Origin of the sequence: Nocardioides limicola (assembly GCF_016827675.1) — a bacterium.
Lineage (GTDB): Bacteria > Actinomycetota > Actinomycetes > Propionibacteriales > Nocardioidaceae > Nocardioides > Nocardioides limicola.
On the sequence record NZ_JAERJA010000003.1, the window covers coordinates 459,261 to 507,277 of the forward strand.

The window sequence follows — 48,017 nt, forward strand, 5'->3', positions numbered from 1 at the left end:
ACCCGAGCCTCAGCATCACCGCCCTGGCCGAGCGGGCGATGACGTACGTGCCCGCCAAGGATGGATCACCCGTCACCGGCGGGATCGGCTACGAGCCGCCGACCCGCCACCCCGCCACCGAAGGAGACTCATGACCCACGCAGTCCTCGTCGACGCCGCTCGCACCGCCTCCGGTAGGGGAAAGCCCGGTGGCGCCCTCTCGGGCGTCCACCCGGTCGACCTGCTCGCCGAGGTGCTCGAAGCCCTCGTGGCGCGCACGGGCGTCGACCCCGCGGTGATCGACGACGTGATCGTCGGCTGTGTCTCCCAAGCTGGCGAGCAGACCGGCAACCTCGCCCGACAGGCCGTGTTGGCCGCCGGCTTCCCTGAGAGCGTGCCAGGGACCACGGTCGACCGACAGTGCGGCTCGAGCCAGCAGGCTGTCACCTTCGCGGCCCAGGGCGTGCTCGCCGGCGCCTACGACGTCGTCGTGGCCGCCGGCGTGGAGTCGATGAGCCGGGTACCGATGTTCTCCAGCACGATGGGCAAGGACATCTACGGCGAGCGGATCACGAAGCGCTATCCGCTCGGTCTCATCCCTCAGGGCTACGCCGCCGAACTGCTCGCCGCTCGCTGGAAGGTCACCCGCGAGGAGATGGACGAGTACGCCGCACGCTCACACCGGCTCGCCGCCGAGGCGATGGAACAAGGGCTCTTCGATCGCGACATCGTTCCGGTGCCGATCATCGATGCCGATGGAAACCCGGGGGCACACGTCACGGATGAGACGGTGCGTCCCGGCACCACCGCGGAGTCGCTCGCCGAACTGAGGCCGGCGTTCGTCGACAACGCTGTCGCTGCCAGGTATCCCGAGATCGACTGGCGGATCACGCCCGGCAACAGTTCTCCACTGACTGATGGTGCTTCCGCAGTTCTGATCATGAGCGGCGAGCGCGCGACCGAACTGGGGCTCACTCCACGGGCACGTTTCGTGTCCTTCGGACTGGCGGCGGCTGACCCCGAGATCATGTTCACCGCACCGATCCCGGCCACGCGTCAGGCCTTGGCGCGCGCAGGACTCGACATGGATGACATCGATGCCTACGAGGTCAACGAGGCCTTCGCCCCGGTGCCCCTCGTGTGGGCACGGGAGGTCGGGGCAGACCTCGCCCGCCTCAACCCGCGGGGCGGGGCCATCGCGTTGGGGCACGCGCTGGGTTCGACCGGCACCCGCCTGTTGGGCACGCTGGTCACGCACCTGGAGAGCACCGGTGGGCGCTATGGACTGCAGACAGTATGCGAGGCAGGTGGGCTGGCCAACGCCTTGGTGATCGAGCGGCTCTGAACGCGCTCGAGGTCAGGTCGATTGGGCTTCTTCGAGGCATGTTCGGACCGTCGCCACGATCCCGCCGACCGGATCCGCAAGATCCTTAAGACGCGACCGCTTGACGAGGATCCCGCCGAGCACGACGTCAACGAACGCACTTCCGACCTGCTCGGGCCGCCAGGAGCCATCCGGCCGGAACCAGGCCCACATCCACTGGAGCGAGCCGAACATCTGCAGGACTGTGAGTTCGGGATCGAGGTCGCGGAAGGTCCCTGCGGCGATCCCCCGCCGCACTTCGAGCACCACCGTCTGCTGCATTTCGCGGCGAAGTTTGCGGACCTGCTGCATCGCGGGGTCGGCGGCGAGTTGGACGACCTCCCGTTGGGTCGCCACGGTCGCGTCACGCGCGACCTCGTGCAGCAGTGCGGACGCGTGAATGACAGCAGCGACACGTTCCTCCGGCCTAGCCAACCGCTCCCACATCAATGCGACCGCCGCTAGCTGGCGAGTCATGTAGGTCTCCTCGAGTTCACGGAGCATCTGCGCCTTGGTCCCGAAGTGGTGGACGATCGTGCCTTTGGACATGCCGAGTTCGGCAGCGATGTCGCCGAGGTTGGTTGACTCGTAGCCGCGCTCCGCGACGTGGTGGATGAATGTCGCGTGGATCTCGGCGCGCCGGCCGATTGGTCTCGGCATCTGTATCCTCCCTCTCCTTGATCGTCCGACACAAACCGCACGGACGGTCTACCGTCACATCCTACGAGACCTTTGCCGACCAATCCGGAGCGGTGTCCCCCGGTGTGACCTGTTCCCGCATGAACCGACCTGCGCGCGCGACCGCCACGCGTGCCTCTGGCAGGAAGGTGAAGACCTGGAACACGTGCACCTGCCCGGGCCACACCTCTATGTGGTGCTCGACACCGGCGTCAGCAAGGGAGGCGGCGAGGGCCTCGGCATCGCCCAGCATGCACTCGGTGCTACCCACTTGGATGAGCACGGGCGGCCAGTCCCGTTTGTCCTGGTCGAGCACGGCGATCCTTGGGTGCGTCGGAGACTCGCCTGCGAGGTAGGAGGCCGCACATCGAAGGCCATACTGCGGGGACAGCATCGGATCACGTCGTGCCGAATCGCGAGGGAGCGCACGAGTTGCGGTCACGTCGAGCGCGGGTGACATCAGATGGACTGCAGCCGGCATCGGCAGGCCGATCCGCCGCACGTCGTGGAGGAGGCTGCCGATCAGGGCGCCGCCGACAGAGTCACCGGCGAGCACGATCCTCCCCGGGTCGATGCCCTCGTGCAGCAGCAGCCGGTAGGCCGCAAGGACGTCGTCAGCGGCGGCGGGAAACGGGTGCTCCGGCGCGAGTCGGTAGTCGACGAAGAAGGCCGCCAACCCGCTTGCCGCGGACAGTCGCCGAACGACGTCGCGGTGGGAACGCAGCGACCCGAAGACGAATCCCCCGCCATGGACATAGAGGATCATGCCCCGACCGCGGTGAGCGTCCTTGCCACGAACCCAGTAGCCGCGGACCGCCCCCTTCCGGACCAGCCTGGTCCGCACGCCGATCGGCAGCGACAGCAAGCCATAGACATCCGTGACGGCACGGAGCACCCGCAGATCGCAGCCACCAGCCTGCGAGCGGTCGGTGTAGGGCCGAAGCGACCGCGACAATGCGAAGGCCAGTATGCGCGCTCGGCGGGTTCGGTTCATCACGGACTGCTACCTCGGCAGATAGATGGACTTGAGTTGTTGGTAGGCCGCGAGCCCCTCGGGGCCGAGTTCGCGGCCCAGACCGCTGTCCTTGATGCCACCGAACGGCGAACCGTGGTCGAGGGTGAAGCCGTTGACGCCGACAGTGCCCGTCTGGATCCGCCGCGCCACCGCCGTGCCCCGCTCCACGTCGGAGGACCAGACCGTGCCCGCAAGACCGTAGTTGGAGTCGTTGGCGATGCGCACCGCGTCGTCGTCGTCCTCATAGGGGATGACCGCGAGCACCGGGCCGAAGATCTCTTCGCGTGCCACAGTGTGGTCGTTGTGGACGTCAGCGACGATCGTCGGTTCCACGAACCAACCCCGGTCATTGTCAGCCGGGCGCCCACCCCCGGTGGTGATCCGGCCCCCGTCCGCGACGGCACGGGCAATGTAGTCCTCGACACGGTCACGCTGGCGGGCGCTCACCAGTGGTCCGATCACCGTCGACTCCTCGAGCGCGTCGCCGACGGAAACCGAGCTCGCGAGTGCGGTGAAGGCGTCGACCACCTCGTCGTACCGGTTCCGCGGCGCCAGGATCCGGGAGCTGACATAGCAGCTCTGGCCGCTGTTGAGCAGGGTGACGGCGAACATCGCCTTCATGGCCCGACCGAGGTCGACGTCGTCCAGCAAGATGCCGGCCGACTTGCCTCCGAGCTCCAGCGTCACCGGCCGAAGCAACCGGCCACATGCCTCGGCGATGATGCGGCCGACTCCGGTCGACCCCGTGAACGCGACCTTGTCGACGAGCGGGTGGGTCACCAGACGCATGCCGGCTCCGGGACCGTCGCCCGGCACGATGTTGATCACGCCGGGGGGAAGCTGGGCCGCGGCTGCCGCTTCGCCTACCACCTGCGCATCGAGGGCCGTCTCTACCGCGGGCTTGAGCACGACCGTGCAACCCGCCGCCAGCGCGGGAGCCAGCTTGAAGAAGGTGAGGGTCTGCGGGAAGTTCCAGGGCACGATCGCGCCCACGACACCGATCGGCTCACGTCGTACGGCTGTCGAGCCCGACACCAGCGAGGGGCGGACCTCTTCGATGTCGGCCTTCGAGACGAGGTCGGCGTAGTAGCGCAGCAGGGTTGCCGGCACCGTCGATTCGACCTGGCGGGAGATCCGGATCGGCATGCCATTCTGGAGCGAGACCCGGGTCGCGGTGTCCTCGCCGCGGGCGACCAACTCGTCGGCGAACCTCTCGAGCGCGGCCGCGCGCGCGGCCGGGTCCCACGTGGACCAACCGGTCGGGTCGTCGAACGCACGCCGGGCCGCACCGACGGCGGCGTCGATGTCGGCCGGTCCCCCACCGACCGCGCGTCCGACAAGCTCCTCGGTGCTCGCCGAGTGGACGTCGATCGGGAGCGGGTCGACCGGGGCCAGCCAGCGGCCGTCGACGTACAGGGAGTCGTAGGTGATCATGCGCCGTCCTTGTGATGGTTGAGAAGCAGCACCGGCTTGATGACGTCGCCGGCATGCATCGCGCGCTCCGCCTCGTTGATGTCATCGAGCGCGAAGTTGGTGATCAGCCGGTCGAACGGGAAGCGGCCCTGCTGCCACAGTTCGACCAGGCGCGGGATCAGAAGCTGTGGGACCGCATCGCCCATCAGGATCCCCTTGACGGTGCGCCCCATAGCGAACTGCTGTGGGGTGAACGGGATCGGCTTGAGAGCGACCCCAAGCATCCCTGCCGTCCCTCGCAGCCGGAGGACGTCGACCGCGGTCGCGATCACCGACGGGACGCCGGTGTTGTCGAGGCTGAAGTCGAGGCCTCGAGGCACGAGCGCGCGGATCTGCGCGGTCAGATCCGGAGTTGTGGCGAGGAAGGTGTGCGTTGCGCCAAGCTCCGTGGCGAGGTCGAGCCGCTCCGGCTTGAGGTCGACGGCAACGATCGTGGTCGCGCCGGCGACCCGGGCAGCCATCACCGCGGAGAGGCCGACGGTCCCGGCACCGAAGATCGCGATGCTGTCGCCCGGGCCGACCCCCAGGGAATCGAACACAGATCCGGCCCCGGTGAGGACACCACAGCTCAACGGCCCCAGCAGTTCCAGCGGGAGCGAGGCGTCGACCTTGACCACCTGGCGGGCGTCGACGACGCACCGGTCGGCGAACGACGACTGCCCGAACCACCGCGCCTGCACCGGCCGACCGTCGGAGTCTGCGGCGTTCGTCATACGTCCCTCGCGGAAGCCCGACATGTTGAGGGGCCAGAAGGAGTCGCAGTAGGCCGGCAGCGCGTCGGTGCAGTTGCGGCAGCTGCCGCACGAGCGGAAGGACAACACCACGTGGTCGCCGACGGCGACACCGGTGACCGCAACGCCGACCGCCTCGACGACTCCCGACGCCTCGTGTCCCGGGATCACCGGTGGCTTCACCACCGGCGTCCGAGGGAGCAGATCCGTGTGGCAGATACCGACACCGGCGACCCGAACCACGACCTCCGACGCGCCTGGTGCGTCGAGGGTGACGTCCTCGATCGAGAACGGCCCGCCGGACTCCCGAAGGATTGCGGCTCGAACGTTCAGAGAAGGGTCGGGCATGCACCAAGGTTACTGACTGACCATACGGTCAGTCAATACGTTCAGGGAACTGTCCTCCGAGCCGGCCTATCGCGCACGCGGCGGCCTCGGCCGAGCTGGCACCGATCTAGCCGCCACCGCGAAGGGTGGGCGAACGAAGCGTGGCCCCAACCGGCAGTCAGGGCCACGCTCGTCGGGAGGTCAGCCGATCAGTTCCGGCCCCACAGCTCCTTGAACTGGTCCCGGTAGTCGGCCGGGAACACGGGATTCGCAACATCGATGGCGTCGACGTTCGAGGCGTTCACGACATAGCTGAGGGTCGCGTCCTGCCACGGGTTGCTGGCATCTCCTGTCACGGCACGCGCGACGGTGTCGATCATCGCCCATCCCATGACCTCGAGCGGGAACGTCGCCCAAGCTCCGGGGGCGCCATCCTTGACCGCACTCAACTGCGCCTGACTCGGGAGTGCGCCGTACACCTGGATCTGGGTGAGGCCGGCCTGCTGCAGCTGCGCATCGAGTCCGAGCGAGATCTGAGCCGCGTCGGCGAAGAGGTAGTTCACCTCCGGGTTGGCCTGCAGATAGGACACGACCTGACCGACGTGCTGACCGGTGAATACGTCGGTCAGCGATACCTCGACGAGATCGTGACTGCACTCATCACATGCGCCAGTGACAACCTTCTCGACCTCGGCCGCCATCGAGCCGAGCGTGTCGGCAAACTGCGGAACTGTCACCTGAGCGACGTGGATCGGCGTGTCCCCTGCATCAACCACCAACTGCTGCGCCGCGAGGTTGGCGGCGTGGGCCGTGTTTGTCTGCGTCGTCAGGATCGGATATAGATTCTCGTCGGCAACCGCGCTGGAGGTCGCCGCGACGAGCGGGATGCCCGCCATGCTCGTCAGCTCGTAGACGGGATCGAGCTGCTGCTGGACGAGCGTGTTGGTCACCATCGCGTCGGGGCCGGATTCGACCGCAGAGATGACCGCCGACTGGAACGATGCCGGGTTCGCCGGATCGTAGCTGAACTCATGCATGGTCCAGCCGAGCTCTGCCGCAGCAGCCTTCATGCCGTTGAGGAAGGACGTCGATTGGTCGATTCCGTTGTAGAGGTAGGCAACCGTGATGTCGGCCGGAATGTCGCCCTCGACCGGATCGGTGACCGGCAACTCCGTAGGCTGCGTCAGCAGCTCCGACGTCTCACCCACGGGCGTGCGGTCACTCCCGGCTGAGTCGCTGTCTCGCGAGGCGCAGCCGGTCAGGACCAGCGCTCCCACGGCACCGGCGGCCAGCCAGCGCCTTCCCGTTTGTTTGATCGACATTGTTTCCTTCTTTCTCTCGGGTGACGACGGCGATTCCCGCCGTCAGGAGCGGCTTCCTTAGCCCCTCGGTGAGGCCGCCGGGTTCACTCAATGGCCGACGCTGGCGCGCCGAGTCCGCCATGTCCCGGCCGCGATCGCGATGAGCAGGATCGTGCCGTTGAAGGTGTGGGTCACCCACGGCTCGGCGCCGGACAGTTGAAGTCCCTTGATCCCCGCGCCGATGAGAAGCAGTGCGATGACCGTGCCACCGACGTTGACCCGACCACGGACCTGAGTGGCCCCCAAGAACACGGCCGCGATCGTCGGGAACAGGTAGCCGGGGCCAGTCACTGTCGACGCAATACCGACCTGGGACGCGAGCAGGACCCCTGCCAATCCGGCGATGGCACCCGAGGCGACCAGCGCGAGGAACTGGACCCGCGCGACGTGGATGCCAGCCAAGCGGCTGGCGACGGGGTTGCTCCCGACGGCGAGCGTCTTACGACCAGCAGGAGTGTGCTCCAGCCACACCCACGCCACGAAAGCCAGCACGGCGAGCACGATCACCAAGTAGGGAACGGGCCCGATGCCGCCCCGTCCCAGATTCTTGAACTCCTGCGTGAAGAGCCCATAGATCTGGGCGCCCTTGGTCAGATACTCGGCGAGTCCCAGCACCACCGACGACATCGCCAAGGTGACGACGAAGCTCTGGAGCTTCACATAGGCAACCAGCAAGCCGTTCATTGCCCCGACAGCGGTGGCGACTGCAATCGCCACCGCAGCGAGGACCACCTCCGGGTACGTCGTTTGCACCGAGAGCCAGATCATCATCACCATCGAGAATCCGGCCACGCTCGCGAACGACAGGTCGAACAAGCCTGCCGCAAAGGGAATCATGACGCCGATGGCAAGGACTCCGGTGATCGCCACGCTGGCAAGCGCAGTGGTGAGCGTGACCTCGGAGAAGAAGACGCCGGGCAGCGTGATCGTGAAGTACGCGATCACGAGCACCAGTCCGTACACACCGCTATAGCGGGAGAAGGGCAAGGGCCGCGGGACGCGACGCCAGAACGGGACCACGCTGACATCGGCGTCAGCCGCGCGGTCGGTGGTGGGCAACTGTTCTTCGATAGTCACGTCAGTTCTCATTTCTTGGCGGACAGGGCAAGTGAGTCGATTGCTTGGACAGTGAGCTGGTCGCCCGCCAACTCGCCGACGATCCGGCCGTGGGCCACCACGACCACCCGGTCGCACTCTGCGGCGAGTTCCTCGCTGTCCGTCGACGCCATGAGGACGCCACTTCCTGAGCGGGTCGCGTCGCGCAACAGCGCATAGATGTGACCTCGGGCGCCGACATCCACACCTTGCGTGGGCTCGTCCAGGGCGATCACCTTGGGTTGGCGCCGCAGCCAGCGACCGACGATCACCTTCTGCTGGTTCCCGCCGCTCAGCGTCAGGATGGGATCGTTCGCCTTCCCGAGATCGACCGTGAGTCGGGACAGCCAGTCCACCGCGTCGCGACGCTCGGCCTGCGCGTCCACCAGCCCGAAGCGACGAAAACTCCCCAGCGAAGCGATCGAGAGGTTGGCCGTGACGTCGAGGTCGGGAACCACTGCCGTGCGCAGCCGATCGGCGGGCACCGGCCCGAGACCGGCCTTGATCGCGTGCCGCGGTTCGCCCGGAGCGACCTCGGCGCCGCCGACCGTCAGCGAACCGGCGCGCGGGATGACCCCTGCCATGGCTGGGATGACCGACCCTCGACCCGATCCGTCCACACCCGCGATCCCGACGACCTCGCCGACCCGGAGCGTGAGGTTGAACCCCGACAGCCCCACCGTGGTGAGGTCCTTGGCCTCGAGCACCACACCGTCGTTGACGGGGCTTGTCGAGGACGGCGCACTGGGGAGCGCAGCCGCTGGCGTGGAGGCAGCGCCGCCGAGGATGAGGTCGACCAGGTCGTCATGGGAGAGTTCTGCCGCAGGTCGTGTGGCCACCACGCGGCCGCCGCGGAGCACCGTCACTTCGTCGGCGAGGTCGTGAACCTCGTTGAGGTGGTGGGTCACGTAGACAACTCCGAGCCCCTGCTCGCGGAGCCGCCGCACCGCACGGAACAGGGTCTGGGCCTCCTTGGACGGCATGGCCGCTGTCGGTTCGTCAAGCACGATGACTGCCCGTTTCCCGGACCAGTCCTGGAGTGCGCGAGCAATGGCCACGCCCGCCCGTTGGGCGGCTCCGAGTTCGCCAACCGGACGATGGACGTCGAAGTCGAAGCCCAGGGACCGGATGACCTCCCAGGTCCGCTCGGTCGAGCGTCGCCAGTCGATCACAGTGCGGCCTCGGGTCAGGTAGCCGGCACCCAACGCCAGGTTGTCCACAGCGCTGAGTGCGTCCACCAGCCCCAGGTCCTGGTGGACGAACCGCAGCCCCACCTCGTCGGCCGAAGTGTGGTCGCCGAGCCGGAAGACCTCGCCGAAGACGTGACCGTCGACGGCGTGATCGGGACGGTGGTAGCCCGCGAGCACCTTGATCAGGGTGGACTTCCCGGAGCCGTTGTGGCCGACGAGCGCGTGAACGGTCCCGGGCGGCACCTCGAGATCCACGTCGTGGAGCACCGTGGTGCCGTTGAAGCTCTTGCTGACTCCCGAGACACGCAGTGCCGCTGTGCTTCTCACAGCGTCACCAGACACGACGTGGTCCCCGGGCATGGCGCACTCCCTCTCAGATGGCGGCACTGCCGCACTCAGCTCCTAGTCGTGAGAGTGAGTGTAATCACTGACCGTGCGTACGGTCAATACCTCTGATGAAACCCCCACCGGAACTGCACGCGGATACGGCGATGCCTTGCCCGCGACCGCCACCGGCGCGCTTCTCAACCGCGGGGTGTCACAGTGGAGGCATGAACTTCCGCATCGAGCACGACTCCATGGGTGAGGTCCGGGTCCCGGCGGACGCACTGTGGCGGGCCCAGACCCAGCGGGCTGTGGAGAACTTCGCCATCTCCGGGACTCCGTTGGAGTCCCGGCTGATCCGCAGCCTGGGCCTGGTCAAGGCCGCGGCGGCCCGCGCCAACGGGACCCTGGGCGTGCTGGAGGTCCCGCTCGCCGAGGCGATCGCCGAGGCGGCGCTGCAGGTCGCCGCCGGGAAGCACGACGACGCGTTCCCGGTCGACGTCTTCCAGACCGGGTCGGGCACGAGCTCGAACATGAACGCCAACGAGGTGATCGCAACGCTGGTCTCGACCGGCAACCGCGAGGCGCATCCCAACGACCACGTGAACGCCAGCCAGTCCTCCAACGACGCGTTCCCCACCGCGATCCATGTGGCCGCGACCCTGGCCGTGGTCGAGGACCTGATGCCGGCACTGGAGGTGCTCGCCGGCTCACTGGAGGCCAAGGCGGATGAGTACGACGGACTGGTGAAGTCCGGGCGCACCCACCTGATGGATGCCACACCGGTGACGCTGGGTCAGGAGTTCTCCGGCTATGCGGCCGCGGTGCGGTACGCCGTGGAGCGCTTGGACGGCGTACTCCCCCGGGTCCGGGAGTTGCCGCTCGGCGGCACGGCGGTGGGCACCGGGATCAACACTCCGCCGGGTTTCGGTGCCGCCGGTATCGCCGAGCTGGCCACGCTCACCGGTCAGCCGTTCACCGAGGCCCGCAACCACTTCGAGGCGCAGGGGGCGCGTGACTCTCTTGTGGAGCTCTCCGGGGTGCTGCGCACCTACGCCGTCGGGCTCACCAAGATCTGCAACGACCTGCGCTGGATGGGATCGGGCCCCACCACCGGGCTCGCCGAAATCGCACTGCCGGACCTGCAACCGGGCTCCTCGATCATGCCCGGCAAGGTGAACCCGGTGCTCCCCGAGGCGACCCTGATGGTCTGCGCGCAGGTGGTCGGCAACGACGCCGCGGTGGCCTGGGGGGGCGCCGCGGGCAACTTCGAGCTGAACGTGATGATGCCGGTGATGGCCCGCAACGTGCTGGAGTCGATCCGACTGCTGGCGAACGCATCGACGGCGCTGGCGACCAGGTGCGTGGACGGGATCACCGCCAACGCCGAGCGGATGAGGCGGTACGCCGAGTCCTCACCCTCGGTGGTCACCCCGCTGAACGCCTACCTCGGCTACGAGCAGGCGGCGAAGGTGGCCAAGCGGGCGCTCGCCGAGGGGGCGACGATCCGGGAGACGGTGCTGGCGATGGGGTTCGTCGATCGGGGCGAGTTGACCCTGGCCCAGCTGGATGCCGCACTGGACGTCGAGTCAATGACCCGCCCCTCAGGCGAAGAGGGATGAGAGGCCGACAATGGCGATGACGATCAGCACCGCCACCAGGAACCACAGCCCGAACCTGTTGCCGCCGACTTCTTCGACAGCCGTGGGGCGGGGCTTGGACAGCGCCGCCGTGTCGACCGGCTGCCCGCTCGCCGCCCGCTCGAGGGAGTCCAGGTAGAGGTCGACCTCAACCATGTCATAGCCCTCCCGCAGCCTGACCGGGGTGAAGCGCGCGTGTGCGACCCGTTCCGGTTCGAGGCTGCCGGCCGCCAGGTCGCGGCGGGCCTGCGCGATGAAGGTGTCGACCTCGGCCATGTCGTAGCCCTCGCGGAGGCGGCCAACGGTGAAGTGTGGATCGGGCAACTCTGCAGTCACAGCATGGATCCTAGGTGGCGGACCGCCCAGGGCACCTCACTCACCCAGGCGCGGGAACGGCTCGGTGGCGAAGACGACCTCGACGGGCACGCCGAAGTAGCCGGCGATCCGCAGGGCCAGGTGCAACGACGGGCTGTACTCGCCGCGTTCGAGGTAGCCGACGGTCTGGTAGTGCACCCCGACCGCGGTGGCCAACTGGCGCCGGGAGATCCCGCGCTCTGCGCGGAGCATGGCGATCCGGTTGTGCACGACCTCGCGCTCGGACTGGCTGTTCATCGTGGTCCTCGCGGGTTCAGTAGCTGCGGGTCAGGAACTCTTCGCGGCGGGCGGCCACACTCGAGCCGGACTCCCGGCGCGCCATCCTACGCAGCAGCACCGGCGCCAGCACGAAGCCCAGCACCGCCCAGACGCCGAGCACGCCGAGCATCTCGACGGTGCGCCACGATTCACCGATCTCCACCACCGCCATCTCCGCGGGCAGCAGCGCCGCCCGGGATCCGAGACCGAGCCAGTAGAAGGGCAGCGCCTGGCCCACCCACTGCAGCCAGAGCGGCAGCGCGGTGAGTGGATAGAAGATGCCGGAGACTCCGACGAAGAACATCGAGCTGAGCCAGATCCACCCGAACTGGGCGGTGCTCTTCAGCATCGCTCCGATGGCGGCGCCGATCGGCACCGTGGTCAGCATGCCCAGCGCGAAGATCGCGGCCAGGATCGCCCAACTGCGGGCTTCGCCGAACCGCAGGTGCTCGATCACCAGCAGAGCCGGGAAGACCAGCAGCAACAGCGTGATCAGGGTGGTCAAGGTCAACGTGACGATCTTGGCGATCAGGTACGCCGGCATGCCGTGCGGCGTCGCCTTGGCCCGCAGCAGGGTGCCGTCCTCGCGTTCGGCCGCGATGATGCTCGGCGCACCCAACAGACCGCCCATCGCGATACTCATCCCGATCAGGCCGGGCAGCACCATGGCACCCAGGGCGAAGTCGGTGCCGGGGACCGTGCTGTCGCGCATGAAGACCAGCACCGCCGCGAAGATCGCCGGCATCAGCAGGTACCACGCCAGCTCGCCGGCGTTGGTCAGCGAGTGCTTGGTCTCCAGCAGCCCGCGACGGACGCCGGCCCGCACCACTGTCGAGCGCACGCTGGGACTGCTCATCGGGTGACCTCCTCGAGTTCGGTGATGTTCTCGGCGCGCTGGACGAGCCCGAGATAGGTGTCCTCCAGGTTGGCGCGGCGGACCTCGAGGTCACTCACCTCGGGGTGGGTGGCGAGCAGCTGTCTGACAAAGCCGGTGGGGTCGCCGGCGGCCGAATGCACGTGCCGTTCCCCGTCGGTGGTCCAGCGGACCTCGGCATGGGTGGACATCTGGCGGGCGAGCTCGTCGGCGCTGCCCTCGGCCACGATCCTGCCGCCGTCGAGGATCAGGATCCGGTCGGCGAGCCTCTCCGCCTCGGCGAGGTCATGGGTGGTGAGCAGGATGGTGGCTGCCTCGAAGTCCGAGAGCCGGTGGACCAGGTCCTGGAAGTCGCGGCGACCGTGAGGGTCCATGCCGGCGGTGGGCTCGTCGAGGAAGATCAACTCCGGCCGCCCGACGATCCCGATCGCCAGGTCGAGGCGGCGCCGCTGGCCGCCGGAGAGGGACTTGATCCGCAGGTCGGCCTGTCCGGTGAGACCGACCAGGTCCAGCAGTTCCCCGGTCGGCCAGGGTCGCGGTCGGTCCTGGGTGGAGTACGGACCGTAGAAGAGACCGAGGTAGTCGAGCAGTTCGTTGACCTTCCACTTCGAGTGGTCCCGCCACGACTGCAGCACCACACCCAGACGGGCCCGCCAGTCCTCGCCGCCGTGGGCCGGATCCACACCCAGCACCGACACCTCGCCCGCCGAACGCATCCGGAACCCTTCGAGGATCTCGATGGTGGTGGTCTTGCCGGCCCCGTTGGGCCCGAGCAACGCCAGCACCTCGCCCCGGTGGGCGGTCAGATCGACCCCGTCGAGCACATCCTTGGCCCCGTACCGCATCCGGAGGTCGCGCACCTCCACAATCCGATCCTCACTATCTCCCATAGCAGAGATACTACATACCGCTGCAGGACTGCGCTACCTCTGAACGCGGTCGGCTCTCACATGGTGACGTTCTCGAGCATCTCCGTGACCAGAGCGGCGATCGGTGACCGCTCGGAGCGGGTCAGCGTGATGTGTGCGAAGAGCGGGTGGCCCTTGAGTTTGTCGACGACGGCGACCACACCGTCGTGGCGACCGACCCGGAGGTTGTCACGCTGGGCGACGTCGTGGGTGAGCACCACCTTGGAGTTCGCGCCGATCCGCGACAGCACCGTCAACAGCACGTTCCGCTCCAGCGACTGGGCCTCGTCGACGATCACGAAGGCGTCGTGCAGGGAGCGACCGCGGATATGGGTGAGCGGCAGCACCTCGAGCATGCCGCGGGCCAGCACCTCCTCGATGACGTGCTGGTTGGTGACCGCACCGAGGGTGTCGAAGACCGCCTGGGCCCAGGGCGACATCTTCTCGCTCTCCGAGCCTGGCAGGTAGCCGAGCTCCTGGCCGCCCACGGCGTACAGCGGCCGGAACACCACCACCTTCTTGTGCTGACGGCGCTCCATCACCGCCTCCAGACCGGCACACAGCGCCAGCGCTGACTTGCCGGTGCCGGCGCGGCCACCGAGAGAGACGATGCCGACCTCGGGGTCCAGCAGCAGTTCCAGGGCGACCCGCTGCTCCGCGGAGCGACCGTGGATGCCGAACGCCTCCCGGTCACCGCGCACCAGGTGCACTCGCTTGTCGGGTCCCACGCGTCCCAGCGCCGTTCCACGCTCCGACAGCAGCACCAGACCGTTGTGGCAGGGCAGGTCACGGGCGTCAGCGAGGTCGACGGTGCCGTCCTCGTAGAGTTCGTCCACCTCGGCCGCGGCGACCTCGAGCTCGGCCATGCCGGAGAAGCCGGTGTCCGAGTCGCCCGTCTGGGCGCTGGACTCGGCCCGATACTCCTGCGCGTCGAGACCGACCGCCGAGGCCTTGATCCGCAGCGGCAGGTCCTTGGAGACCAGGGTGACGTCGTGTCCCTCGTTGGCCAGGTTGCGGGCCACGGCCAGGATGCGGGTGTCGTTGTCGCCGAGCCGGAACCCCGACGGCAGCACCTCCGGGTCGGTGTGGTTCAACTCGACCCGCAGGCTGCCCCCCAGATCGCCGATGGGGACCGGCCTGTCCAGTCGACCGTGCTCGATCCGCAACTCGTCGAGCGACCTCAGGGCGGTTCGGGCGAAGAAGCCGAGCTCGGGATGATGCCGCTTCCCCTCGAGTTCGGTGATCACCACCACCGGCAACACGACCTCGTGCTCGTCGAAGCGGCGCAACGCACCGGGATCGGCCAGCAACACGGACGTGTCCAGGACATAGGTACGGATGTCGGTCTTCGCGCTCCTCGAGGCCACGAGGTCACCTCTCGCGGACCGGCACGCGCACTCTCGCCCGGTCCTCGTTCAACAATCGGACCGGGCAGGCCACCTCGAGTCGAAGTGCGGACCCCTGCGCACCCGGCTTCCCCGCCGGATCCTGCAGTCGTGTTGTGACACTTGGGCCTCCCGATTCGGCGATGGGTACCGCCGATGTCATCGAAAGTACGCCGCAGCCGGGTCCCGCCCGTGGCAACACGCCCGAATGCGGGGTGAACGCCGTGTGACATCACGACCGTTGAATCACTCTGGCACCATCCGTCACAGCAGGCACAGCGTGGTGTCGGAGGCTCAGGTGCCGTGCCTTCGCTCCCGGGCGGCGTAGGCCCTCAGCGCTCGCAGGAAGTCGACCCGGCGGAAGTCCGGCCACAACGCCTCACAGAAGTAGAACTCGCTGCGGGCGCTCTGCCAGAGCAGGAAGCCACCGAGACGCTGCTCCCCCGAGGTGCGGATCACCAGGTCCGGGTCGGGCTGACCGCGGGTGTAGAGATGCGCGCCGATGTCCTCGACAGAGACCGACTGGGCCAACTCGTCCAGGGAGGTGCCTCGCTCGGCATGCTCGGCCAGCAACGACCGGACCGCGTCCGCGATCTCACGCCGCCCGCCGTACCCGACCGCGATGTTGACGAGCAGTCCGTCCACCTGGCTGGTGCGCTCGGCGGCCGCCTTGAGCCGCTCGGAGGTCTCGGCCGGCAGCAGGTCCAGAGCACCCACCGGGTGCAGTCGCCACCGCTGCTGGTCCGCGAGCGAGTCCACCGCCTCGACGATGATGTTCAACAGCGGCTCGAGCTCAGCGGCCGCACGGTTCAGGTTGTCGGTGGAGAGCAGCCACAGGGTGACCACCTCGATGCCGACCTCCTCGGACCACTCCAGCAGCGGCTCGATGTTCGCCGCACCGGCGCGATGCCCGTGCGCGGTGTCGGCGCCGACGGCACGAGCCCAGCGACGGTTGCCGTCCAACATCACCCCGATGTGCTTGGGAAGGCGGTCGCTGGGCAGCCGACGCACCACTCGCGCCTCGTACGCCGGATAGAGGATCCGCCTCAGCCCACGCTTCCAATCCGCCACGGCTCAATCGTAGCCACGTGAGACCCGCCACGTTTTCATCGCGGGTCAACCTACGGTCGCGTAAGGTAGGGGCGTGAACACCTCGACCGACCGCTTCGTGCACAGCCTCGCCGATCTGCGCGACGACGCCGCCGAGCACCTGCGCGACGTCATCGCGGAGGTCAAACCCAAGCTGCGTGGCTGGCTGCACCTGGCCACCGCACCCCTGGCACTGGCCGCCGGCATCGTGCTGGTCGCCCTCTCCCCCACTGCAGCGACCAGGATCGGGTCGGCCATCTTCGCCGGCACCGCCGTCGTCCTGTTCGCCGTCTCGGCGACCTACCACCGGGGCAACTGGGGGCCGCGGGCGATGATGTTCCTGCGCCGCTTCGACCACTCCAACATCTTCTTGCTGATCGCCGGCTCCTACACGCCGTTCTCGCTGATCCTGCTCGACGGCTGGCACCAGGTGACCATGCTCGCGGTGGTCTGGAGCGGAGCCATCCTCGGGGTGGCGTTCAAGATCTTCCTGCCCACCGCCCCGCGCTGGCTGCACGCCCCGATCTACATCGCCCTGGGTTGGGCGGCGCTGCCGTTCATCCCCCAGTTCGCCGCCGGCTCGGAGAAGCTCGGCCTCGGCATCGGCATCGCCACCTTGGTCCTGGTGGCCGCTGGCGGGCTCCTCTACACGTTGGGCGGCGTGGTCTACGGCCTCAAGCGCCCGAACCCGTGGCCGCAGCACTTCGGCTTCCACGAGGTGTTCCACACCTTCACCATCCTCGCCTTCGTGTCCCACTACGTCGGCGTGTCGCTGGCGACCTACGCGCTTCGCTGACGCCCCACCACCTCACGACCACCTACGTGCCCACGCTCATCCCGGAGCGGGCTCAGGACTGAGCCAGGCCGATCTCGGCGGCATCGACCACCGGGCGGTCGCACACGTGCCCGCGACACACGTAGGCCGCAGGCTGGCCGTCGACCTCGGCGCGCCCCTCCAGCAGTCCGATCCCGGCCACCGACCGGTCGGCGACCACCACCCGCGCCCCCAGCCGTCGCAGCGCGGCACCCTCGAGGGCGTCCCTGGCGTGTCCGGGCCGGCCCACCACGGCGATCTCCACCGGCCCGGCCAGCAACTCCTCGGCACTGACCAGACTCCAGCCGGCGAACCGGGGAGCCCGCTCGATGAGCTGCGCCCCGGCAGCCAGCGCGCGTTCGGCGGCTCCGCGATGCACGCCGGAGCCGGTCAGCGCCGCGTGCGACAGCAGCGCCCGCACCGCCGCGGCATGGCCGGACGGGCTGGCGTTGTCGCTCGGGTCTCGCGGACGCGCGATCAGCGTCTCGGCGTCGTCGGCAGTGTCGTGGAAGCCGCCGTCCTCGGCCACGAAACGGGCCAGCACCGTGTCCAGCAGCAGGCCCGCCCGCTCCAGCCAGCGCGGGTCCGCAGTGGCCGCCGCAAGCGCCAGGAACCCGTCCGCGACACAGGCGTAGTCCTCCAGGATGCCGACGGCGGCACCGGCCGCGCCGTCGCGTGAGGTGCGCAGCAACCGCGCCTCGGTGTCGGCCTCCACGAGGTGGATCCGCCACAGCAGCTCGGCGGCGCCTCGGGCGGCGTCGATCCACTCGGGCTCGTCGAGGGCCAGCCCGGCCGTGACCAGGCCGGAGATGGCCAGCCCGTTCCAGGCGGCGACCACCTTGTCATCGCGGGCCGGCCGGGTCCGCTTCGCTCGCGCGTCGAGCAGCCGCTGCCGCACTCGGGCGAACCGGTTGGGGTCGTCGATGGCGCGGGTGCGCTGAAGGGTCGACGTGCCGTGCTCGAAGGTCCCACTCCCGGTCACCTCGAACAGTTCCGCCGCCCAGGCCCCGTCGCTCTCCCCCAGCACCTCGTCCAGCTGGGCGCGCGTCCAGACGTAGAAGGTCCCTTCGGCGCCGTCGGAGTCCGCGTCCAGCGCCGACGCGAACCCACCCTCATCGGTCTGCAGTTCGTTGAGCAGGAACTCCGCGATCCCCCGGACCACCTCGGCGCCGAGCTCGACGCCGTCAGCGGTGAGCGACCACTCGGCGTACGCGGTCAGCAGCAGGGCGTTGTCATAGAGCATCTTCTCGAAGTGCGGCACCACCCAGCCCGAATCCACCGAGTAGCGCGCGAAGCCGCCGCCGAGCTGGTCGTGGATGCCTCCGGAGGCCATCGCGGTGAGCGTCCGGGTGGCCATCGTCCGGGCCCGGGCACCGCTGGTCCCGGGACTGGTGCCGACCCGTTGCGCGTGCCGGAGCAGGAACGGCATCAGCATCGAGGGTGGGAACTTGGGCGCGCCGCCGAAGCCGGCCGATCGCTCGTCGAACTCGTCGGCGAGCAGGTCGACGGCGGCACTGATGGCTTCGGCATCGACGGCTCCACCGGCCAGGCTGGCGGTCGCCTGCAGGTGGTCGCGCAGTTGTCCGGCCACCCGGCGTACGTCGTCGCCGCGGTTGGTCCACGCGTCCACCAGCGCCTCCAGCACCTGCCGGAACGAGGGCTGCCCGTGCCGGGGCTGGTCCGGGAAGTAGGTGCCGGCGAAGAAGGGGCCGCCGTCGTGGTCGAGAACCACCGTCATCGGCCAGCCGCCCTGTCCGGTCATCGCCTGGGTGGCACCCATGTAGACCGCGTCGATGTCGGGCCGCTCCTCACGATCCACCTTGATGCTCACGAAGTGCTCGTTGAGGTAGTCGGCCGTGGCCTGGTCCTCGAACGACTCGTGTGCCATCACATGGCACCAGTGGCAGGCGGCGTAGCCGACGCTCAGGAGGACGGGTACGTCGCGCCGTCGGGCCTCATCGAACGCTTCGGTGCCCCACTCCCACCAGTCGACCGGGTTCTCGGCATGCTGCTGGAGGTACGGCGAGGTGCTGTGCTGGAGACGGTTGCCCATGGCGCCCACGCTAGGGCCGACGTCCAAGCGGCCACCGCCGGTCGAGGCCCGCGAACAGTGCCTGTGTGCAGTTTGCGGGGTGCCCCCGTCGGATCCGACCCCGCAAGGAGCGCAGGTGTGCAGTTTGTGGGGTGGCTGCCTGGAAGGTCGGGCTCGGCCACCGCCTGCAAGGAACCACCACGCAGGTTAAGACATCCGGAGAAACCCAACACGTTCGCGGGACATGTTGGGTCGCTCGACACGTGGTCACGCGGCCGCCCGAGCACGACCGAGCGCCAGGCCACGGAACGGCTTCTCCGTGCATGATCTCCTGACCCGCCGACCTCCGCCCCGGTGGCGCCCCGTCGGGCGCAGGCCCCCTCCCGACCGAACGGGTCCGACCCTGTCCTATACTTTTTAACGATAATCGTTCTCATTCTCGTTTGGAGAGTCCATGCGTATCCCTGCCCGCCTCGCGGCGCCGCTGCTCACCGCGGCACTACTGGCCGCCACCGGCTGCACCGCCACCGCCGAGGAGAGGTCCGAGGCGCTGCGAATCGTCGGCCCGTTCGAGGTGCACAGCCTGGACCCGGCGACCTCTCAGGCCTTCTTCACCCGGCTCGAGGTCGCCGAGACCCTGGTCGGCGCCGACATCAACGGAGAGCTGGTGCCCGGTCTGGCCACCGAGTGGACCCACGAGTCGCACACCACCTGGACGTTCGAACTCCCCCACGACGCCGAGTTCCACGACGGCACCCCGGTGACCGGCGACGCGGTCGCCGCCTCGCTGGCCAAGGTGGCCGACGTGGAGGCGAGCCCGCTGTCCGCAATCGGGATCGACGCGATCACCGGCGACGAGCACTCGGTCCGGTTCGAGCTCACCGAGCCGTTCCTGACCCTGCCCGCGACCCTGACCCACTACAGCACCATGGTGCTGGCGCCGTCGTCGTGGGACGAGGACGGTCACGTCACCGACGTGATCGGCTCCGGCCCCTACCAGGTCGACCATGTCGAGTTCCCCGGCTCCATCGAAGTGTCCGCGTACGACGGATGGCGCGGCGAGGCGCCGGCGATCGAACGGCTCACCTTCCAGTCCGTGAGCCGGCCCGAGTCCCGCGCCCTGATGGCGGCCAGCGATCAGGCCGACATCGTGTTCGGCCTGGAACCCGCAGGCCGTCAGCGGGTCGAGGCAGCACCGAACGTCGAGATGGTCTCGGCACTACAGCCGCGGACCCTGCTGCTCAAGGTCAACGGCGACCACCCCGTCCTCGGCGACCCCCGGGTCCGACTCGCGCTGAGCAAGGCGCTGGACCGGCCCGGGATGGCCACCGCAGTCCTCCGCGAGGACGACCTGGCCGCCACCCAACTGATCCCGCCGTCCCTGAGCGCCTGGCACGACGAGGCCCTCGAGCCGCTGACCCAGGACCTCGACGGCGCCCGCGACCTGCTGGCCGAGGCCGGCTGGGAGCAGCAGAGCGACGGCAGCTGGCAGCGCGACGGTGAGACGCTGCGGCTGAGCCTGGTCACCTACCCCGACCGAGCCGAACTGCCCGCGCTGGCCACCGCCATCCAGGCCGCCTTCGCCGAACTCGGCATCGGCCTCGACGTCAACGTCACCAACTCCAGTGAGATCCCCGCCGGCCACGCCGACGGCACCCTCGAGCTGGGTCTGCTGGCCCGGCACTTCGCGCTGGTCTCCGACCCCCTGGTCACCGTCGCGGACACCTTCGCACCGGAGGGCTCGGACTGGGGTGCGATGAACTGGCACGACGACGAGGTCGGCGCCGCCATCACCGCACTGCTGCGCGGCGCCGAGGGCGCCGAGGGCGAGGAGCACCGTCGCACCGTCGTTGAGGCGGTGCACGAGGAACTCCCACTGATCCCGGTCGCCTGGTACCGGATGAACGCCGCCGTGAACTCGCGGGTGGCTGACTTCGTGATGGACCCGCTGGAGCACACCTGGCGGCTCAGCGGGGCGAGCTGGCAGCAATGACCGGGATACGTCGCACCGGCGAGGTGCTGCTCAAGCGGTCCGGCCAGGCCCTCGGCGTGGCCCTGGCCGTCTCCATCCTCTGTTTCGTCGTGGTGCAACGCCTCCCCGGCGACGTGTCCTATCGCATCGCCGCCGGTCGGTACGGCTACGACCTGGTCGACAACGCCGCCGCCGCCGCGGTGGCCGCCGAGCTCGGCCTCGATCGACCGGCGTGGCAGCAGTTCGGCAGTTGGCTGGCCGCACTGGCGCAGGGCGACCTCGGCCGGTCCCTGGTCACCTCCCGCCCGGTCGGGGAGGAGCTGGCGTTCTATCTGCTGGGCACGCTCCAGCTCACCGGCGCGGCCCTGCTGGTGGCCATCCTGATCGGTGGCAGCGTCGGCGTGCTCGCCGCGCGGCACCCGGGCAGCCTCGTCGACCACCTGGCCACCACCTGGGTGGCTTCGGTGCGGGCACTGCCGCCGTTCCTGCTGGGTCTGCTGCTGGTGCTGGTCTTCTCGGTGCAACTCGGCTGGCTGCCGGCCGTCGGACACGGGAACTCGACCAGCCTGGTGCTGCCCGCGATGACTCTGGGTCTCGGGCTGTCCGGACTGGTCGCCCGAGTCACCCGGGAGACGGTCATCAACGTCTGGTCCTCGTCGTACGTGCAGTTCGCCCACACCCGGGGCATCCGCGAACGACTGGTGTTGCTGCGACACGTGCTCCGCAACAGCGCCGTGGTCCTGGTGCCATATCTGGGTGCCCAGGCGATCCTGCTGATCGAGGGTGTGATCGTGGTGGAGAGCCTGTTCGCCTGGCAGGGGCTCGGCCACGCGCTGGTGCACGCGGTCTTCTGGCGTGACATCCCGATGCTGCAGGCCACCGCGCTGGCGCTGGCGCTGCTGGTGGTCTCCCTGAACACCGTGGTCGACCTGATCGTGCTCCGCCTCGATCCCCGGCCCCGGCGAGCGGGGGCGCTCGCATGAGCACCCTCAGCCTGCTTCCCCTCGAATCCCGCACCCGCCGCCGCCGCTGGGTGCCAGCGACGATCCTGATCCTGCTGGTGGCGTTCGCCCTGATCGGCCCGTGGGTGTTCGCCTCCCCGTTCGCCCAGGACCTGAGCCGCTACCTGGAACCGCCCAGCCTGACCGAGCCGCTGGGGCGCGACGAGTACGGACGCAGCGTCGTCTCCCGTCTCGCCCACGCGACCCGACTCTCGCTGGTGCTGGCCTCGCTCAGCGTGGCCACAGCGCTGCTGCTCGGCACCACCCTCGGCACCATGGCGGCCTGGCGCGGCGGCTGGCTCGACAGCGTCCTGCGCGGCATCTCCGAGTCGTTCGTGGCGATGCCGGCCCTGCTGATCGTGCTGCTCTTCGCCGCGCTGGCAGCCGACGGGAGCCTGTGGGCCCTCTACGCCGGTCTGGCACTGGCCCAGTGGGTCGAGTACTTCCGCGTCGTCCGGGCCCGGGCCGCACTCATCCTCGGCTCACCCGCCGTGGAGGCGGCCGAACTGCTGCACCTTGGCCGGCTGCACGTCGTACGCCGGCATCTGCTCCCCGAACTGCGCCCGCTGCTGCTGACCCTGGCGTCACTGGGCATGGTGACCGCGATCCTGGCGATGTCCACGCTCGGGTTCATCAAGGTGGGCCTACAGCCGCCGCGAGCAGAACTCGGCCTCATGATCACCGAGGCCTTCCCCCATTACGACGCTGCGCCCTGGCTGGCGCTGGCCCCGGTGGTGGTGCTGTTCGCCCTCACCGTGTCCCTGCTCGGCCTGCGGCGGAAGGAGGACTCCCGATGAGTGACCGACTCGAGGTCGACCACGTCAAGGTCACCCACCACGGCACCGTGCTCGTCGAAACGGGCGGCCTGGTGCTGGAGCCGGGCACGGCGGTGACCGTCATCGGTGAGAGTGGGTCCGGCAAGTCGCTGCTGGCCCACAGCCTGCTGGGCACGCTGCCGCCCGAACTGGCCGTCACCGGTGCGATGCGTCTGGATGGGGATCCCTTCGACCTCGCCGACCCGGACAGCCGCCGCCATCTGTGGGGGCGTGAGCTCGCGCTGCTGCCCCAGGAGCCGGCGTTGGCGCTGGATCCGACGATGCGGGTGCGCCGTCAGGTGGCTGGCGGGCTGTGGAAAGCGCCGGCCGCCGTGGCCCGTCGCCGCGCCATGACGGCGCTGGACGAGGTGGGTCTTGCCGGGGCCGCGGAGTCCTATCCGCACACCCTGTCCGGAGGGATGGCGCAACGGGTCGCCTACGCCGCCGCCACCATCGGCGGTGCCCGGGTGCTGATCGTCGACGAGCCGTCCAAGGGTCTGGATGCCGCTGCCCTCGATCGGCTGGCCGCACTGCTTCAAGCACACCTGGCCGGGGGTGGCCTGCTGCTCACCATCACCCATGACCTCGGGTTGGCTCGCCGACTCGGGGGCCAGGTGTGGGTGATGCGCGAGGCCGAGGTGGTGGAGCGCGGACCGGTGGACCAGGTGCTGGATGCGCCGAGCCACCCCTACACCCGACGACTGTTGGCAGCCGACCCGTCACGGTGGGACTGGGTGCCCGCCGCACCGACCGCCGGTGAGCCCCTGGTGACGGCGACCGCGGTCAGCAAGGCGTATCCGGGCCGGCCACTCTTCCACGACCTGTCGCTGCAGATCCGGGCCGGTGAGCGCTGGGCCCTGACCGGGCCCAGCGGGGTCGGCAAGACCACCCTCGGGAACGCGCTGGCCGGCCTGTGCACGGTCGATGCCGGCACGATCACCCGCACCGAGGCGCTACGCCGGCCGCGGCTGCAGAAGCTCTACCAGGACCCGGCGCTCTCCTTCCCCGCCCGGGTCCCGTTGCGGGCCGGGCTGAGCGACCTGGTGCGCAGACACCGCGTCGACGGCGCCCGGATCAGCACCCTGGCCGGGTCCCTCGGCCTCGACGAGGCCCTCCTGGACCGACGCTCGTCCCAGGTGTCGGGGGGCGAGCTTCAGCGGGTGGCGATCCTGCGGGCGATGCTGGTCGAGCCGGCACTGATCTTCGCCGACGAGGCGACCTCACGGCTGGACCTGCTCACCCAGGAAGGCACCCTGCGCTGCCTGATGGAGGAGGCGGACCCCGGATGCGCGTTGCTGCTGGTCACCCACGACCAGTCGGTGGCCCGGGCCCTGACGGACAACCGGCTCGAACTCGGCGAGATCGCGGAGCCCGCGACCAGCGGCGTCCGGGGGTGATTCGGCTCTGCGGTTGATTCGGTTCTGCGGCTGTTCGATACCGTGCAGCCATGGCCACCATCGAGCTGACCGGCGAGAACTTCGAGCAGGCGATCGCCGACAACGACATCCTGTTCGTCGACTTCTGGGCGAGCTGGTGCGGGCCATGCCGACAGTTCGCTCCGACGTACGAGGCCGCGTCGGAGGCCAACCCCGACATCGGCTTCGGCTCGGTCAACACCGAGGAGCAGCAGCAGTTGGCCTCCGCGGCCAACATCTCGTCGATCCCGACGCTGATGGCGTTCCGGGAGAAGGTGCTGGTCTTCGCCCAGCCCGGGGCACTGCCACCGGCCGCCCTGGACCAGGTGATCCAGGCGGTTCGCGACCTGGACATGGACGAGGTGCACCGCCAGGTCGCCGCCCAGTCGGATCAGGGCTGAGCCATGGACGCCTCGGCCTGGGACGCTCGCTACGCCGAGGCTGACCAGGTCTGGTCGATCGGCCCGAACGAGTTCGTGGCCGAGGAGTGCGCCGGCCTCTCCCCCGGCATCGCGGTGGATCTGGCCTGCGGTGAGGGTCGCAACGCGATCTGGCTGGCCGACCTCGGCTGGCAGGTGACCGGTGTGGACTTCTCCCCGGTGGCCATCGAGAAGGCACGCAGCCGCAGGTCCGACGGTGTCGACTGGGTCTGCGCCGATGCCCTCGACTGGACGCCACCCGGCCCGGTCGACCTGGTGGTCATCGCCTATCTGCAACTGCCGGCGGCGCAACGTCGCCGTGCGGTCCGCAACGCCGTGTCGATGCTCGGGCCGCACGGCCGGCTGGTGCTGGTCGCCCACGACTCGAGCAACCTGACCGAAGGCGTCGGCGGGCCGTCCGACCCGCGGGTCCTCTACACGGCCGAGGACGTGCTGGCCGACCTCGACGGGCTCAGGTACGACGTACACCGCGCCGGCCGGGTCGGCCGTGTGGTCGCGGGCGAGGGCGCCCATCGCGCCACCGACGGTGTGGCCCAGGACTGCCTGGTGGTGCTCACCGCGCGCTGAATCAGCGTGGGTTCACGGTCGCGGTGGCGTAGTAGAAGTCGTGGTCGCTGGCCCGGGCAGCCAACCCCCCGGCGATGTGGCTGTACCCGGAGAAGGCGACTCCCCGCCCCATGATCCAGTCGATCTTCACCGGCGGTGGCGGCATCCGGCAGCCGCCCGCGGTGCTGCCACCGTTGGCGGCGACCATCCCCGTGCTGCCCCCGACATGGCAGAACCAGCGCTCCTTCTCGTTGGCGTCGCCCACCACGAACATCGGGATCCCGGTCTCCTGCCGGAGTCGGTTGATGTGGGCGATCTGGGCGCCGCGAGCGCGGTCGCGCTCGGCCTGCATGCCGAGCGGCGAGTTGTGCATCGTCATCACGTGGAACTCGCTGCCGGTGGCACGGTGGCGCAGACGCACGACCGGGATCGGACGCACCTGACGGTGGAAGGGGGTGTTGAAGCTGTGCTGTCCGACGAGCTCGAAGAGGTCCCGGCGGAACGCGATCTGGAGCCGGCGGCCGTTGTTGCCCAACGCATCCCCGGGCCAGATCTGATAACCCGACAGCCGGTTGCGCAGCACGTCCAATTGATCCTTCTGGACCTCCTGGAGGCCGACGATGGTGACCCCGTGGCTGCGGATCAGATCCGCCGTCCAACCGGCCCGGGTGGTGCCTGCCGCCCACCTGCTGCTGCCTCGGGTGTGCTGACTGCCCAGCACGTTGAACGTGCCGATCCGGAACGTCGACGACGGCGGCAAGGGTGGCGCCGGTGTGATCACCGTGCCCGTGACCGCCTCCGGGCTGGGATCGGGCTCGGGAGCGGCTTGGATCGGCTCGGGCGCCTCGGCCACCCGGTACGTCGCGGTGTCCTCGTCGGTGACCCGGCGCAGGGCCGACATGCCGCCGGTGACGACGCTGGCCTGGGCGCCACGCGACACCACCGGATCGCGGCTGATCTGGACCGGATCGGCGAGCACCAGATCACCGGGCCCTGCCGCGAGCACACCTCCGGCCACCACGGCCATCGTGACCGCGGTGGCGGTCACGAGGTGGACGAGGGGGACGCGGGGCACCGCTCGATGCTAACGGTCGTCGCCGTAGACGCCCGATTCCTTGGCTCGCGCGACCTTGCGCAGGTGCCGGACCAGGCTGAGCATCAGCAGGGCCACGGCGAGGATCAACAGGGCGAAGACGGCGAAGGCGGTCCACCCGGCCTTGACGTCTTCGGGCTTCGGGCCGTCCTCCATCACGGTCGCCCACACGGTGGCGGCGTGGATGATCAGCAGGTTCATGAGGTCATCATCCCGCGTCCGGGTCGATCCCGGCGAACAGGTCGCTCTCCGGGACGGGCGAGTCGACGTGGCTCACCACCAACTCGTAGTCCTCGGTGGGCCAGACCCGCTCCTGCAACTCTCGGGGCACCGCGAACCAGAACCCGTCCGGATCGATCTGGGTGGCGTGGGCCAGCAGCGCCTGGTCACGCACCCCGAAGTACTCCGCGCAGGGCACCCTCGTGGTGATCCGGGCGTCCCATTCGGGCTCGGGTTGCCACTGCTCCAGGCGCTCGGCCCACGGGGACTCCAGGTCGTGCTCGACCATCGCGTCGTGCAGCGCCTGCATCCGTGGTCGGTTGAAGGAGTGGTGGTAGTACAGCTTCAGCGGCTGCCACGGCGGCCCGGCCTCGGGGTAGAGATCCGGGTCCCCGGCCGCCTCGAACGCCGCCACGGACACCCGGTGGCACATGATGTGGTCCGGGTGCGGGTAGCCTCCTCGCTCGTCGTACGTGGTCACCACGTGCGGCCGGAACTGGCGGATCAGCCTGACCAGCGGGGCTGCGGCCTCCGCCAACGGCACCAGCGCGAAACAGCCCTCCGGCAGCGGCGGCTTGGGGTCGCCGTCGGGCCAGCCGGAGTCGACGAACCCGAGCCAGTCCTGGGTGACCCCGAGGATGTCCCGGGCTCGGGCCATCTCCTGTCGGCGGATCTCGGTGATGTTCGCGAGCACGTCGGGGCGGTCCATCTTCGGGTTCAGCACCGAGCCCCGTTCACCCCCGGTGCAGGTCACCACGTGTACGTCGACACCCTCGGCGACGTACTTCGCAGTCGAGGCAGCACCCTTGCTGGACTCGTCGTCGGGATGAGCGTGCACGTGCATCAGGCGCAGTCCTCGCGGCATGGTCCCATCGTAGGGATGGCACGATGAGACCCGTGACCGACCTCCTCGCCGACCGTTACGGACGCAACCGTCCCTGGCTCCGGGTCGCCGTGGTGGCGGCCTCGGTGGCGGTCGCTGCCGCCTTCGGGGGGTGGCTGGCGTGGACGATGTGGTTCCACGGCACTCCGGACGTCCGATCCACCCTGATCGCCTTCGAGGTGCGCAGCTCCCACGAGGCGGTGGCCAGGATCGACGTACGCCGCAAGGACGACGCCGTGGCCGCGACCTGCAAGTTGCGCGCGTTCGCGACCGACCATCACGTGGTCGGTGAACTCAACGTGATCGTCTCGGCGGAGGAGCCGGTGGCGGGCGAGTACTCGATCCGCACCACCCGGGAGGCCACCTCGGTGGATCTGGTCGGCTGCACCACCGAGAACCAGCGGGTTCCTCGCTGAGGGTGTGGTCGATGACGCACGGGTGCGCTCCCGGCGTACTTGGTGGGCCGCCCGGCGTCGTGATGGGCAGAACTTCGCCCGGATTGGTATCCTGTTCTCTCTGAACTGTCCCGCCGGGCCGGCCGACAGCGATACCGCGGAGCCGAGTGGCCCGGCGGTTCTGCATTCTCCGGGCCTTGGAGAGGCAGAGCGTGGTCCGGACCGTCCGGACACCGAGATAAGCAAGCGCAGGGCCGCCGGCCCCGCGCCCCAGGAGATGACGATGCCTCAGTCGACCGAGTCCGACACCGTCTGGCTCACCCAGGACGCCAGGGACAAGCTCGCCGCCGAGCTCGCTGACCTCAAGGGTCCCAAGCGGCAGGAGATCATCGCCCGGATCAGTTCTGCCCGCGACGAGGGCGACCTGAAGGAGAACGGCGGCTACCACTCCGCGCGCGAGGAGCAGGGCAAGCTCGAGGGGCAGATCGCCAAGCTCGAGGACATCCTGCGCCGCGCCAAGGTCGGTGGCGAACTCCCCTCCGATGGCAGCATCGCCCCCGGCATGAAGGTGACCTACAAGTTCGTCGGCGACGACGACGATGAGGCCGAGGAGTTCCTGCTCGGCGCCCGCGAGATGGAGGACACCACCGAGGGCCTCAAGGTCTACTCGCCGCAGTCCCCGCTCGGCGGCGCCATCATCGGCGCCCGCCAGGGTGACACGGTCAGCTACGAGGCGCCCACCGGCAAGATCCTCGAGGTCGTCATCCTCGACGCCGCCCCGTTCGCCGACTGACCACGGGTGAGTCAGCGGCGGACGCGGTAGCCGGAGTTGGCCAGTCGGGCCAGTACGGCGCTGGCGTGGCCCTCGCCTCGGGTCTCGACGTGGACGTGCACCTCGACCTCATCCAGGTGAAGTTGCGGCGAGAGTCTCTCGTGGGCGACCTCGAGGACGTTGCAGCCCGCGGCCGCCAACTCCGACAGCAGTCCGGCGAGCCCACCGGGATGGTCGGGGATGTACACCTGCAGGTGCAGGTAGCGACCGGCTGCGGCCATGCCGTGCCGGATCACCTTGCCGAGCAGCAGCGGGTCGATGTTGCCGCCGGACAGGATGGCCACCGTCGGCGTGACCGCGATCCTCGGGTCGTCGAGCAGCGCCGCCACGGCCACCGCTCCGGCCGGCTCCACGATCAGCTTGGCGCGCTCCATCAGCGCCAGCAGCGCCCGTGAGATCGATTCCTCGGAGACGGTGAGCACGTCGTCGACGTACTTCTGCACCATCTCGAAGCACAGGTCACCCGGCCGGGCAACGGCGATCCCGTCGGCCATCGTGTTCAGGTTGGCCAGCTCCTGCGGCTTCCCGGCAGCCAGTGACGGGGGGTACGCCGCAGCCTTCTCCGCCTGGACCCCGATCACCCGTACGTCGGGTCGCAACTGCTTCACCGCCGCCGCGACCCCGCCGAGGAAGCCGCCGCCCCCGGTGGGCACCAGCACGGTGGCCACGTCCGGGACCTGGTCGATGATCTCCAGCCCGCAGGTGCCCTGGCCGGCGAGGATGTCGGCATGGTCGAAGGGGTGGATGAGCACAGCCCCGGTCTCGGCCGCGTACTCGTGGGCGCGTCGCAGGCTCGCCGAGAGGGCGTCGCCGTGGAACACCACGTTGGCGCCGTAGGCGCGGGTGGCGCGCTCCTTCGGGATCGGGGCGCCCTCGGGCATGAAGACGGTCGCCTCGATGCCCAACGTCTGAGCGGCCAGGGCGACGCCCTGGGCGTGGTTGCCGGCGGAGGCGGCGACGACCCCGCGAGCTCGTTCCTCCGCGGAGAGCCGCGCCATCCGCACGAAGGCACCGCGGATCTTGAACGAGCCGGTGCGTTGCAGGTTCTCGCACTTGAGGTGCACCGGCCCGCCGAGCAGGGCGGAGAGCCACCGCGACTCCTCCATCGGGGTGCGCACCGCGATCCGCTCCAGCAGCACCGCCGCGGCGCGGACGTCGTCGAGCCTCACCCCGGTCATCGTGGCCCCGTCATCGGCCCAGGGCCTGGGCGAGGTCGGCGATCAGGTCGTCGGCGTTCTCGATGCCGACGCTGAGCCGGATCAGGTCCGCGGGCACCTCCAGGTCGGTGCCGGCCACCGAGGCGTGCGTCATCCGGCCCGGATGCTCGATCAGCGACTCGATGCCGCCGAGGGACTCGGCCAGCGTGAACACCTCGGTGCGCTCGCAGACGGCCAGCGCTGCCTGCTCACCTCCAGCCACTCGGAACGAGACGATGCCACCGAACCGGCGCATCTGCCGGGCGGCCACCTGGTGGCCGGGGTGGTCGGGAAGGCTGGGGTGGATCACCTGAGCGACGGCGTCGTGTCCGTTGAGGAAGTCCACCACCTTCTCGGCGTTGTCGCAGTGCCGGTCCATCCGCACCGCAAGTGTCTTGAGGCCGCGGTGGGTGAGGAAGCAGTCGAAGGGTCCGGCCACGGCGCCCATCGCGTTCTGATGGAAGCGGATCGGCTCGGCGATGGCGGCGTCGTTGACGACCACGGCACCGCCGACCACGTCGGAGTGGCCGCCGATGTACTTGGTGGTCGAGTGCACGACCACGTCGGCGCCCAGCGCGAGCGGTCGCTGCAGGTACGGCGAGGCGAAGGTGTTGTCCACGACCAGCAGCGCCCCGGCCGCGTGCGCGACCTCGGCGATGGCCGCGATGTCGCCGATGGTGAGCATCGGGTTCGTCGGTGTCTCGACCCAGACCATCGTGGTCTCCCCCGGCCGGATGGCGGCGGCGATGGCGTCGACGTCGTCCACCGGGGCGGGGGTGTGCGCCAGACCCCAGCGGGCCGCGACCTTGTCGAAGAGCCGGAAGGTGCCGCCGTACGCATCGTCGGGGATCACCACATGGTCACCCGGGCCGCACAGCGCCCGCAGCACGGTGTCCTCGGCCGCCAGCCCGGAGGCGAACGCGAAGCCGTCGCTGCCTTCCTCGACCGCCGCCAGCGCGCCCTCCAGCGCAGTCCGGGTCGGGTTCGCCGAACGGCTGTACTCATACCCCGACCGCAGTCCCCCGACCCCGTCCTGCTTGTAGGTGGAGGTCGCGTGGATCGGCGGGATCACCGCTCCGGTGGTGGGGTCCGGGGTGTAGCCGGCGTGGATGGCTCGAGTCTCGAAGGCGGCATCGCGATGGGTCACCCTCCGAGCGTAACGCTGCCGACTCGGCGCAACCGTCGGCGAGGGTCACGGGCCACTCGGTAGGGTCAGCCGGGTGAGCATTCTTGACGACGCCCTCGCTGGCATGGACCACGATGTCCGCCCCCAGGACGACCTCTTCGGTCACGTCAACGGCCGCTGGCTGGCCGAGGCGGAGATCCCCGCCGACCGCTCCAGTTGGGGGCCGTTCGTGCAGTTGGCCGACCGGGCCGAGGAGCAGGTGCGCGCGATCATCGAGGAGTGTGCGGCGGGGGTCTCGACAGGCTCGACCAACGACACCAGTGCGGCGGGGGTCTCGCTCGCCGAGGACGACGCCGCGAAGATCGGCGCCCTCTATGCGACCTTCATGGACACCGACCGGGTCAACGAACTCGGCATCACTCCGGCACGGCCACTGCTGGACGCCGTGGCCGGACTGCGGGACCTGCGCGACGTGGCTGCCTTCACCGGCGAGTTCGAGCGGATCGGGGGCAGCGGCCTCTTCGGGTCCTACGTGGACAGCGACGACCGCGACTCCGACCGCTACCTGGTGAACCTCACCCAGGGCGGGCTCGGACTCCCTGACGAGTCCTACTACCGGGACGAGAAGTTCGCCGAGATCCGGGAGGCGTACGTCGGGTACCTGACGCGGATGTTCCGGCTGGTCCCGGCGCCGGCGGTGGTGCCCGATCCGGAGGCCGGCGCAGCCGCGGTACTGGCCCTGGAGACCCGGCTGGCGACCGGGCACTGGGAGCGTGCGGAGACCCGGGACGTGCAGAAGACCTACAACCTGACCACCCTGGACGAGTTGCAGAGCCTCTGCCCCGCGTTCGACTTCCACGCCTGGGTCACCAACCTCTCCGGCGGCAAGCACACCGCCGAGACACTGGTGGCCGAGTGCTGTGTCCGGCAGCCGTCGTACCTGACCCACCTCTCCGGTGTCCTCGAGGAGACGCCGCTGGCCACCTGGCAGGTGTGGCTGACCGCCCGGGTGCTGCGGGCGCTGGCGCCGTACCTCACCGACGAACTGGTGGAGGCCAACTTCGACTTCTACGGCCGCACCCTGTCCGGCACCCCGGAGCTGCGGGCGCGCTGGAAGCGCGGCGTCAGCCTGGTGGAGGGCGCCCTGGGTGAGGCGGTGGGCCGGATCTACGTGGCCCGACACTTCCCGCCGGAGTCCAAGGCGCTGATGGACGACCTGGTGGCCAACCTGCTGGTCGCCTACCGCGAGTCGATCTCGGTGCTGGACTGGATGGGTGAGGAGACCAAGCAGCGGGCGTTCGAGAAGCTGGAGACGTTCCGGCCCAAGATCGGCTACCCGGAGAAGTTCCGGGACTACTCCGGACTCACCATCGTCCCCGGCGACCTGCTCGGCAACGTGGCCGCGTCGTCGGCCTTCGAGACCGACCGGCAGCTCGCCAAGATCGGCTCACCGGTCGACCGCGACGAGTGGTTCATGCTCCCGCAGACCGTGAACGCCTACTACAACCCCGGCACCAACGAGATCTGCTTCCCTGCCGGCATCCTGCAGAAGCCGTTCTTCGCCCCCGACGCACACCCGGCCGAGAACTACGGCGGCATCGGCGCAGTGATCGGCCACGAGATCGGCCACGGCTTCGACGACAACGGCGCGCAGTACGACGGCGCCGGGAACCTGAACGACTGGTGGACCGCCGACGACAAGGCGGCCTTCGAGGTCAAGTCGAAGGCGCTGATCGCCCAGTACGACGTGCTGGAGCCACGGAACCTGCCCGGTGAGACCGTGAACGGGGCGTTGACCGTCGGCGAGAACATCGGCGACCTGGGCGGGATCACCATCGCCCACACCGCCTACCTGATCGCCACCGGTCAGGCCGCGAGCGTCGAGGACCGTCGGCGCCTCTTCACCAACTGGGCGTTCGTCTGGCGCACCAAGCGCCGGCTGGAGCAGGAGCGGCAGTACCTGACTGTCGACCCGCACTCGCCGGCGGAGTTCCGGGCCAACATCGTCCGCAACCTCGACGAGTTCCACGAGGTGTTCGGGACCGCGCCCGGCGACGGGCTGTGGATGGAGCCCGCCGACCGGATCCGGATCTGGTGAGGCCTCAGCGGTTGCGCCGCTGCTGCTCCCAGTCGGCGCGCAGCAGCTCGTACTCGACCTCACCGCTCTCGGTGCCGGGGATGGGATCCTCGAACTCCCGGTGGAAGGTGCGCGCGTAGCGCAGCCCGACCTTCTCCAGCACTCGTCGCGAGGCGGCGTTGACGGCCATCGTCTCGGCGAACACGCGTCGGGCACCGGACTCGGCGAACGCCTTGTCGACCAGCACCTGCGCCGCCTCGGTGGCGTAGCCCTGCCCCCAGGCGTCGCGTCGGAGCCGGTAGCCGAGCTCGGGCTCGTCACTGGGGTCTCCGTCGCGGGGCCGCATGCTGACCCAGCCGATGAAGTCGCCGGTCTCCTTCTCCAGCGCCGCCCAGTGTCCGTACCCGTCGAAGAGCGTGTAGTACTCCAGGAACCGCGGCAGGATGATCTTCTCGATCTCGGCCCTCGCGGTGGGCCGACCGTGGGTCAGGAACCGCATCACCTCGGGGTCGCTGTCGAGCTCGACGAGCAGGTCGGCATCACCGGCGGTGAACCGGCGAAGGACCAGACGTCGGGTGCTGCAGAAGATCTCCATGGCGTCCGTGAGTATTCCGCGCCGGACCCCGTCGCGTCGAACCGGCAGCCCGAAAGGCGGCCACTCCCCGGGGTTGCGCGGCCGGGCAGAATGGAGCCCGGAGGTGTCGTCAATGTTCTTCGTCAAGATGACCGAAGTGGTCGATCCGAGCCAGGCCCTGCCCGGACGGGACGCGCCGCCCTTCGAGCTGCCGGAGCGGCACGCGGTGCTCGATGCGCCACTGGTGACCGACGAGGTGCCCGACTCGATGGCGGTGGCGGTCTTCGGCCTCGGCTGCTTCTGGGGCGCTGAGGAGATCTTCTGGCAACTGCCGGGCGTCTGGTCCACCTCGGTCGGATACGCCGGCGGCCACACCCCACACCCGACGTACGAGGAGGTGTGCAGTGGCCGCACCGGGCACACCGAGGCGGTCCGGGTCGTCTACGACCCCGACGTGGTCTCCTTCGACACGCTGGTGCGCACCTTCTTCGAGGTGCACGACCCGACCCAGGGGATGCGGCAGGGCAACGACACCGGCACCCAGTACCGGTCCGCGATCTACGTCACCGACGCGGCCCAGGAGGCCACCGCCCGGCGGATCGCCGCGGCGTACCAGCCGGTGCTGACCGAGCGCGGTCATGGCCCGATCACCACCGAGATCGCCCCGGCCGGCGACTACTTCTATGCCGAACCGCACCACCAGCAGTATCTGCACAAGGTGCCGCACGGCTACCGGTGTCACGCCGCCACCGGGGTGCCGGTGCCGGCTGACGCGTAGTCCTCAGTCGACGGCGGCCGCCATCCGGCGTACCGCCTCGGTGAGCACCTCGGCTGAGGTGGCCAGGTTGACACGCACCCACTGTCCGGCGTCGGGGGCGTAGCGCTGGCCGCCGGTGACCGCGACCCGCCCCCGGGCCAGGAAGGCTGCGGCCGGGTCGGCCAGGTCGAGGGCGGCGCAGTCCAGCCAGGCCAGATAGGTCGCCTCGGCGGGAGCCATCCGGACCCCGGGCAGGTGCGTGGCGAGCAACTGCCCGAAGAGGGCCCGACGGTCGTCGATCTCACCGAGCAGCTGGTCCAGCCACGCCTCGCCGTGCGCGAAGGCGGCCTGCTGCGCCTGCACCGCGATGTGGTTGGCCCCGTGGGTGATCGTCGGATGGACCTGGCTGAGCAGCGTGCAGGCGGGGCCGGGGACGGCCAGCGCGGCCTTGAGGCCGGCCAGGTTCCAGGCCTTCGACGCACTGACCAGGCTGATGCCACCGGCCGCCTCGGGCAAGGTCAGGTACGGCGTGAACGTCACCCCGGGCCGGACCAGCGGGGCGTGGATCTCATCGGAGATCACCTGCACCCCGTGGGCGTCGGCCAACTCGGCGAGCCCCACCAGCTCCGCGGCGGTGTGCACGGTGCCGGTCGGGTTCTGCGGGTTGCACAGCAGGTACACCGACCCCGGCCCGGCGTCGGCGAAGGCGCGGGCGAGGGCGTCGGGGTCGAGACGGTGATCCGCGGTCAGCGGCGCGTGCACCGGACGTCGGCCGACCGCGTCCACGAATCCGTGGAACGCGTCGTAGCACGGCGGGCTGAGCACGACGGCACCCTCGGGCGGGGTGAGCACGCGGATCAGTTCGGCGGCGCCGATCATCACGTCGGGCACGCTCAGCACCGTGGCCGGGTCCGGCTGCCACGCCCAGCGACGCGCCGCGAAGTCGGCGAACGCCTCGGCGAAGCCGCGCACGTCGGCGTACCCGGTGTCCCCGCGGGTCACCGCAGCGGTCACCGCCGACACCACGTCCGGGCACGGTCGGGCATCCATCTCCGCCACCCAGACCGGCAGCACGTCGGCCGGGTAGGCGTGCCACTTGATGCTGGTGCGGGTCCGTCGCAGTTCGTCGAGGGCGAGGCCGAGGATCTCCACACGGCCGACTCTAGGACCCGGCCGGCAATGCGGGCGTCACCAGCGGGCGTCCTGCCGCCGCGTTTCAGGGCCCATCCCCTAGATTGTCGCCATGACGAGCGAGGAGACCCCGGCGGTCGAGTCGGAGCACGAGTCCAGCACGCAGCCCGACGTACCCGACTCCGACCGGGCGGACAGCACGCCGGCCGTCGAGTCCCCGGTGGTCGCGCCGGTCAACTCCGGTCTCACCAACCGGGGTGTGGACCGCAGCATCGTGATCGACGCGTGGCTGCAGACCGCGGCCCGGTGGTCGCTCCGGCTGATCCTGATCAGCATCGCCGTGGTCGCGCTGTTGTGGCTGCTGGCCAAGATCTGGGTCGGCGTGCTGCCGGTGCTGTTGGCGCTGATCGTCACCACGGTGCTCTACGGCCCCGTCTCCTGGCTGCGTCGCCACAACGTGCCCTCGTCGCTGGCGGCGCTGGTCGGACTGTTGGTGCCGTTCGCGATCATCGGCGGCATCTTCACCGCGATCGCCCCGTCGGTGGTGCGCCAGTCGGCGACGCTGGTCGATCAGGCCGCCGATGGCATCCGGGAGTTGCAGCGCTGGCTCCAGGGGCCGCCGATCAACCTACAGAGCGAGCAGGTCCGTGAGGCCACCGACGAGGTGGTCAAGTGGCTGCAGGGCAGTTCGACCCAGATCGCGAGCGGCGTCTTCACCACCGTCGGCGCGGTCACCTCCGCGATGGTCACCCTGGTGCTGGTGCTGGTGCTGACCTTCTTCTTCCTCAAGGACGGGCACTACTTCCTGGAGTGGGTACGCCGTGTCTCCGGCCGCAAGGCGGGCCGTCATCTGACCGAGGTGTGCACCCGAGGCTGGGTCACCTTGAGCGGCTTCATCCGCACCCAGGCCATCGTCAGCGCCGTGGACGCGATCTTCATCGGTCTCGGTCTGGTGATCCTGCAGGTGCCGTTGGCGTTCGCGCTGGCGATCCTCACCTTCTTCGGCGGCTTCGTGCCGATCGTCGGTGCCTTCACCGTGGGCATTCTCGCGGTCCTCGTGGCGCTGGTCTCCAACGGCTGGGTCACCGCTCTGGCGGTGGCGGGTGTAATCGTGGTGGTCCAGCAGTTGGAGAGCAACCTGCTGCAGCCGTACCTGCAGGGCAAGTCGATGCAGCTGCACGCGGGGCTGATCCTGCTCGCGGTGGCCGCGGGCGCCACCCTCTTCGGCGTCATCGGCGCCTTCCTGGCGGTTCCCTTCGCGGCGGTGACCGCAACCACGCTGCGCTACATCAGCGAGCAGATCGACATCCGCACCGGCGATCTCGCCCCCGAGGACGCGAACACCCTCACTGCGGAGGGCAGAGCCGCCAACCTGCGCGGCGCGGCCGAGTCGGCGATCTATCAGGAGCGAGAACGGGCGCGACTCAATCCCTCGGATCCCGATGCCCTGACCTGATCACACGCCCCCTACAGGCTCAGCGAAGGTCCACCCAGGACTCCCCCACCACCGTCGGCGTGACCGCACCGCCGCTGAGTTCGGCGATCAGCGCGTCCAACCCCGTCCTCGACGCGGCCGGGACCCCGATGCGCACCCGTACCTGGTCGGCGTACTCCTTGCCCAGCACCTGGATGCCGCGCTGCCGAAGCGCCGACTCCAGACGCCCGGCATCGGCATGCCCGACGAGGAGGTCGTGCTCGGTGACCAGTTCCCGGGTGAGCGTGCCGACGGTGTCCAGACCCGCCCGCACCGCGTCGCCATAGGCACGGACCAGCCCACCCGCACCGAGCAGCACCCCACCGAACCAGCGGGTGACCACGGCGACCACATCGGAGACCTCACGCCCGCGCAGCACCTCCAGCATCGGCGCACCGGCAGTGCCGGCCGGTTCCCCGTCGTCGCTGGATCGCTGCACGGCCGCCCGGGGTCCGATCACGAACGCCGAGCAGGTGTGCCGGGCGTCCCAGTGCTCACGCCGCAGCCGATCCACGACCGCCCGGGCCTGCTGCTCCTCCTCGACCCGCACCAGGGTGCACAGGAACCGGGAGCGCTTCTCGACGATCTCGGCCTGCCCGTCGACGGCGATGGTGCGGTACGACGTGATCACGAGCCGGCGAGGAACCCCAACAGGTCCTGCCGGGTGAGCACACCGACGGGCTTGCCGTCCTCGTGCACCAGTGCGGCATCGGCGGTCCCCAGCAGGGTGACGGCGTCGGTGGCGGCCGCGGACGCGCCGATCGTCGGCAGCGCCGGGGACATGTGCTTCTCCACCTGGTCGGTGAGCTTGGCGTCGCCGGAGAACAGAATGTCCAACAGATGCCGCTCGGAGACCGAGCCGGCGACCTCGGCGGCCACGATCGGCGGCTCCGCGCGCACCACCGGCATCTGGGAGACGCCGTACTCGCGCAGGATGGCGATCGCCTCGGCGACCGTCTCGGTGGGGTGGGTGTGCACCAGGTCGGGCAGTTGGCCGGACTTGCCGCGCAGCACCTCGCCGACGGTGCGGCCCGGCGCCGGTGCCAGGAACCCGTACTGCCCCAGCCACTCGTCGTTGAACACCTTGGTCAGGTAACCGCGCCCCGAGTCCGGCAACAGCACCACGATCACCGCGTTCTCGCCCTCCGGGGTCCCGTCGAGCTCGCGGGCGAGTTGCGCGGCGGCGAAGGCCGCCATCCCGGCGGAGCCACCGACCAGCAGGGCTTCCTCGCGGGCCATCCGGCGGGTGAACGAGAACGAGTCGGCGTCGCTGACCTCGATCACCCGGTCGGCGATGTCGCGGTCGTAGGTCTCGGGCCAGAAGTCCTCGCCCACGCCTTCGACGAGGTAGGGCCGGCCGGTCCCACCGGAGTAGACCGAGCCGGCCGGGTCGGCTCCGATCACCTTGATGGCCGGATTCTGCTCCTTGAGGTAGCGACCGACACCGGTGATGGTGCCGCCGGTGCCCATCCCAGTGACGAAGTGGGTGATGGCGCCGTCGGTCTGCTGCCAGATCTCCGGCCCGGTGGTCTCGTAATGGGAGCGCGGGTTGTTCGGGTTCGAGTACTGGTCGGGCTTCCAGGCCTTCGGAGTCTCCCGGACCAGTCGGTCGGAGACGTTGTAGTAGGAGTCGGGGTGCTCGGGCGCCACCGCGGTCGGGCAGACCACCACGTCGGCTCCGTAGGCCTTGAGCACGTTGCGCTTGTCCTCGCTGACCTTGTCGGGGCACACGAAGATGCACTCGTAGCCGCGCTGCTGAGCGACCATCGCCAGACCCACGCCGGTGTTGCCGGAGGTCGGCTCCACGATCACCCCACCCGGGACGAGCTCTCCGGACGCCTCGGCGGCGTCGATCATCCGGGCCGCGATCCGATCCTTGACCGACCCGCCGGGGTTCAGGTACTCGACCTTGGCCAGCACCAGCGGCCCGGTCACTCCGTCCAGGCAGCGGTCCAACTTCACCAGGGGGGTGTGGCCGATCAGGTCCAACACCGAGTTCGCATACTCCACGCCACCCAGCCTACGCAGGATGCCCCCATCGCGCCCCTTTGCGCACCGGTCGCCACGGTGACCGCGTGCCCTTTGTAAGGTGGGCGCCGTGGGGAAGGCAGCAGCAGCACGGAAGTTGGCCTCGGCCGCGGCGTACGGCGGGGGCGGTCTGTCCCTGCTCGGAGCCGGTCTGTACGGCGTTCTGGTCACCGAGGCGAAGCTGGCCCGACGCACCATCGGCGGGCCCCACGATCACCCGCCGCCGGACGCCACCGGCTGGTACGGCCGCCGCCGGCCCGGTCCGGCGATCAAGGTCGCGCTGCTCGGTGACTCCTCGGCGGCCGGCTACGGCGTCGACCGGGTCGAGGAGACGCCGGGGGCCTACCTGGCCTCCGGGATCGCCGAACGCGCCGACCGACGGGTGTACCTGCGCGAGTTCGCGGTGGTCGGCGCCCAGTCCAGCCACCTGCACACACAGGTGGACGCAGCGTTGCCGATCGAGCCCGATCTCGCCGTGATCCTGATCGGCGCCAACGACGTCACCCACACCGTGTTGCCGTCCCAGTCGGTGCGCCATCTGTCCGAGGCGGTGCGCCGCTTCATCGAGGCAGGCACCAAGGTGCTGGTCGGCACCTGCCCTGACCTGGGCACGATCCGGCCGATCGCGCCGCCGCTGAAGCAGGTCGCCCGCACCTGGTCGCGCCGGCTGGCGGCCGCCCAGACCATCGCCGTGGTCGAGAGCGGTGGCCGTTCGGTGTCGCTGGGCTCGATCCTGGGGCCGGAGTTCGACGCCGCTCCCGCGGTGCTCTTCGGGCCGGACCAGTTCCACCCCTCCGCCGAGGGGTACGCCCAGATGGCGGCCGTGATGGTGCCGTCCGCTCTCGCCACGCTGGGGTTGATTCCGGAGGCCGAGGCCGAGCCGGAGGCCTTCCGGGGTGAGGGCGTGCTGCCGATCTCCGACGCCGCGGTCGAAGCCGCCCGGACGCCCGGCACCGAGGTCGGCGGCACCGAGCTCGCCGGCATGCTCCGTGGTGTCAAGGGCCGTTGGGCGATGCTCAGGCACCGCCGTCGTCAGCCCGCCGGGACCGCAGAGACCCCGGCCCCCGAAGAAACCGAAGAGACCGCCGAGACCGCCGAGGCCGACACCGACGCGCACACCGACGCAGGCACCGACCCAGAACCCGCCACCTGATCGACTTGGGCCCTATCCGCGCCGACTTGGGCCCCATCCGCGCCGACTTGGGCCCCATCCGCGCCGACTTGGGCCCCATCCGCGCCGAGTTGGGCCCCATCCGCGCCGACTTGGGCCTTGGCTCGGGTCGGCTGCCAACCCTGCCCGGCGTCACGGACCTGAGATACTGAGCGCCTCATGGTTGCGCCTGCTCTCACTCCCGCTCAGTCCGCCGTCACCGAGGCGCTGGCCGAGTGGTGGCCGTTCCTCCTGGTGGTCGGGCTGTTGCTGCTCACCCTGGGCTACTTCCTGCGGGTGCTGCGTCGACCCGACACGCTCCAGATCCCCGACCGGGTCGCCTCCGAGCAGGAGTCACTCGACGGCGACCTCGCCGAACCCCAGTTCGGCGCGCTGACCGCCGGCCAGGCACCGCCGGTCCCCGCGGCGGCGCCCCCACTCGACGAGCCCGGCGCTGCCCACCAAACCGCCGCCGAGCAGGCAACCGAGCCGATCAAGGCCGGGACGGCCCCGCCCGCCGACCCCGCCCCGCTCGACGCGGAACCGCCTCCCGAGCCGCACCTGGTGCTGCAACGCGCTCAGGAGGGCGCCGCAGCCACCCAGGAGGCCCTGGCATCGCTGACCGGGAACGCGCGGGCTCCGATCCTGGCAGCCGGCCTCGAGGTCGCCCTCTCCGGTCTGGCCCGGTCCAAGCCGATCCCGGTGGTGGCGGCCGTCGTACTGCCCCCGCTCCCCCCGGCCGTCGAGTCAGCCGTCTATCTCAGCGTCGCGCAATGCCTGGACAACACCGTCCGCCACGCCCAGGCCACCCGGGCCTGGATCCGCGCCGAACACGACGGTGAGCGGCTCCGGCTGGGGGTCGGCGACGACGGCATCGGTGGCGTGGACGTGTCTGGCCCCACCCTCACTCGAGTGGTACGCCGGGTGGTTGAGGTGCGCGGCAAGGTCGAGGTCCAGAGCCCCCCAGGCGGCCCGACCCTGGTCTCCTTCGAGATCCCCTGCTCACCGCGCGACTACTGACCGTTCACAGACCCGGCCCGGGCGTCGCCGGACGAGCCGGCCCGGGGACCGGACTCCGAGAGCGTCCCGACATGGCACAGGGCCTCCCGAAATGGCACGAGGCGCCGACCCGGGTCGGCGCCTCGTGGGGTATCGGGTGTCAGTCCTGACTGAAGATCGCCAGGATCCGGAGCAGGTTGATGTAGATCCAGACCAGGCTGACGGTCAGGCCGAAGGCGGCCCGCCACGACTCGCGCTCCGCGATGCCGCCGGCGACGCCGCGCTCGATGAAGTCGAAGTCGAGGATCAGCATGAAGACACCGAGCACCAGACCGACGATGGCAGTGATCAGGCCGAGGCCACCGAGGCCGAAGAGGCCGGTCTCGACACCGAACATCCGCAGCACCAGCGAGAGCAGGCCCAGACCCACCATGCCGAACATCGCGGAGATGGTGAAGGTACGGAACTTCTGCCCGACCTGGATGTTGAAGAACTTGTAGGCGAACAGGGTGCCTGCGAACGCGGCGAAGGTGCCGAGCACCGCGTTCATCACGATCGCGTCACCGAACATGGCGTCGAACGCCTTGCTGATCGCACCGAGCGCGACGCCTTCGGCCGCACAGAAGGCGAGCACCAGCCCGGGGCTGACGACCTTCTTGAAGGAGTTGACCAACGACAGGACGAAGGCGGCACCAGCGCCGAGCATCGCCAGCATGTAGACGGTGCCGAGCGCCTCCTGGCTGAGGATGCTGGGGGTCAGCACCCAGGTGGCCACGGCGGTGATCATCACCAGGCCGATCGCGATGGCCGACTTCTGCACCACCGAATCGATCGTCATCGGAGCCGGCGGCGCGTAGGGCGCCTGCGGGCCACCGGTACCCCAGCTGGACGGGTCGGTCTGGCCGTACGGGTTCGCGTAGGGGTTGGCGCCCATGGCGCGGCCGTTGAAGCCCTCAGTGCGGGCAAAGACAGGGTTGCTGCTGCGCATGGTCTCTCCTGGAGGCCGTAGTTGCGAATGTGCCGCCAGCATACCGAGGATCGACAAGCGATCTCGGGCCCCCCACGCGACGTCGACGCCCCAGCCGATCGGCCACCCGACTCCGACCCGATGGCGGATGTGGGCGGAGCCGCGCGGCGCGCACGCTCCTCCCATGACTCCAGACACCCTGACCCGTCGTCGCCGGGCCTGGCCGGTGGTGACCGGTCTGCTGATCCTCGCCGCCGTGCCCGTGATCGCGGGCGCCTTCCGGGCCACGGAACTGATGACCGACCCGCAGGTCACGGTCGACAACGCCCGGTTCGTGGCCGCACCGGCGCCGGTGCTGCTGCACATCGTTGCGGCGACCGTGTACGCGGTCCTCGGCGCCTTCCAGTTCGCGCCCGGCCTCCGTCGTACGTCGTGGCACCGTCGCGCCGGGCGGTTGCTGGTGCCGGCCGGGCTGCTGGTGGCCGGTACCGGTCTGTGGATGACCGCCCGCTACGAGCTGCCTCCCCTCGATGGCCAGGCACTGAGCCTGATCCGGTACGCCGTCGGCGTGGCGATGGCCGCGTTCCTGGTGCTGGCTGTCCGAGCCATCCGACGACGCGACGTGCCGACCCATGCGGCCTGGATGATCCGGGCCTACGCGCTGGCGATGGGGGCCGGCACGCAGGCGTTCACCCATCTGCCACTGCTGGTGCCGGGGGTGCCGACGACCGAGGGGACGCGGACGGTGGCGATGGGCCTGGGCTGGGTCATCAACATCGTTGTCGCCGAGCTGGTGATCCGGCGCCACCTCCGGCGGCGGTGACTAGCATCATGGACGTGCGTGCACTGGACAGGCTCCTGGACCGGCCGGCCGCCGTGGATGCGCCGCCTCGGGCGCGCCGTGACTGGGTGCTCACTGGGGTCGGCGTCGCGGCGGTGGGGGTCGAGGTGCTGCTACGCGGGGATCTTCAGTGGCCGCTGGTGATGGCCGCCGTCGCCGTGGTCGCCATGGTGGCCCTGCCGTGGCGGCGCAGCCACCCGGTCACGGTCGTCGCCGTGGTCACGGTGCCGGGGACGCTGGTGGGGCTGGCTCAGTGGGGTCGCGGCCTGGAGGCCGACGCGCTGGCCAGCGCAGCGATCGCGATCGTGGTGCCGTACGCGTTGTTCCGATGGAGTTCTGCCCGACAGTGCCTGATCGGCGGCGCGCTGCTGACCGTGGGGGTCGCCGTGTCCGTGATCAGCCAGCGCGGGGGCCTGGCCGACGCCATCGGCGGCGCCACCGTGGTGACTCTGGTGGCAGTGCTGGGCGAGCTTGCTCGGCAGCGCGCCGCGGCACGGTCCCGCGATCTGGAGCAGGCCCGGCTGCTCGAGCGGGAGCGGATCGCCCGTGACCTGCACGACACGGTGGCGCACCACCTGTCCGCGGTGGCGGTGCGCGCTCAGGTGGGACAACTTCAATCCACCGAGCCCGCGGCGCTGGAGGCGCTGAGACAGACCGAGTCGGAGGCACGTCGGGCCTTGGATGAGATCCGCACCATGACCCGGCTGCTGCGCACCGGCCTCTCCCCCAGTCCGGGACTGGAGGAACTTGCCGCGCTCGCCGATGCCGGTCCGCCGCGGGTCACCGTCACCGTCGCCCGAGATGCGGCCCCGTTGCCTCCGGCGGTCGCCGCCGGTCTGTTCCGGGTGGCCCAGGAGGCGGTGGCCAATGCCCGGCGTCATGCGGTCGGCGCCTCGCAGATCACGGTCGAGCTGGGCCGCGACGTCGCCCACACGCATGTGCTGCGGGTCCATGACGACGGCGTCGGCGGCGACCCCGACCCACCGGCGGGGCTCGGCGTACCGGGGATGGCCGAGCGGGTCGCGCACCTGGGCGGCCGGCTCGAGGCGGGCCCTGACCCCGACGGCGGCTGGACGGTGACCGCGCGTATCCCGGACGGTGGCCGATGATCCGCGTCCTGGTGGCCGACGACCAGCAGATCGTCAGGGCAGGCCTCGCCGCCCTGCTGGATGCCCAGGACGACATCGCGGTGGTGGCCGCGGTCAGCAACGGCCGTGACGCGGTCGATGAGGCTCGGCGGCTGCGGCCCGATGTGTGCCTCCTGGACATCCGGATGCCGCTCATGGACGGCGTGGAGGCGACCCGGCGGCTGGCGGGACCGCAGGTCGCGGACCCGCTCGTCGTGGTCGTGATCACCACCTTCGACAGCGACGAGCATGTGTACGCCGCACTGGCGGCCGGAGCCCGCGGTTTCCTGCTCAAGGACGCCGGCCCCGACCTGCTCGCCCAAGCGGTCCGGGCGGCAGCCGCCGGTGATGCGCTGATCGATCCGAGTGTGACGGTGCGACTGCTGGACCGGTTCGCGAGCACGGCACCCCCGACCCCGGCGGCCCCACTGACCGACCGCGAGCTCGCCGTCCTCCGACTCGTCGCGAGCGGCAGAACGAATGCCGAGATCGCTACCGACCTGCACCTGGGGGCGTCCACCGTGAAGACGCATCTGGCCGCGATCATGGCCAAGACCGACACCCGCAACAGGGTCGAGGTGGCCCGGTGGGCGTTCCAGGCTGGGTTGCTGGCGGAGGACTAGTTGGCGCGAGACTGGCTCGCGCGGAACTAGGGCCGGTCGAGGGCCCCGACGCCGGCGAACCGTACGCCGGAGAGCGCGGCCATCTCCTGCTTCCAGGTGACCAGGTCATCGCGGGTGAAGTCGCCGAGACTGCGGTGTCCGCAGGCCCGGGCCAGCACGCTCATCAGCTCCACGCTGGAGGTGAGGAACCGGGCCAACCGCTCCGCGGCCTCATCGACGGGCAGCCGGGAGCGAAGCGCGGGATCCTGGGTGGCGATGCCGACCGGGCAGCGTCCGGTCTCGCAGGCGCGCATCGCGAGGCAGCCGATCGCCTGCATGGCGGCGTTGGAGACCGCGACCGCGTCGGCGCCCAGGGCCAGCGCCTTGGCGAAGTCGGGTGCGGTGCGCAGGCCGCCGGTGATCACCAGGCTGACGTGGTCGGCGCCGATCCGGTCCAGGTGGGCGCGCGCCCGGGCGAGAGCGGGGATGGTGGGCACCGAGATGTGGTCGCGGAAGAGCACCGGTGCGGCCCCGGTGCCGCCGCCGCGGCCGTCGAGGATCACGTAGTCGACCCCGATGGCGAGGGCGGCATCCAGGTCGGCCTCGATGTGCTGGGCGGACAGCTTGAAGCCGATCGGCACTCCGCCGGTGACCTCGCGCGCCTTGGCGGCCACCTCGCGGAAGTCCTCGACGGAGACCAGGTCGGGGAACCTCGCCGGTGAGACGGCTGCCTGGCCGGGCTCCAGGCCGCGGACGGCGGCGATCTCCTCGGTGACCTTGTGGCCGGGCAGGTGACCGCCGGTGCCGGTCTTGGCGGCCTGTCCGCCCTTGAAGTGGAGTGCCTGGCAGTCGGCGACCTTCTCCCAGGCGAAGCCGAACCGTGCCGAGGCCAGCTCGTAGAAGTAGCGGGAGTTGGCGTCCTTCTCGGCCTGGAGCATGCCGCCCTCGCCGGAGCAGATCCCGGTGCCGGCCAGTTCCGCGCCGGTGGCGAGGGCGGTCTTGGCCTCCGCGGAGAGGGCACCGAAGCTCATGTCGGAGACGAACAGCGGGATCTGCAACCGCAGCGGCCGGGCAGCGGCCGGGCCGATCACCACGTCGGTGGCGACCGGTTCGTCGTCGAGCAACGGGGCGGTGGCGAGTTGGGCCGTGACGAACTGGAGGTCGTCCCATCGGGGCAGGCTAGGGCCGGGCACGCCCATCGCTGCCATCGGCCCGTGGTGGCCGACCCGGTCCAGGCCGCTGGCTGCGAGACGGTGGATGGCGTTGCGTGCGGGTTCGTCGTCGGTGCCCTTGGGATCGGCGTACGCGCCTTGGTAGGCGGACCGACGGATCCTCTGCGGGTGCTTCTCACGCCAGGCGGTGACCTCGGCTTCGTCGACCCAGATCTGTCCGTCGGTGACCCCGGCGGTGAAGCGGGCCAGATCGGCTCCGGGGTGGAAGATGTTCTGGCCGGTGTCGATCCGGTACGTCGAGCCGTGCAGACCGCAGGTGAGTTGTCCGCCGCGCACGTCCCCGTCGGCGAGCAGGGCACCTCGGTGCTGACAGCGACCGAAGAGGGCCACCACCTGATCGGGCGTGTCCTGGGGGCGGATCACCACCAGGTCGACGTCGGCCACCACGGCATGTCTGGCACTCCCCGGGTCCACGTCGTCGAGGGGAAACAGGGTGGTCGGGGACGTGGTCGAGCTCATGGGCGTCAGCATGTCACGGTGCCCCCGGTCGGGCTCGAACCGACACTGGGTCGCTTTTAAGGCGACTTCCTCTGCCAATTGGGATACGGGGGCGGGTCTACAGGTAGGTCTTGCGGGGGTGGATGGCGTGCGCCCCGGCGACCCGGTCCAGGAACAGGAAACCACGCGTGTGGTCGATCTCGTGCTGCAGCGCCCGGGCCTCGAAGGCGTTGGCCCGGAGCACGACCGTCTCCCCGGTGCCCGGCAGTTGGCCGCGTACGACGAGCCGGCTGGGGCGCTTCACGTCCCCGGTGAAGTCCGGTACGGACATGCACCCCTCGCGGGCCTTCTCGTTGCGCGAGGAGTCCACCACTTCGGCGTTGCAGAGCGCGAAGGTGCCGTGGTGGTCGCGCGTCTTGGGGTGCTCGGAGACGTCGACGCAGAAGACGCGAGCAGCCACCCCGACCTGTTGGGCGGCCAGACCCACACACCCGGGCGACACGCGCATGGTGGCAATCAGGTCGGCAGCCAGTTGGACGATCTCGGGGTCGGTGGCGTCGACCTCGGCGCCGTCGGTGCCCAGCACGTCGGCGGGTGCGGTGACCACTTCCAAGATCCGGCCGGTGACCCCGAGCTCGAACTCGACCCAGGCCCGCACGCGTTCATTGATCCCGTCGGGTGCCGCGGGCTGTGCTTCGGTCACAGTTCGTCGGCCTCGGCCTCGTGCCAGGTGACCCGGACGCCGAGTCCGTCAGCGGCGGCCGCCACCGTGCTGCGGATCGCAGCGACGTCGCCGTCGCGGGGCAGGTCGACCTCGGCGATCAGCAGGTACAGGTCGCCGGCCAGCCGGGTGGTGAGGTCGGTGATGTTGCCGCCCGCCGAAGCCACGACGCCGGTGATCGTGGAGACGATGCCGGGGCGGTCGCCGCCGTGCACGGTGAGCACCCAGGACGTGCCCTCGGTGGCCTTCGCCTCCTCGACGGGGACCTCGCGCACGGACACGTCGAGGGAACCGTCCCCGGTCAGTGGCCGCAGCGCCTCGCTCACAGCGGCACCGGTCGCCTCACCGGAACAGATCAGCATCATCGCGAAGTGCCCTCGGAGCAGGGTCATCGTCGAGTCCTCGATGTTGAGCCCCAACCCGGCGAGTGCCTCGGTGGTCTCGGCGATGATGCCGGGCCGGTCGTGTCCCAGGACGGTGATGGCGTGGAGAGTCACCCGGGCATTGTGTCAGGTCGGCTCCTGTTCGGTGGTCGAGTGCTGCCCGGTTTCGGTGGTCGAGTGCCGCTCCGCTCGGTGGTCGAGTGCCGCGCCCGTTCGGTGGTCGAGTGCCGCCGAGGAACGAGGCGGTGTATCGAGGCCACCCCCTAGTCGTCCGGGGTCTCGATACGCTCGCTGGCGCTCGCTACTCGACCGCCGACCCACACCCCTGTTCGGTGGTCGAGTGCTCCCCGTTCGGTGGTCGAGTGCCGCCGAGGAACGAGGCGGTGTATCGAGACCACGCCCCCCAGTCGCCCGGAAATGTCGGAGCCTGCTGGTTGGCTTGTTCTCATGAAGGCGGAGCAGCTCGAAGATCTCGACACCTCGGGTGAGGTGCTCGACTTCCTGCGCACCCAGCAGGCCGAGGCCCTTCTGGTCGAGGCGGCCGCGATGGTGGCGGCGGTGAAGTACTGCGGGATCAACACCCCGACCACTGACACCGACGCAGCCGGGCACTGGTTCGGGGACCGGTCCTGCGCCCTGGCGGGTGAGGGTGCCCCTCAGGTGTCAGAATCC

The 48,017-nt window shown here is 69.9% G+C and carries 47 protein-coding genes, 1 tRNA gene and 1 pseudogene (1 of these 49 only partly in view); 21 read left to right on the forward strand and 28 right to left on the reverse strand.

Going from position 1 to position 48,017, the window contains the following annotated elements; all coding sequences use genetic code 11:
- Both JKG67_RS09245 and JKG67_RS09250 read left to right on the forward strand, forming a co-directional pair.
- A protein-coding gene (locus JKG67_RS09245) for a GMC oxidoreductase (RefSeq protein ID WP_203336989.1) crosses the window boundary here: on the forward strand, positions 1–134 show its 3' end. Its footprint begins 1,522 nt before the window's first position; only the last 134 of its 1,656 coding nucleotides appear in the window; the start codon falls outside the window, past its left edge; it ends in the stop codon at positions 132–134.
- The gene (locus JKG67_RS09250; protein ID WP_203336990.1) at positions 131–1,324 is read left to right on the forward strand and encodes a thiolase family protein; all 1,194 of its coding nucleotides are present in this window, start codon (positions 131–133) and stop codon (positions 1,322–1,324) included. The genes JKG67_RS09245 and JKG67_RS09250 overlap by 4 nt, the downstream gene beginning before the upstream one ends.
- A gap of 12 nt (positions 1,325–1,336) precedes the next feature.
- Here JKG67_RS09250 and JKG67_RS09255 read toward each other — a convergent pair whose 3' ends face one another.
- The 7 genes from JKG67_RS09255 to JKG67_RS09285 form a co-directional block, all read right to left on the reverse strand.
- Positions 1,337–2,002, reverse strand: coding sequence for a TetR/AcrR family transcriptional regulator (locus JKG67_RS09255; protein WP_203336991.1), 666 nt, complete (start codon positions 2,000–2,002; stop codon positions 1,337–1,339).
- A gap of 61 nt (positions 2,003–2,063) precedes the next feature.
- The gene (locus JKG67_RS09260; protein WP_203336992.1) at positions 2,064–3,014 is read right to left on the reverse strand and encodes an alpha/beta hydrolase; all 951 of its coding nucleotides are present in this window, start codon (positions 3,012–3,014) and stop codon (positions 2,064–2,066) included.
- Positions 3,015–3,023: 9 nt separating this feature from the next.
- Complete coding sequence (locus tag JKG67_RS09265; protein ID WP_203336993.1) at positions 3,024–4,469, reverse strand: aldehyde dehydrogenase; 1,446 nt, start codon at positions 4,467–4,469, stop codon at positions 3,024–3,026.
- Positions 4,466–5,587, reverse strand: coding sequence for an NAD(P)-dependent alcohol dehydrogenase (locus JKG67_RS09270; RefSeq protein ID WP_203336994.1), 1,122 nt, complete (start codon positions 5,585–5,587; stop codon positions 4,466–4,468). Before JKG67_RS09270 ends, JKG67_RS09265 begins: the two co-directional genes overlap by 4 nt.
- A gap of 188 nt (positions 5,588–5,775) precedes the next feature.
- Positions 5,776–6,888 (reverse strand): sugar ABC transporter substrate-binding protein, encoded by a 1,113-nt coding sequence (locus JKG67_RS09275; RefSeq protein ID WP_203336995.1) that lies wholly within the window; start codon positions 6,886–6,888, stop codon positions 5,776–5,778.
- An 87-nt stretch (positions 6,889–6,975) separates the two neighbouring features.
- Entirely contained in the window at positions 6,976–8,004 is a 1,029-nt protein-coding gene (locus tag JKG67_RS09280) for an ABC transporter permease (RefSeq protein ID WP_203336996.1), read from the reverse strand.
- Positions 8,005–8,012: 8 nt separating this feature from the next.
- The gene (locus tag JKG67_RS09285; protein WP_203336997.1) at positions 8,013–9,539 is read right to left on the reverse strand and encodes a sugar ABC transporter ATP-binding protein; all 1,527 of its coding nucleotides are present in this window, start codon (positions 9,537–9,539) and stop codon (positions 8,013–8,015) included.
- A gap of 224 nt (positions 9,540–9,763) precedes the next feature.
- On the opposite strand from JKG67_RS09285, the gene JKG67_RS09290 reads away from it, so the two are divergent.
- The gene (locus JKG67_RS09290) at positions 9,764–11,158 is read left to right on the forward strand and encodes a class II fumarate hydratase (protein WP_203336998.1); all 1,395 of its coding nucleotides are present in this window, start codon (positions 9,764–9,766) and stop codon (positions 11,156–11,158) included.
- On the opposite strand, the gene JKG67_RS18870 is transcribed toward JKG67_RS09290, so the two are convergent.
- The 6 genes from JKG67_RS18870 to JKG67_RS09320 form a co-directional block, all read right to left on the reverse strand.
- Entirely contained in the window at positions 11,141–11,512 is a 372-nt protein-coding gene (locus JKG67_RS18870) for a DivIVA domain-containing protein (protein WP_307816488.1), read from the reverse strand. The genes JKG67_RS09290 and JKG67_RS18870 overlap by 18 nt on opposite strands.
- Before the next feature lie 36 nt (positions 11,513–11,548).
- Entirely contained in the window at positions 11,549–11,788 is a 240-nt protein-coding gene (locus JKG67_RS09300) for a helix-turn-helix transcriptional regulator (RefSeq protein ID WP_203336999.1), read from the reverse strand.
- Positions 11,789–11,804: 16 nt separating this feature from the next.
- Positions 11,805–12,665 (reverse strand): ABC transporter permease, encoded by an 861-nt coding sequence (locus tag JKG67_RS09305; protein ID WP_203337000.1) that lies wholly within the window; start codon positions 12,663–12,665, stop codon positions 11,805–11,807.
- Positions 12,662–13,549, reverse strand: coding sequence for an ABC transporter ATP-binding protein (locus JKG67_RS09310; RefSeq protein WP_307816489.1), 888 nt, complete (start codon positions 13,547–13,549; stop codon positions 12,662–12,664). The genes JKG67_RS09305 and JKG67_RS09310 overlap by 4 nt, the downstream gene beginning before the upstream one ends.
- Positions 13,550–13,629: 80 nt before the next feature.
- Positions 13,630–14,958, reverse strand: a complete 1,329-nt coding sequence (phoH2, locus tag JKG67_RS09315; protein WP_203337002.1) for an RNA 5'-3' helicase PhoH2 — start codon at positions 14,956–14,958, stop codon at positions 13,630–13,632.
- 312 nt (positions 14,959–15,270) lie between these two features.
- Positions 15,271–16,047, reverse strand: a complete 777-nt coding sequence (locus tag JKG67_RS09320) for an isoprenyl transferase (protein WP_203337003.1) — start codon at positions 16,045–16,047, stop codon at positions 15,271–15,273.
- Positions 16,048–16,120: 73 nt separating this feature from the next.
- Here JKG67_RS09320 and trhA point away from each other — a divergent pair, with 73 nt between their 5' ends.
- Entirely contained in the window at positions 16,121–16,861 is a 741-nt protein-coding gene (gene trhA, locus JKG67_RS09325) for a PAQR family membrane homeostasis protein TrhA (RefSeq protein ID WP_307816490.1), read from the forward strand.
- Between the two features lie 52 nt (positions 16,862–16,913).
- Here the strand turns inward: trhA and JKG67_RS09330 are convergent, their stop codons facing one another.
- The gene (locus JKG67_RS09330; protein WP_203337004.1) at positions 16,914–18,932 is read right to left on the reverse strand and encodes a thioredoxin domain-containing protein; all 2,019 of its coding nucleotides are present in this window, start codon (positions 18,930–18,932) and stop codon (positions 16,914–16,916) included.
- Positions 18,933–19,365: 433 nt separating this feature from the next.
- On the opposite strand from JKG67_RS09330, the gene JKG67_RS09335 reads away from it, so the two are divergent.
- From JKG67_RS09335 to JKG67_RS09360, 6 genes and pseudogenes are all read left to right on the forward strand, one after another.
- Positions 19,366–20,904: an ABC transporter substrate-binding protein gene (locus JKG67_RS09335; protein WP_203337005.1), complete on the forward strand. Its 1,539-nt coding sequence runs from the start codon at positions 19,366–19,368 to the stop codon at positions 20,902–20,904.
- A complete protein-coding gene (locus JKG67_RS09340) occupies positions 20,901–21,866 on the forward strand; it encodes an ABC transporter permease (RefSeq protein ID WP_203337006.1) in 966 nt (321 codons plus the stop codon). Before JKG67_RS09335 ends, JKG67_RS09340 begins: the two co-directional genes overlap by 4 nt.
- Positions 21,863–22,681, forward strand: a complete 819-nt coding sequence (locus tag JKG67_RS09345; RefSeq protein WP_203337007.1) for an ABC transporter permease — start codon at positions 21,863–21,865, stop codon at positions 22,679–22,681. The genes JKG67_RS09340 and JKG67_RS09345 overlap by 4 nt, the downstream gene beginning before the upstream one ends.
- Positions 22,678–24,096: an ABC transporter ATP-binding protein gene (locus JKG67_RS09350; protein ID WP_203337008.1), complete on the forward strand. Its 1,419-nt coding sequence runs from the start codon at positions 22,678–22,680 to the stop codon at positions 24,094–24,096. Before JKG67_RS09345 ends, JKG67_RS09350 begins: the two co-directional genes overlap by 4 nt.
- Positions 24,097–24,143: 47 nt before the next feature.
- Positions 24,144–24,515: pseudogene (locus JKG67_RS09355) on the forward strand (thioredoxin family protein); the annotation flags it as partial.
- Between the two features lie 3 nt (positions 24,516–24,518).
- On the forward strand, positions 24,519–25,121 hold the full coding sequence (locus tag JKG67_RS09360) for a class I SAM-dependent methyltransferase (RefSeq protein ID WP_203337010.1): 603 nt from the start codon (positions 24,519–24,521) through the stop codon (positions 25,119–25,121).
- A gap of 1 nt (position 25,122) precedes the next feature.
- On the opposite strand, the gene JKG67_RS09365 is transcribed toward JKG67_RS09360, so the two are convergent.
- From JKG67_RS09365 to mca, 3 genes are read right to left on the reverse strand one after another with little or no spacing between them, the layout of a single operon-like run.
- The gene (locus tag JKG67_RS09365; RefSeq protein ID WP_203337011.1) at positions 25,123–26,175 is read right to left on the reverse strand and encodes an endonuclease/exonuclease/phosphatase family protein; all 1,053 of its coding nucleotides are present in this window, start codon (positions 26,173–26,175) and stop codon (positions 25,123–25,125) included.
- Positions 26,176–26,184: 9 nt separating this feature from the next.
- Positions 26,185–26,394 carry a hypothetical protein gene (locus JKG67_RS09370; RefSeq protein WP_203337012.1) on the reverse strand — a complete coding sequence of 70 codons (210 nt, stop codon included), beginning with the start codon at positions 26,392–26,394 and terminating at the stop codon, positions 26,185–26,187.
- 7 nt (positions 26,395–26,401) lie between these two features.
- Complete coding sequence (mca, locus tag JKG67_RS09375) at positions 26,402–27,277, reverse strand: mycothiol conjugate amidase Mca (protein ID WP_203337013.1); 876 nt, start codon at positions 27,275–27,277, stop codon at positions 26,402–26,404.
- Between the two features lie 23 nt (positions 27,278–27,300).
- Here mca and JKG67_RS09380 point away from each other — a divergent pair, with 23 nt between their 5' ends.
- Entirely contained in the window at positions 27,301–27,711 is a 411-nt protein-coding gene (locus JKG67_RS09380) for a DUF4307 domain-containing protein (protein ID WP_203337014.1), read from the forward strand.
- Between the two features lie 262 nt (positions 27,712–27,973).
- A complete protein-coding gene (gene greA / locus JKG67_RS09385) occupies positions 27,974–28,483 on the forward strand; it encodes a transcription elongation factor GreA (RefSeq protein ID WP_203337015.1) in 510 nt (169 codons plus the stop codon).
- A gap of 11 nt (positions 28,484–28,494) precedes the next feature.
- On the opposite strand, the gene ilvA is transcribed toward greA, so the two are convergent.
- Together ilvA and JKG67_RS09395 are read right to left on the reverse strand one after the other, a co-directional pair.
- Complete coding sequence (ilvA, locus tag JKG67_RS09390; RefSeq protein WP_203337016.1) at positions 28,495–29,700, reverse strand: threonine ammonia-lyase; 1,206 nt, start codon at positions 29,698–29,700, stop codon at positions 28,495–28,497.
- Between the two features lie 10 nt (positions 29,701–29,710).
- Complete coding sequence (locus JKG67_RS09395; protein WP_203337017.1) at positions 29,711–30,865, reverse strand: cystathionine gamma-synthase; 1,155 nt, start codon at positions 30,863–30,865, stop codon at positions 29,711–29,713.
- Positions 30,866–30,938: 73 nt separating this feature from the next.
- Here JKG67_RS09395 and JKG67_RS09400 point away from each other — a divergent pair, with 73 nt between their 5' ends.
- Positions 30,939–32,942, forward strand: a complete 2,004-nt coding sequence (locus JKG67_RS09400; protein WP_307816491.1) for a M13 family metallopeptidase — start codon at positions 30,939–30,941, stop codon at positions 32,940–32,942.
- 4 nt (positions 32,943–32,946) lie between these two features.
- Here JKG67_RS09400 and JKG67_RS09405 read toward each other — a convergent pair whose 3' ends face one another.
- The gene (locus JKG67_RS09405; RefSeq protein WP_203337018.1) at positions 32,947–33,516 is read right to left on the reverse strand and encodes a GNAT family N-acetyltransferase; all 570 of its coding nucleotides are present in this window, start codon (positions 33,514–33,516) and stop codon (positions 32,947–32,949) included.
- Between the two features lie 112 nt (positions 33,517–33,628).
- Between JKG67_RS09405 and msrA the strand changes: the two genes are divergently transcribed.
- Complete coding sequence (gene msrA / locus JKG67_RS09410) at positions 33,629–34,273, forward strand: peptide-methionine (S)-S-oxide reductase MsrA (RefSeq protein ID WP_203337019.1); 645 nt, start codon at positions 33,629–33,631, stop codon at positions 34,271–34,273.
- Between the two features lie 3 nt (positions 34,274–34,276).
- Here the strand turns inward: msrA and JKG67_RS09415 are convergent, their stop codons facing one another.
- Positions 34,277–35,404 (reverse strand): MalY/PatB family protein, encoded by a 1,128-nt coding sequence (locus JKG67_RS09415; RefSeq protein ID WP_307816492.1) that lies wholly within the window; start codon positions 35,402–35,404, stop codon positions 34,277–34,279.
- Positions 35,405–35,495: 91 nt separating this feature from the next.
- Here JKG67_RS09415 and JKG67_RS09420 point away from each other — a divergent pair, with 91 nt between their 5' ends.
- Positions 35,496–36,839 (forward strand): AI-2E family transporter, encoded by a 1,344-nt coding sequence (locus JKG67_RS09420; protein ID WP_203337020.1) that lies wholly within the window; start codon positions 35,496–35,498, stop codon positions 36,837–36,839.
- Between the two features lie 19 nt (positions 36,840–36,858).
- On the opposite strand, the gene JKG67_RS09425 is transcribed toward JKG67_RS09420, so the two are convergent.
- A complete protein-coding gene (locus JKG67_RS09425; protein ID WP_203337021.1) occupies positions 36,859–37,488 on the reverse strand; it encodes a YigZ family protein in 630 nt (209 codons plus the stop codon).
- Positions 37,485–38,867: a cystathionine beta-synthase gene (locus JKG67_RS09430; protein ID WP_203337022.1), complete on the reverse strand. Its 1,383-nt coding sequence runs from the start codon at positions 38,865–38,867 to the stop codon at positions 37,485–37,487. The genes JKG67_RS09425 and JKG67_RS09430 overlap by 4 nt, the downstream gene beginning before the upstream one ends.
- A gap of 88 nt (positions 38,868–38,955) precedes the next feature.
- On the opposite strand from JKG67_RS09430, the gene JKG67_RS09435 reads away from it, so the two are divergent.
- Positions 38,956–40,038 (forward strand): SGNH/GDSL hydrolase family protein, encoded by a 1,083-nt coding sequence (locus JKG67_RS09435; RefSeq protein ID WP_203337023.1) that lies wholly within the window; start codon positions 38,956–38,958, stop codon positions 40,036–40,038.
- A gap of 177 nt (positions 40,039–40,215) precedes the next feature.
- Positions 40,216–41,055, forward strand: a complete 840-nt coding sequence (locus JKG67_RS09440) for a sensor histidine kinase (RefSeq protein WP_203337024.1) — start codon at positions 40,216–40,218, stop codon at positions 41,053–41,055.
- A gap of 139 nt (positions 41,056–41,194) precedes the next feature.
- On the opposite strand, the gene JKG67_RS09445 is transcribed toward JKG67_RS09440, so the two are convergent.
- The gene (locus tag JKG67_RS09445) at positions 41,195–42,022 is read right to left on the reverse strand and encodes a Bax inhibitor-1/YccA family protein (RefSeq protein ID WP_203337025.1); all 828 of its coding nucleotides are present in this window, start codon (positions 42,020–42,022) and stop codon (positions 41,195–41,197) included.
- A 163-nt stretch (positions 42,023–42,185) separates the two neighbouring features.
- Between JKG67_RS09445 and JKG67_RS09450 the strand changes: the two genes are divergently transcribed.
- From JKG67_RS09450 to JKG67_RS09460, 3 genes are read left to right on the forward strand one after another with little or no spacing between them, the layout of a single operon-like run.
- Positions 42,186–42,824 carry a DUF2306 domain-containing protein gene (locus tag JKG67_RS09450; protein WP_203337026.1) on the forward strand — a complete coding sequence of 213 codons (639 nt, stop codon included), beginning with the start codon at positions 42,186–42,188 and terminating at the stop codon, positions 42,822–42,824.
- Between the two features lie 14 nt (positions 42,825–42,838).
- Positions 42,839–43,951, forward strand: coding sequence for a sensor histidine kinase (locus JKG67_RS09455; RefSeq protein ID WP_203337027.1), 1,113 nt, complete (start codon positions 42,839–42,841; stop codon positions 43,949–43,951).
- Positions 43,948–44,592: a response regulator transcription factor gene (locus JKG67_RS09460; protein WP_203337028.1), complete on the forward strand. Its 645-nt coding sequence runs from the start codon at positions 43,948–43,950 to the stop codon at positions 44,590–44,592. The genes JKG67_RS09455 and JKG67_RS09460 overlap by 4 nt, the downstream gene beginning before the upstream one ends.
- Before the next feature lie 26 nt (positions 44,593–44,618).
- On the opposite strand, the gene JKG67_RS09465 is transcribed toward JKG67_RS09460, so the two are convergent.
- The 4 genes from JKG67_RS09465 to JKG67_RS09480 all read right to left on the reverse strand — a co-directional run bounded on the left by JKG67_RS09465 (position 44,619) and on the right by JKG67_RS09480 (position 47,459).
- A complete protein-coding gene (locus JKG67_RS09465; RefSeq protein WP_203337029.1) occupies positions 44,619–46,262 on the reverse strand; it encodes a glutamate synthase-related protein in 1,644 nt (547 codons plus the stop codon).
- Between the two features lie 19 nt (positions 46,263–46,281).
- Positions 46,282–46,355 (reverse strand) — tRNA-Leu (locus JKG67_RS09470).
- A 4-nt stretch (positions 46,356–46,359) separates the two neighbouring features.
- Positions 46,360–46,944, reverse strand: coding sequence for a peptide deformylase (gene def, locus JKG67_RS09475; protein WP_307816493.1), 585 nt, complete (start codon positions 46,942–46,944; stop codon positions 46,360–46,362).
- Positions 46,941–47,459: a glycine cleavage system transcriptional repressor gene (locus JKG67_RS09480; protein WP_203337030.1), complete on the reverse strand. Its 519-nt coding sequence runs from the start codon at positions 47,457–47,459 to the stop codon at positions 46,941–46,943. Before JKG67_RS09480 ends, def begins: the two co-directional genes overlap by 4 nt.
- Positions 47,460–47,792: 333 nt before the next feature.
- On the opposite strand from JKG67_RS09480, the gene JKG67_RS09485 reads away from it, so the two are divergent.
- Positions 47,793–48,017, forward strand: a 225-nt coding sequence (locus tag JKG67_RS09485; protein ID WP_203337031.1) for a hypothetical protein, incomplete at its 3' end; no start/stop codon positions are given.

Coding starts and splice junctions, on each gene's coding strand:
- JKG67_RS09250 (WP_203336990.1), top strand. CDS start 131: ATGACCCACGCAGTCCTCGTCGACGCCGCTCGCACCGCCTCCGGTAGG.
- JKG67_RS09255 (WP_203336991.1), bottom strand. CDS start 2,002: ATGCCGAGACCAATCGGCCGGCGCGCCGAGATCCACGCGACATTCATC.
- JKG67_RS09260 (WP_203336992.1), bottom strand. CDS start 3,014: ATGAACCGAACCCGCCGAGCGCGCATACTGGCCTTCGCATTGTCGCGG.
- JKG67_RS09265 (WP_203336993.1), bottom strand. CDS start 4,469: ATGATCACCTACGACTCCCTGTACGTCGACGGCCGCTGGCTGGCCCCG.
- JKG67_RS09270 (WP_203336994.1), bottom strand. CDS start 5,587: ATGCCCGACCCTTCTCTGAACGTTCGAGCCGCAATCCTTCGGGAGTCC.
- JKG67_RS09275 (WP_203336995.1), bottom strand. CDS start 6,888: ATGTCGATCAAACAAACGGGAAGGCGCTGGCTGGCCGCCGGTGCCGTG.
- JKG67_RS09290 (WP_203336998.1), top strand. CDS start 9,764: ATGAACTTCCGCATCGAGCACGACTCCATGGGTGAGGTCCGGGTCCCG.
- JKG67_RS09300 (WP_203336999.1), bottom strand. CDS start 11,788: ATGAACAGCCAGTCCGAGCGCGAGGTCGTGCACAACCGGATCGCCATG.
- JKG67_RS09305 (WP_203337000.1), bottom strand. CDS start 12,665: ATGAGCAGTCCCAGCGTGCGCTCGACAGTGGTGCGGGCCGGCGTCCGT.
- JKG67_RS09330 (WP_203337004.1), bottom strand. CDS start 18,932: ATGGGCAACCGTCTCCAGCACAGCACCTCGCCGTACCTCCAGCAGCAT.
- JKG67_RS09335 (WP_203337005.1), top strand. CDS start 19,366: ATGCGTATCCCTGCCCGCCTCGCGGCGCCGCTGCTCACCGCGGCACTA.
- JKG67_RS09340 (WP_203337006.1), top strand. CDS start 20,901: ATGACCGGGATACGTCGCACCGGCGAGGTGCTGCTCAAGCGGTCCGGC.
- JKG67_RS09345 (WP_203337007.1), top strand. CDS start 21,863: ATGAGCACCCTCAGCCTGCTTCCCCTCGAATCCCGCACCCGCCGCCGC.
- JKG67_RS09350 (WP_203337008.1), top strand. CDS start 22,678: ATGAGTGACCGACTCGAGGTCGACCACGTCAAGGTCACCCACCACGGC.
- JKG67_RS09360 (WP_203337010.1), top strand. CDS start 24,519: ATGGACGCCTCGGCCTGGGACGCTCGCTACGCCGAGGCTGACCAGGTC.
- JKG67_RS09370 (WP_203337012.1), bottom strand. CDS start 26,394: ATGAACCTGCTGATCATCCACGCCGCCACCGTGTGGGCGACCGTGATG.
- mca (WP_203337013.1), bottom strand. CDS start 27,277: ATGCCGCGAGGACTGCGCCTGATGCACGTGCACGCTCATCCCGACGAC.
- JKG67_RS09380 (WP_203337014.1), top strand. CDS start 27,301: ATGAGACCCGTGACCGACCTCCTCGCCGACCGTTACGGACGCAACCGT.
- greA (WP_203337015.1), top strand. CDS start 27,974: ATGCCTCAGTCGACCGAGTCCGACACCGTCTGGCTCACCCAGGACGCC.
- ilvA (WP_203337016.1), bottom strand. CDS start 29,700: ATGACCGGGGTGAGGCTCGACGACGTCCGCGCCGCGGCGGTGCTGCTG.
- JKG67_RS09405 (WP_203337018.1), bottom strand. CDS start 33,516: ATGGAGATCTTCTGCAGCACCCGACGTCTGGTCCTTCGCCGGTTCACC.
- msrA (WP_203337019.1), top strand. CDS start 33,629: ATGTTCTTCGTCAAGATGACCGAAGTGGTCGATCCGAGCCAGGCCCTG.
- JKG67_RS09420 (WP_203337020.1), top strand. CDS start 35,496: ATGACGAGCGAGGAGACCCCGGCGGTCGAGTCGGAGCACGAGTCCAGC.
- JKG67_RS09440 (WP_203337024.1), top strand. CDS start 40,216: ATGGTTGCGCCTGCTCTCACTCCCGCTCAGTCCGCCGTCACCGAGGCG.
- JKG67_RS09445 (WP_203337025.1), bottom strand. CDS start 42,022: ATGCGCAGCAGCAACCCTGTCTTTGCCCGCACTGAGGGCTTCAACGGC.
- JKG67_RS09450 (WP_203337026.1), top strand. CDS start 42,186: ATGACTCCAGACACCCTGACCCGTCGTCGCCGGGCCTGGCCGGTGGTG.
- JKG67_RS09460 (WP_203337028.1), top strand. CDS start 43,948: ATGATCCGCGTCCTGGTGGCCGACGACCAGCAGATCGTCAGGGCAGGC.
- JKG67_RS09465 (WP_203337029.1), bottom strand. CDS start 46,262: ATGAGCTCGACCACGTCCCCGACCACCCTGTTTCCCCTCGACGACGTG.